Source organism: Pseudomonas putida (genome assembly GCF_002025705.1).
Lineage (GTDB): Bacteria > Pseudomonadota > Gammaproteobacteria > Pseudomonadales > Pseudomonadaceae > Aquipseudomonas > Aquipseudomonas putida_J.
Map to the genome: position 1 here is coordinate 5,948,417 of NZ_CP018846.1, position 55,660 is coordinate 6,004,076.

50 protein-coding genes and 1 pseudogene (2 of these 51 cut by a window edge) are annotated in these 55,660 nt (G+C 63.6%); 28 read left to right on the forward strand and 23 right to left on the reverse strand.

Translation table 11 applies throughout. From position 1 onward, the window contains the following. Positions 1-740, reverse strand: partial view of a NorM family multidrug efflux MATE transporter gene (locus BUQ73_RS26850; protein WP_079230344.1) — the 5' portion only. Its footprint begins 643 nt before the window's first position; 740 of the gene's 1,383 nt are visible here — the first part of the coding sequence; it begins with the start codon at positions 738-740; the stop codon falls past the left edge of the window. A 156-nt stretch (positions 741-896) separates the two neighbouring features. Here BUQ73_RS26850 and BUQ73_RS26855 point away from each other — a divergent pair, with 156 nt between their 5' ends. The 3 genes and pseudogenes from BUQ73_RS26855 (at position 897) to BUQ73_RS29110 (ending at position 4,001) form a co-directional block, all read left to right on the forward strand. Continuing rightward, on the forward strand, positions 897-1,823 hold the full coding sequence (locus BUQ73_RS26855) for a LysR substrate-binding domain-containing protein (RefSeq protein ID WP_079230345.1): 927 nt from the start codon (positions 897-899) through the stop codon (positions 1,821-1,823). A 279-nt stretch (positions 1,824-2,102) separates the two neighbouring features. Beyond that, a pseudogene (locus tag BUQ73_RS29105) lies at positions 2,103-3,098 on the forward strand (Cache 3/Cache 2 fusion domain-containing protein); the annotation flags it as partial. 216 nt (positions 3,099-3,314) lie between these two features. Then, positions 3,315-4,001 (forward strand): methyl-accepting chemotaxis protein, encoded by a 687-nt coding sequence (locus tag BUQ73_RS29110; RefSeq protein WP_416171841.1) that lies wholly within the window; start codon positions 3,315-3,317, stop codon positions 3,999-4,001. Positions 4,002-4,127: 126 nt separating this feature from the next. Here BUQ73_RS29110 and BUQ73_RS26865 read toward each other — a convergent pair whose 3' ends face one another. Then, positions 4,128-5,513, reverse strand: a complete 1,386-nt coding sequence (locus BUQ73_RS26865; protein ID WP_079230347.1) for a VOC family protein — start codon at positions 5,511-5,513, stop codon at positions 4,128-4,130. A 189-nt stretch (positions 5,514-5,702) separates the two neighbouring features. Continuing rightward, a complete protein-coding gene (locus tag BUQ73_RS26870) occupies positions 5,703-6,593 on the reverse strand; it encodes a LysR family transcriptional regulator (RefSeq protein WP_079230348.1) in 891 nt (296 codons plus the stop codon). Between the two features lie 136 nt (positions 6,594-6,729). Here BUQ73_RS26870 and BUQ73_RS26875 point away from each other — a divergent pair, with 136 nt between their 5' ends. Next, positions 6,730-8,220, forward strand: coding sequence for an aldehyde dehydrogenase family protein (locus BUQ73_RS26875; RefSeq protein WP_079230349.1), 1,491 nt, complete (start codon positions 6,730-6,732; stop codon positions 8,218-8,220). Positions 8,221-8,387: 167 nt separating this feature from the next. Beyond that, positions 8,388-9,674 (forward strand): NAD(P)/FAD-dependent oxidoreductase, encoded by a 1,287-nt coding sequence (locus BUQ73_RS26880; RefSeq protein ID WP_079230350.1) that lies wholly within the window; start codon positions 8,388-8,390, stop codon positions 9,672-9,674. 33 nt (positions 9,675-9,707) lie between these two features. Here the strand turns inward: BUQ73_RS26880 and BUQ73_RS26885 are convergent, their stop codons facing one another. Next, positions 9,708-11,135, reverse strand: a complete 1,428-nt coding sequence (locus BUQ73_RS26885) for a mechanosensitive ion channel family protein (protein WP_079230351.1) — start codon at positions 11,133-11,135, stop codon at positions 9,708-9,710. Positions 11,136-11,355: 220 nt separating this feature from the next. Between BUQ73_RS26885 and ycaC (BUQ73_RS26890) the strand changes: the two genes are divergently transcribed. The 4 genes from ycaC (BUQ73_RS26890) to BUQ73_RS26905 all read left to right on the forward strand — a co-directional run bounded on the left by ycaC (BUQ73_RS26890) (position 11,356) and on the right by BUQ73_RS26905 (position 15,739). Then, positions 11,356-11,985: an isochorismate family cysteine hydrolase YcaC gene (ycaC, locus tag BUQ73_RS26890; protein WP_079230352.1), complete on the forward strand. Its 630-nt coding sequence runs from the start codon at positions 11,356-11,358 to the stop codon at positions 11,983-11,985. 114 nt (positions 11,986-12,099) lie between these two features. Next, the gene (locus BUQ73_RS26895) at positions 12,100-12,666 is read left to right on the forward strand and encodes an antibiotic biosynthesis monooxygenase (RefSeq protein ID WP_079230353.1); all 567 of its coding nucleotides are present in this window, start codon (positions 12,100-12,102) and stop codon (positions 12,664-12,666) included. Positions 12,667-12,705: 39 nt separating this feature from the next. After that, positions 12,706-13,524 (forward strand): alpha/beta fold hydrolase, encoded by an 819-nt coding sequence (locus tag BUQ73_RS26900; RefSeq protein WP_079230354.1) that lies wholly within the window; start codon positions 12,706-12,708, stop codon positions 13,522-13,524. Positions 13,525-13,897: 373 nt separating this feature from the next. Beyond that, a complete protein-coding gene (locus tag BUQ73_RS26905; protein ID WP_192858734.1) occupies positions 13,898-15,739 on the forward strand; it encodes an amidohydrolase in 1,842 nt (613 codons plus the stop codon). Positions 15,740-15,945: 206 nt separating this feature from the next. On the opposite strand, the gene BUQ73_RS26910 is transcribed toward BUQ73_RS26905, so the two are convergent. The 3 genes from BUQ73_RS26910 to BUQ73_RS26920 form a co-directional block, all read right to left on the reverse strand. Further along, positions 15,946-17,544, reverse strand: a complete 1,599-nt coding sequence (locus BUQ73_RS26910; RefSeq protein WP_079230356.1) for an MFS transporter — start codon at positions 17,542-17,544, stop codon at positions 15,946-15,948. Position 17,545: 1 nt separating this feature from the next. Then, positions 17,546-18,808: an OprD family porin gene (locus BUQ73_RS26915; protein ID WP_079230357.1), complete on the reverse strand. Its 1,263-nt coding sequence runs from the start codon at positions 18,806-18,808 to the stop codon at positions 17,546-17,548. A gap of 204 nt (positions 18,809-19,012) precedes the next feature. Further along, positions 19,013-19,924 (reverse strand): LysR substrate-binding domain-containing protein, encoded by a 912-nt coding sequence (locus tag BUQ73_RS26920; RefSeq protein WP_027916985.1) that lies wholly within the window; start codon positions 19,922-19,924, stop codon positions 19,013-19,015. A 135-nt stretch (positions 19,925-20,059) separates the two neighbouring features. Between BUQ73_RS26920 and ycaC (BUQ73_RS26925) the strand changes: the two genes are divergently transcribed. The 3 genes from ycaC (BUQ73_RS26925) (at position 20,060) to BUQ73_RS26935 (ending at position 21,788) form a co-directional block, all read left to right on the forward strand. Beyond that, positions 20,060-20,689, forward strand: coding sequence for an isochorismate family cysteine hydrolase YcaC (gene ycaC, locus BUQ73_RS26925; RefSeq protein ID WP_079230358.1), 630 nt, complete (start codon positions 20,060-20,062; stop codon positions 20,687-20,689). Positions 20,690-21,212: 523 nt separating this feature from the next. Further along, on the forward strand, positions 21,213-21,491 hold the full coding sequence (locus BUQ73_RS26930; protein WP_079230359.1) for a type II toxin-antitoxin system RelE/ParE family toxin: 279 nt from the start codon (positions 21,213-21,215) through the stop codon (positions 21,489-21,491). A gap of 12 nt (positions 21,492-21,503) precedes the next feature. Further along, positions 21,504-21,788 carry a HigA family addiction module antitoxin gene (locus tag BUQ73_RS26935; protein WP_079230360.1) on the forward strand — a complete coding sequence of 95 codons (285 nt, stop codon included), beginning with the start codon at positions 21,504-21,506 and terminating at the stop codon, positions 21,786-21,788. A 4-nt stretch (positions 21,789-21,792) separates the two neighbouring features. On the opposite strand, the gene BUQ73_RS26940 is transcribed toward BUQ73_RS26935, so the two are convergent. Together BUQ73_RS26940 and BUQ73_RS26945 are read right to left on the reverse strand one after the other, a co-directional pair. Continuing rightward, entirely contained in the window at positions 21,793-23,580 is a 1,788-nt protein-coding gene (locus tag BUQ73_RS26940; protein ID WP_079230361.1) for a monovalent cation:proton antiporter-2 (CPA2) family protein, read from the reverse strand. A 254-nt stretch (positions 23,581-23,834) separates the two neighbouring features. After that, a complete protein-coding gene (locus BUQ73_RS26945) occupies positions 23,835-24,809 on the reverse strand; it encodes a GlxA family transcriptional regulator (protein ID WP_079230362.1) in 975 nt (324 codons plus the stop codon). Between the two features lie 180 nt (positions 24,810-24,989). On the opposite strand from BUQ73_RS26945, the gene BUQ73_RS26950 reads away from it, so the two are divergent. Beyond that, positions 24,990-25,352, forward strand: a complete 363-nt coding sequence (locus tag BUQ73_RS26950) for a helix-turn-helix domain-containing protein (RefSeq protein ID WP_079230363.1) — start codon at positions 24,990-24,992, stop codon at positions 25,350-25,352. Positions 25,353-25,437: 85 nt separating this feature from the next. Beyond that, the gene (ycaC, locus tag BUQ73_RS26955) at positions 25,438-26,064 is read left to right on the forward strand and encodes an isochorismate family cysteine hydrolase YcaC (RefSeq protein WP_004375560.1); all 627 of its coding nucleotides are present in this window, start codon (positions 25,438-25,440) and stop codon (positions 26,062-26,064) included. Positions 26,065-26,151: 87 nt separating this feature from the next. Here ycaC (BUQ73_RS26955) and BUQ73_RS26960 read toward each other — a convergent pair whose 3' ends face one another. Next, on the reverse strand, positions 26,152-31,260 hold the full coding sequence (locus tag BUQ73_RS26960; RefSeq protein WP_079230364.1) for an ATP-binding sensor histidine kinase: 5,109 nt from the start codon (positions 31,258-31,260) through the stop codon (positions 26,152-26,154). Positions 31,261-31,500: 240 nt separating this feature from the next. Here BUQ73_RS26960 and BUQ73_RS26965 point away from each other — a divergent pair, with 240 nt between their 5' ends. The 3 genes from BUQ73_RS26965 (at position 31,501) to BUQ73_RS26975 (ending at position 33,345) form a co-directional block, all read left to right on the forward strand. Then, the gene (locus tag BUQ73_RS26965) at positions 31,501-32,481 is read left to right on the forward strand and encodes a response regulator (RefSeq protein ID WP_079230365.1); all 981 of its coding nucleotides are present in this window, start codon (positions 31,501-31,503) and stop codon (positions 32,479-32,481) included. Next, positions 32,478-32,843, forward strand: a complete 366-nt coding sequence (locus BUQ73_RS26970; RefSeq protein WP_177326665.1) for a response regulator transcription factor — start codon at positions 32,478-32,480, stop codon at positions 32,841-32,843. The genes BUQ73_RS26965 and BUQ73_RS26970 overlap by 4 nt, the downstream gene beginning before the upstream one ends. A 73-nt stretch (positions 32,844-32,916) precedes the next feature. Beyond that, positions 32,917-33,345 carry a DoxX family protein gene (locus BUQ73_RS26975; RefSeq protein ID WP_079230366.1) on the forward strand — a complete coding sequence of 143 codons (429 nt, stop codon included), beginning with the start codon at positions 32,917-32,919 and terminating at the stop codon, positions 33,343-33,345. A 118-nt stretch (positions 33,346-33,463) separates the two neighbouring features. On the opposite strand, the gene BUQ73_RS26980 is transcribed toward BUQ73_RS26975, so the two are convergent. After that, positions 33,464-34,954 (reverse strand): YifB family Mg chelatase-like AAA ATPase, encoded by a 1,491-nt coding sequence (locus BUQ73_RS26980; RefSeq protein ID WP_079230367.1) that lies wholly within the window; start codon positions 34,952-34,954, stop codon positions 33,464-33,466. Between the two features lie 256 nt (positions 34,955-35,210). Here BUQ73_RS26980 and BUQ73_RS26985 point away from each other — a divergent pair, with 256 nt between their 5' ends. Continuing rightward, on the forward strand, positions 35,211-37,223 hold the full coding sequence (locus tag BUQ73_RS26985; protein WP_079230368.1) for a DUF4034 domain-containing protein: 2,013 nt from the start codon (positions 35,211-35,213) through the stop codon (positions 37,221-37,223). 33 nt (positions 37,224-37,256) lie between these two features. Here the strand turns inward: BUQ73_RS26985 and BUQ73_RS26990 are convergent, their stop codons facing one another. Continuing rightward, positions 37,257-37,685 carry a TOBE domain-containing protein gene (locus BUQ73_RS26990; RefSeq protein WP_079230369.1) on the reverse strand — a complete coding sequence of 143 codons (429 nt, stop codon included), beginning with the start codon at positions 37,683-37,685 and terminating at the stop codon, positions 37,257-37,259. Between the two features lie 23 nt (positions 37,686-37,708). Beyond that, positions 37,709-37,972, reverse strand: a complete 264-nt coding sequence (locus BUQ73_RS26995; protein WP_008091866.1) for an accessory factor UbiK family protein — start codon at positions 37,970-37,972, stop codon at positions 37,709-37,711. A gap of 376 nt (positions 37,973-38,348) precedes the next feature. On the opposite strand from BUQ73_RS26995, the gene glnK reads away from it, so the two are divergent. The 3 genes from glnK to sutA all read left to right on the forward strand — a co-directional run bounded on the left by glnK (position 38,349) and on the right by sutA (position 40,828). Beyond that, positions 38,349-38,687, forward strand: a complete 339-nt coding sequence (gene glnK / locus BUQ73_RS27000) for a P-II family nitrogen regulator (protein ID WP_002555808.1) — start codon at positions 38,349-38,351, stop codon at positions 38,685-38,687. 48 nt (positions 38,688-38,735) lie between these two features. After that, positions 38,736-40,070 carry an ammonium transporter gene (locus BUQ73_RS27005; RefSeq protein WP_079230370.1) on the forward strand — a complete coding sequence of 445 codons (1,335 nt, stop codon included), beginning with the start codon at positions 38,736-38,738 and terminating at the stop codon, positions 40,068-40,070. Positions 40,071-40,498: 428 nt separating this feature from the next. Then, positions 40,499-40,828: a transcriptional regulator SutA gene (gene sutA / locus BUQ73_RS27010; RefSeq protein WP_027916971.1), complete on the forward strand. Its 330-nt coding sequence runs from the start codon at positions 40,499-40,501 to the stop codon at positions 40,826-40,828. A gap of 215 nt (positions 40,829-41,043) precedes the next feature. On the opposite strand, the gene BUQ73_RS27015 is transcribed toward sutA, so the two are convergent. The 6 genes from BUQ73_RS27015 to lptM are packed head-to-tail and all read right to left on the reverse strand — an operon-like array spanning position 41,044 to position 45,648. Beyond that, entirely contained in the window at positions 41,044-41,739 is a 696-nt protein-coding gene (locus BUQ73_RS27015) for an HAD family hydrolase (RefSeq protein ID WP_079230371.1), read from the reverse strand. After that, on the reverse strand, positions 41,736-42,635 hold the full coding sequence (gene xerC / locus BUQ73_RS27020) for a tyrosine recombinase XerC (RefSeq protein ID WP_079230372.1): 900 nt from the start codon (positions 42,633-42,635) through the stop codon (positions 41,736-41,738). The genes BUQ73_RS27015 and xerC overlap by 4 nt, the downstream gene beginning before the upstream one ends. After that, entirely contained in the window at positions 42,635-43,339 is a 705-nt protein-coding gene (locus BUQ73_RS27025; protein ID WP_027916968.1) for a DUF484 family protein, read from the reverse strand. Before BUQ73_RS27025 ends, xerC begins: the two co-directional genes overlap by 1 nt. Before the next feature lie 13 nt (positions 43,340-43,352). Further along, a complete protein-coding gene (dapF, locus tag BUQ73_RS27030) occupies positions 43,353-44,183 on the reverse strand; it encodes a diaminopimelate epimerase (protein ID WP_027916967.1) in 831 nt (276 codons plus the stop codon). A 4-nt stretch (positions 44,184-44,187) separates the two neighbouring features. After that, complete coding sequence (lysA, locus tag BUQ73_RS27035) at positions 44,188-45,435, reverse strand: diaminopimelate decarboxylase (protein WP_027916966.1); 1,248 nt, start codon at positions 45,433-45,435, stop codon at positions 44,188-44,190. A 9-nt stretch (positions 45,436-45,444) separates the two neighbouring features. After that, entirely contained in the window at positions 45,445-45,648 is a 204-nt protein-coding gene (gene lptM / locus BUQ73_RS27040) for an LPS translocon maturation chaperone LptM (protein ID WP_033695922.1), read from the reverse strand. A gap of 219 nt (positions 45,649-45,867) precedes the next feature. Between lptM and cyaY the strand changes: the two genes are divergently transcribed. The 3 genes from cyaY (at position 45,868) to rnk (ending at position 46,957) form a co-directional block, all read left to right on the forward strand. Continuing rightward, a complete protein-coding gene (gene cyaY, locus BUQ73_RS27045; protein WP_027916965.1) occupies positions 45,868-46,200 on the forward strand; it encodes an iron donor protein CyaY in 333 nt (110 codons plus the stop codon). Position 46,201: 1 nt separating this feature from the next. Next, entirely contained in the window at positions 46,202-46,414 is a 213-nt protein-coding gene (locus BUQ73_RS27050) for a DUF1289 domain-containing protein (RefSeq protein WP_054886457.1), read from the forward strand. 132 nt (positions 46,415-46,546) lie between these two features. Beyond that, the gene (gene rnk / locus BUQ73_RS27055; RefSeq protein ID WP_079230373.1) at positions 46,547-46,957 is read left to right on the forward strand and encodes a nucleoside diphosphate kinase regulator; all 411 of its coding nucleotides are present in this window, start codon (positions 46,547-46,549) and stop codon (positions 46,955-46,957) included. Positions 46,958-47,074: 117 nt separating this feature from the next. Here the strand turns inward: rnk and BUQ73_RS27060 are convergent, their stop codons facing one another. The 3 genes from BUQ73_RS27060 to BUQ73_RS27070 all read right to left on the reverse strand — a co-directional run bounded on the left by BUQ73_RS27060 (position 47,075) and on the right by BUQ73_RS27070 (position 50,746). Then, positions 47,075-49,939, reverse strand: a complete 2,865-nt coding sequence (locus BUQ73_RS27060) for a class I adenylate cyclase (RefSeq protein WP_079230374.1) — start codon at positions 49,937-49,939, stop codon at positions 47,075-47,077. A gap of 192 nt (positions 49,940-50,131) precedes the next feature. Then, a complete protein-coding gene (locus BUQ73_RS27065; protein WP_079230375.1) occupies positions 50,132-50,377 on the reverse strand; it encodes a TIGR02647 family protein in 246 nt (81 codons plus the stop codon). Between the two features lie 69 nt (positions 50,378-50,446). After that, entirely contained in the window at positions 50,447-50,746 is a 300-nt protein-coding gene (locus BUQ73_RS27070; RefSeq protein WP_027916959.1) for a hypothetical protein, read from the reverse strand. Positions 50,747-50,893: 147 nt separating this feature from the next. On the opposite strand from BUQ73_RS27070, the gene BUQ73_RS27075 reads away from it, so the two are divergent. Then, on the forward strand, positions 50,894-51,556 hold the full coding sequence (locus BUQ73_RS27075; protein ID WP_027916958.1) for a glutathione S-transferase: 663 nt from the start codon (positions 50,894-50,896) through the stop codon (positions 51,554-51,556). A 122-nt stretch (positions 51,557-51,678) separates the two neighbouring features. On the opposite strand, the gene argH is transcribed toward BUQ73_RS27075, so the two are convergent. Continuing rightward, on the reverse strand, positions 51,679-53,073 hold the full coding sequence (gene argH, locus BUQ73_RS27080; RefSeq protein ID WP_027916957.1) for an argininosuccinate lyase: 1,395 nt from the start codon (positions 53,071-53,073) through the stop codon (positions 51,679-51,681). A 309-nt stretch (positions 53,074-53,382) separates the two neighbouring features. Between argH and BUQ73_RS27085 the strand changes: the two genes are divergently transcribed. The 3 genes from BUQ73_RS27085 to BUQ73_RS27095 all read left to right on the forward strand — a co-directional run. Next, entirely contained in the window at positions 53,383-54,126 is a 744-nt protein-coding gene (locus BUQ73_RS27085) for a LytR/AlgR family response regulator transcription factor (RefSeq protein ID WP_079230376.1), read from the forward strand. Between the two features lie 187 nt (positions 54,127-54,313). Next, positions 54,314-55,255 carry a hydroxymethylbilane synthase gene (gene hemC / locus BUQ73_RS27090; RefSeq protein ID WP_079230377.1) on the forward strand — a complete coding sequence of 314 codons (942 nt, stop codon included), beginning with the start codon at positions 54,314-54,316 and terminating at the stop codon, positions 55,253-55,255. Beyond that, positions 55,252-55,660: the 5' portion of a uroporphyrinogen-III synthase gene (locus BUQ73_RS27095; protein ID WP_079230378.1), read on the forward strand. The gene runs 374 nt beyond the window's last position; only the first 409 of its 783 coding nucleotides appear in the window; it begins with the start codon at positions 55,252-55,254; the stop codon falls past the right edge of the window. Before hemC ends, BUQ73_RS27095 begins: the two co-directional genes overlap by 4 nt.

Sequence of the window (55,660 nt, forward strand, 5' to 3'; positions counted from 1 at the left end):
CCGCCAATCGGCAGGCCCAACCGCCACAGTTCGCGCAGGGCTGGCAGCGAAGGGCGCGACAGCCCTTTGCGCAGCGGGTAGTCGGCATAGGCCGAGTGCCAGCGGATGTACAACGCCAAGGCAATGGCCATGCCCATCGACACCACTGCGGTGACCAGGCCGATACCCATCAGGCCCAGCTTTGGCAGGCCGAACATGCCTTCGATCAGGGCGACGTTGAACAGGTAGTTGAGTACCGTGCCGACCAGGCTGATGACCATCACCGGCGTCGAGCGCCCTAATGCACTGGTGAAGCCGCGCAGGGCCATGAAGGTCAGGTAGCCGGGCAGGGCCAGTGGCAGCAGGGTGAGGAACTCGGCTGCCGAGTCGACGTTCTCCGGCTGCTGGCCAAACAATAACAGCACCGGTTTCAGGTTCCACAGCACCAGTGCCGCCAGCAGCGCCAGGCCCCAGGCCAACCACAGGCCGTTCTGCGCCAGGCGGGTGGCGCCCTCGATGTCGTTGGCGCCCTTGCGGATCGCCACCAGGGTGCCGACTGCGGCGATCACACCCAGGCAGAAGATCGACACGAACGAATAGCTCGCCGCACCCAGGCCACCACCGGCCAGGGCCTGCGGGCTGATGCGGGCCATCATCAGGGTGTCGGTGAGCACCATCAGCATGTGCGCCAACTGCGAGGCGATCAGCGGCCCGGCCAGGCGCAGCAAAGCCTTGAGTTCTGTGGTGGGCGCGACATGCATGAGTATGGTCCTTGTGCCTGATCCTGTGAGCGATGGACGATTCTGAGGCTTCGGTCAACTTTGCACAAAAGGATAAAAGCGATGATTGGCATGAGTTGAACTCATGTATATATGACTCTGTGCATTCCATTCTCACCCCCGTATGACAGGTGCCCCATGTCCCGCCAGCTGCCTCCTCTGTATGCATTGCGCGCATTCGAAGCGGCTGCGCGGCTGAGTTCGTTCACCCGCGCCGGTGAAGAACTGTCGATCACCCAGAGCGCAGTCAGCCGGCATATCCGTACCCTCGAAGAGCATTTTGCCTGCAAGCTGTTCGTGCGCAGTGGCCGCAGCCTGCAGCTGACCGAGGCGGCGCGGGTGCTGTTGCCCGGCGTGCGCGAAGGCTTCGCCGCGCTGGAGCGGGCCTGCGATACCTTGCGCGGGGAGGATGACATCCTGCGCATGAAGGCGCCGTCGACCCTGACCATGCGTTGGCTGCTGGCGCGGCTGAGCCACTTCCGACATATGCAGCCGGGCAATGAGGTGCAACTGACCAGTGCCTGGATGGACGTCGACCATGTGGACTTCAACCAGGAGCCGTTCGATTGTGCGGTGCTGCTCAGTGATGGGGTGTTCCCGGCGGAGTGGGAAGTGCGCCGGTTGTTTTCCGAATTGTTGATCCCGGTGGGGGCGCCGGATCTGCTGAAGGAAGGGCCATGGGACGAGCGGCGGCTGGCCGGTATCGAGCTGTTGCACCCGACCCCCGACAAGCGAGACTGGCGCGAATGGCTGGAGCGCATGGGGCTCAGCGACAAGGTGTCGCTCAAGGGTGGGCAGGTGTTCGATACCCTGGAGCTGGGCATGATCGCGGCGGCGCGGGGTTACGGCATCTCGATGGGCGACTTGTTGATGGTCGCCGAGGATGTGGCTCAGGGGCGCTTGAGCCTGCCTTGGCCGACGGCGGTGCCCAGTGGCATGGATTATTACCTGGTGTGGCCACGGACCCGGCCGGGTGGGGAGCGGTTGCGGCGCCTGAGTGTGTTTTTGCAAGAGGAAGCGGCGGCGGTAGACCTGCCTGTGGTGCAAATCCTGCCGGCCCTTTGACTGCCTGTACTGGCCTCTTCGCGGGCAAGCCCGCTCCCACAAGTACCGCGCAACGTCTGAAACCTGTACATGACCCTGTGGGAGCGGGCTTGCCCGCGAAGAGGTCAGTACAGGTAAAAAGAAAACGTTTGCGAATACCCCGGTCCGACACTCAAGTATTCGAAAGCGACGCCGATCAACTGGCACCAGCGTCCCGGAAGAGGACGCGCTCTCCCGTCGATTTCAAGCGGGTGGTCAGCGTGATCAGGATGATCCCGGCCTCTTGCCAGGAGCTTCTTCATGTCTCAACCGCGTGCCCGGATTGCCTCGCAACTCGGTGTCGCCCTCGCCATCGTGTTGGCGCTGGTGATTTCCGGCAGTACCTTGTTCGCCCTGCGTGCGCTGGACGACGCCAACCTCGCCACCCGTCAGGCCCACCTGGCCAGCGAAGCGCGGCTGCTGGCCGATCAGCTCGATACCTTCCACGGTTCGCTCAAGGACAACACCCAGCGCCTGAGTGGCCTGTTCGAGCGCCGCTTCGCCTCGGGGCTGTCGCTGCACCCTGGTGAGACCGTGCAAGTCGCCGGCCTTGCCACGCCAGCCCTGTATCTGGGCGATCGGCTGCTGAACAACGATTTCCAGGTGGTCGACGAGTTCCAGCAGATGACCGCCGGCATCGCGACCCTGTTCGTGCGCAGCGGCGATGACTTCGTGCGCATCAGCACCAACCTGAAGAAGCAGGACGGTGCGCGCGCCATCGGCACCCAGCTCGATCGCCAGCATCCGGCCTACACCAAGCTGCTGGCCGGGCAGATGTACGTCGGCCGCGCCGTGCTGTTCGAGCGCAACTACATGACCCGCTACGTGCCGGTCAGCGACGGCAACGGCCGGGTCATCGCGGTGTTGTTCGTCGGCTTCGACTACACCGACGCGCAAAACGCCCAGTTCGCCAACCTCCAGCGCTTCCGCATCGGCGCCACCGGCTCCCTGGCTATTCGCGATGAGCAGGGCCAATGGCTGGTACCCCCTGCCAATGCCGACCAGGACCTGTTCAGCGCCAGTGCACCGTTTGCCGAGGGCCCCTGGACCGTGGTTGCCAGCATGCCCAAGGCTGAAATCCGCGAGGTGACCTGGAGTGTCGGCCTGCGCCTGGCCATCGGCAGCCTGCTGGCGATGCTGCTGGCGGTGGCTGCCACCCTGTGGCTGCTGCGCCGCAAGCTGCGCCCGCTGGATGACCTGGTACGGCAAGCCGAGGCACTGGGTGCTGGCGACCTGAATGCGCGCCTGAGCGTGACCAGCCATGACGAGATCGGCCAGCTGGCACGTAGCTTCAACCAGATGGGCGAGGCGCTGTCGACCATGGTCGAGCACATCCGCAGTGCTTCCGAACAGGTCAGCAGCCGTGCACGTTCGCTGTCCGGGTTGTCTACTGGTGCCTGTGAAGGCATGGATCAGCAGTCCGGCGAGATCACCAGCATGGCCGGTGCGGTGGAGGAGTTCAGTGCGACCTCGATGAACATCGCCGACAACATGGCCGGTACCGAGCGCATGGCCCGCGACAACGCTCAGCAGACCCGCATTGGCCGCAGTGCCATGGATGAAGCGTCGAGCTCGCTGCGGCAGATTGCCGAAGCGCTGGGTGGCACCGCCACAGTGATGGACAGCCTTGGCGCACGCTCGCAGGAGATCGGCGGCATCATCAGCGTGATCACCGCGATTGCCGAGCAAACCAACTTGCTGGCGCTCAATGCTGCCATCGAGGCTGCCCGTGCCGGTGAGCAGGGCCGTGGCTTTGCCGTAGTTGCCGATGAGGTGCGCGGGCTGGCCGCGCGCACGCGCCAGGCTACCGATGAGATTTCCGGGATGATCACCAGCATCCAGCAGCAAACCGGGCACGCCATCAATACGCTGGAGCAGGGCAACCAGCTGATGCAGGAAGGGCTGGCGCGCAACGACAAGGTTGCCGAAGCATTGGCGCGGATCGATGAGCAGAGCCGTACGGCGGGTGAGCAGTTTGCCGTGATCAGCACGGCGACCCAGGAGCAGAGCAGCACGGCCACCGTGCTCAGTCGCAACCTGCAGAGCATTGCCCAGGCCAACAGCGAGCAGCGTGATGTGGCCAATGAGCTGGCATTTACCGCGCGGGAGCTGGAAGGCTTGGCGGCGCAGTTGCGTCAGGAAGTGGACCGCTTCCGCTGAGACCGCAGGGGGCCGCCTCGCGGCCCTTTCGCGACACAAGGCCGCTCCTACAAGTACAGCGCAAGCCTTGGCCTGTGGTGATCCTGTGGGAGTTGGGGCGCAGAGCGCCCCCGGCAATCTAAAGCCTTACATCGAGCCGAGGTTCAACGCCTGGGCACAGGCCTGCAACGAACGCCGCTCGCTCTGCGCATACAGCGCCAGCTCATCCTGCACCTGCAACCCCAGCGCTGCTTCGAAAGCCCCACGGTTGGCGTTGCTGCCATACTCCGCCTGGCCTTCATCGCCCAGATTCGACTGGAAGATCCCCGCCGCACTCACCGGCAGGAAATCCTCGTACACCAGCGCCTCGAAGTGCACATGGCCTGCCGCGATCAGGCCTTCCAGCGTTGTTGGGCGATCCGCTTGCTCACGTGCCGCCAGGCCTTTCTCGGTGGCGAAGTAACGGAAGTACGCCAACCCTTGCTCACGCATCTGTGCGAGGTCATCCGGGAATTCGGCGAAGCTTGCCTGCAGCAGTGCCATGTAGCGCTCGGCATTGGCCTCGGCCGGCGCGCCACCCAGGGCGGCTCGGGTGGCGTCCAGCAGCTTGTCGTACAGCTGGCGCCCCTTGGGCGTTAGCGCCGCGCCGCGCTGTTCGATCTCGCCGAAACGTGCAGTGTGGCTACCCTGGTGATCGCTGAACGCAACCTTCTCCTGCAGTGCCTTGAAGCTGGTCTGGCGCAGCAGGATCGGGTGGCGACGGGTAGGCGGGCCTTCGACCACGGCTTTGGGCGGGATGCCCTTGGCCGGCATGCCCACCTGGATCGCGTCAATGTCCAGGGTGCGTGGGGTCAGGTGATTGATGTGCGGGCCTTTGAAAGCCACCACGTCGGCAATCAGGCGGTGCTGGTCGTGCAGCTGCTGATACTGCTCGGCAGTGACCGTGGCGTCCTGGTGCCAGCGGAAGGTGTGCAGGGCCTCGCGGACGAATTCGTCGGCATCGGCTGCGTTCAGGCCGCCATCACGCTCGGATTGGGTGATCAGCTCCAGCGCGCGCGGGGTGAAGATCTTGCGCTTGGCCAGAATGCCTTGGGCCAGCTCACGCAGCGGCAGGTTGTCGATCAGCTCCAGGCGCAGCAACGAGGTGAACACGCGGAACGGGCTGACATGCAGCGACTGCTCGTGCACGGCGCGGAACGCGGTGGAGTGCACCGGCACGCCGGCAGAGCTTAGGTCGTAATAGCCGACCGGCGCCATGCCCATCACCGCGAACAGGCGGGCGATGGTTGCCAGCTCTTCGGCAGTGCCGACGCGGATGGCACCGTGGCGCTCCTGGTCCAGGCGCTCGATTTCGCCGGTCCAGCGCAGGGCCTCGGCCACTTTGGGCTGCTCTGCCATGACTTGCTGGTTGATTTCGCTCACCAGCTCAAGCAGCGTGCCGTACAGCGGCACTTCCTGTTTGTACATGAGCGACATGGCGGCAGAGAACTGCGCGCGGATGCTGTCTGGGCTGACGAAATCGTGGGCGGGCATCGCTAGCTTCCTGGGTAGGTTCGGACGCTTACATGAAAGCTGGGAATGCACTTGGCTCACAAGCGAAAAAAAGTGAGTCAGTCATTCCATTTCTGATCGACCTCAAGGGCCCTTTCGCGGCTAAAGCCGCTCCTACAGGGCCGCGCAAGGTTTGAACCTGTAGGAGCGGCTTTAGCCGCGAAGAGGCCATCAAACCAAAAGCTGCTCGCGAATCCATTCCACCAATGCCCTGACTTTAGGTACTTCTGCGGCATGCTCGGCATACGCCAGATAATGCTTCCCAGCACTAGGCATCGCATGGTTCCACGCAATGACCAAACTGCCCTCAGCCAACTCCTTCGCCACCAGGTACCGCGGCACCAACGCCACCCCACACCCGGCCTGCGCCGCGCTCAACGCCATATAGAACGTATCGAAGCGCGGCCCGTGGTAAGCGCTGACGCTGTGCAATCCCAGCTCCAGGAACCACTCGTGCCAGGCCTCCGGCCGCGAAGTGCTCTGCAGCAGCACCATGGCCGCCAACTCACCCGCATCCCCCAGCGCGCGCCCGGCCAGCAGCTCCGGCGCACACACCGGCACCACCTCTTCGCCGAACAGCTCGATACAGGTGGCCCCCGGCCAGGTGCCCTGGCCATAGAAGAACACCACATCCGCCGAGCCTTGCAGCAGGGCGAATGGCTCCATTTCGTTGCGGATGTCGAGGTGGATGTTCCCGTGGCGTTTGCCAAAACCCTTGAGGTGAGGGATCAGCCAGCGCACGCCAAAACTCGGTTGAGTGGCTACTTTCAATATCTCGGTCTGCTCGCCATAGGTGAGCACGTAGCGGCTGGACATGTCGACCTGGGTGAGGATCTTGTTGACCTCTGCCAGGTACAGGCTGCCAGCGGGCGTAAGTTGCAGGCGCCTGCGGATACGCAGGAACAGGTGGTGGCGCAGCATCTCTTCAAGCTGCGCCACCTGCTTGCTGACGGCACTCTGGGTCAGGTGCAACTCTTCGGCGGCACGGGTAAAGCTCAGGTGACGGGCTGCAGCTTCGAAGCACTGCAGGGCGGTCATGGAGGGCACCAGGCGTTTGGACATAGTGGTCTCTGCGGCTCAAATCATTACCTGACGGAATGATATGCGGAATAAAGGTCGTTTGTTGCACTGGTGTGATCGGATTAATACTGATCCACATCATTTTTCCACCCCATCACCCGATGTAGGAGAAGCACAAATGGTTGCTGGATTGCTCGAGCGCCTTGGCGTTGCCGCCGAGGTTTACACCCAGGGCGACTACCCTGTTCACACGCCGATCGACGGCAGCCAGATCGCCTCGGTGAAATTGCTCGGCAAGGCCGAGACCATTGCCCGCATCGATCAGGCCCAGAGCGCCTTCGAAGCCTGGCGCAGCGTGCCGGCCCCGCGCCGTGGCGAGCTGGTGCGCCTGTTCGGTGAAGTGCTGCGTGAGCACAAGGCCGACCTCGGCGAGCTGGTTTCGATCGAAGCCGGCAAGATCACCCAGGAAGGCCTGGGCGAAGTGCAGGAAATGATCGACATCTGCGACTTTGCCGTTGGCCTGTCGCGTCAGCTTTACGGCCTGACCATCGCTTCCGAGCGCCCGGGCCACCACATGCGTGAAACCTGGCACCCGCTGGGCGTGGTCGGCGTGATCAGCGCCTTCAACTTCCCGGTTGCCGTATGGGCCTGGAACACCGCGCTGGCGCTGGTAGCCGGCAACTCGGTGGTGTGGAAACCGTCCGAGAAGACCCCGCTGACCGCCCTGGCTTGCCAGGCGCTGTTCGACAAGGCCCTGAAGGCCTTCGGTGAAGCCCCGGCTGGCCTGGCGCAACTGGTGATCGGCGGCCGCGAAGCCGGCGAAGCCATGGTCGACGACCCACGCGTACCGCTGGTCAGCGCCACCGGCAGTACCCGCATGGGCCGCGAAGTCGGCCCGCGCGTTGCGGCCCGTTTCGGTCGCAGCATCCTCGAGCTGGGTGGCAACAACGCCATGATCCTGGCCCCAAGCGCCGACCTCGACCTGGCCGTGCGCGGCATTCTGTTCTCTGCTGTCGGCACCGCTGGCCAGCGCTGCACCACCCTGCGTCGCCTGATCGTGCACCGCTCGATCAAGGACGAAGTGGTTGCCCGCGTCAAAGCCGCCTACGGCAAAGTGCGCATCGGTGACCCACGCAAGGACAACCTGGTCGGCCCGCTGATCGACAAGCAGTCGTTCGATGCCATGCAGGGTGCACTGGCCAAGGCCCGTGATGAAGGTGGCCAAGTGTTTGGTGGTGAGCGCCAGCTGGCCGAGCAGTATCCGAACGCCTACTACGTGTCGCCTGCCATTGCTGAAATGCCGGCCCAGAGCGACGTGGTGCGCCATGAAACCTTCGCGCCAATCCTCTACGTGCTGGCCTACGACGACTTCGAAGAGGCCCTGCGCCTGAACAACGAAGTGCCACAAGGCTTGTCGTCGTGCATCTTCACCACTGACATTCGTGAAGCCGAGCGCTTCCAGAGTGCTTCGGGCAGCGACTGCGGTATCGCCAACGTCAACATCGGCACCAGCGGCGCCGAGATCGGCGGGGCGTTCGGTGGCGAGAAGGAGACTGGCGGTGGTCGTGAGTCTGGTTCCGATGCCTGGAAAGGCTACATGCGTCGCCAGACCAACACTGTGAACTACTCGCGCGAGCTGCCGCTGGCGCAGGGTATCGTGTTCGACTGATGGGTTGATGCTGCATGGCCGGGGGCCTTGCCCCCGGTTCGCGGGTAAACCCGCTCCCACAGGTACAACACAGCCTTCGAAACCTGTGATGTACCTGTGGGAGCGGGTTTGCCCGCGAATGGGCTGCAAAGCAGTCCCAAACAAGAACAAATAGCTGGAGCCGGGCCATGTCCGAACTGCGTCAACAATGCTTGTGGGAACACGTCAGCCAACCGACTGTCGCCAGCCAGGCCCTGGCCGGTGAACACAAGGCCGATGTCTGCGTGATCGGCGGCGGCATCACCGGCCTGTCGGCGGCCATCCACCTGCTCGAGCAGGGCAAGTCGGTGATCCTGCTGGAGGCCTGGAAGATCGGCCACGGCGGCTCCGGGCGCAACGTCGGGCTGGTCAACGCTGGCACCTGGATCCGCCCCGATGATGTCGAGGCGACCCTTGGCCAGAAGCAGGGCAGCCGCCTGAACAAGGTGCTCGGCGAGGCCCCGGCAGAAGTGTTCGCCATGATCGAACGCCTCGGCATCGACTGCCAGGCTCAGCACAAAGGCACGCTGCACATGGCGCACAACGCCACCGGTATCGCCGACCTTGAAGCCCGCCACGAGCAATGGCGCCGCCGCGGGGCCGACGTCGAGTTGCTGACCGGCAGCCAGTGCCAGGAGTACTGCGGTACCGACAAGATTTCCGCCGCGCTGCTCGACCGCCGCGCCGGCACCATCAACCCCATGGGTTACACCCAGGGCCTGGCCGCCGCCGTGGTGCGCCTGGGTGGCAAGCTGTTCCAGCAATCCTCGGTCGAGGGCCTTGAGCGTGACGGCGATGCCTGGCGGGTGAAGACCGCCCGTGGTTCGGTACGCGCCGACAAGGTGGTAATTTCCACTGGCGCCTACACCGAAGGCGACTGGAGCAACCTGCAGAAGCAGTTCTTCCGCGGCTACTACTACCAGGTGGCGTCCAAGCCGCTGCACGGCGCGGCAGCCGACAAGGTGCTGCCGCACGGCCAGGGCTCGTGGGACACCCGTACCGTGCTCAGCAGCATCCGCCGCGACGATCAGGGCCGCTTGCTGCTGGGCAGCCTCGGCCGGGTCGACAACAAGCCGGCCTGGTTCGTGCGCAGCTGGGCCGACCGGATCCAGAGCCATTACTACCCGGAGTTGGGCAAGGTCGAGTGGGAAATGCACTGGACTGGCTGCATCGACTTCACCCCGGACCACCTGATGCGGCTGTTCGAGCCAGCGCCGGGGCTGGTGGCGGTGACCGGCTATAACGGTCGTGGCAACACCACCGGGACCGTGATTGGCCGGGCGTTTGCCGAGTTTCTGCTGAAGGGGGAGGCGGACAGCCTGCCGATTCCGTTCTCGCCGATGAAGGGCGTGAGCGCGCCTTCTTTGCGCACCGCGTTCTATGAGTCCGGCTTCTCGCTGTATCACGCCGGGCAATGCTTGAGAGTTGTGCTGTAAGACGCTGCGCTCCTACAGGGCGCGGGCGGCAGGTCATTTGTGCAACCAGCTGAGGAAGCCGCCTTTCTTGATCGAAACCGGCTTCTGCAGCAACAGCGACTCCCGGTTCTGGCGCCGGAACCGTTGCAACTTGCTCAATGCTGTCTGCACCTCGCCCCGTTGCTCCAGGCAGCTCTTCACCTGTGCCTTGTCGATCCGATACAGCACGCAGCTGGTCAAGGTACGGAACTCAGCAAGCGAGTCATCTTCATCAATGATCCCCTCGATCCCCAGCACCTCACCCGGCCCCATGCGCCCGGCTTCCAGCAGCTTGTCACCATCACGCACCGACGCCGACACCACGCCACTGCCAATCACCAGCAAATGATCGGACTGCTCGCCCACCTCCAGGATCACCTGGTCGGCCAGGTACTCCACTGCGGTCATGCGTTGGCTCAACGCGTCCCGTTCCTCAGCGCTGAGTGAGCGGAACACCCGCACTTCGTCCAGCACTTCGCGCTGGCGACTGCGTGGCGGCACGGCCAGGTCGACGTTCCACATCACTCCGCTGGCTTCCAGGTGGCGGTGCGCCAGGTCGAACAGCTGGTTACGTGCGTCGGTCTTGCCGCCCATGTCAGCGATGAAGCCGCTGGCTTCATATTCCACCGATTCCAGCGTCGAGGCCTTCACCGTGACCTTGGGCTTGGGTGAGGCGAGGATCGCACTGGTGCCCTGCAGGGCTTTCTCCAGGGCATCGAAAACCCGCCTGGGGCGTACCTTGGCCGGCACCACCACACAGATCGACACCCCGTTCACATCGGCCGGGCGGCTGTGGTTGAGCAATCGCGCCTTGGCCGCTACCGAGTTGGGGATCACCGCCAGGCTGCCACTGCCGGTGAGCAGGCGCGTGGCGCGCCAGTCGATATCCAGCACCTTGCCTTCGGTGCCGTCGATGGAGATCGAATCACCTATCTGATAGGGCCGCGTGGTGTTCAGCACGATACCGCTGAAAACATCGGCCAAGGTGCTCTGCAGCGCCAGGCCGATGACGATGGCCATCACCCCGGAAGTGGCCAGCAGGCCCTTGACCGGCAGTTGCAGCACATAGCCCGCAGCGGCGACCACCGCCGCAAGGAAGATCAGCGCCCCCAGCACATCCTGCAGCAAGCGCCCGCCATGGCTGCCACGGGCCACCAGCAGCAAGCCGAACACCACGGTCACGGTGCGCGCGCCGAACAGCCACCAGCCGATCGTCAGCACTGTGGCGATCAGGTTGCGTGATACATCGTCGGGCCATGGCGGCGGCTGTAGCGGGCTCATGCCCGCGGCCACCAGCACCGAGCTGAACAGCAGGAAGATCACCAGTCGCGTGCCAATACGCCAGGCCCGGCGCTGGATCGGGATCAGTTGCCAGAGCACGAGGTCGAGCAGGATCAGGGCTGTACCGAGCAACAACGGGGACGACTGGATGAACGCCAGCATGGAAGTCTCGGGAGTGAGGGGAGGGCTGTGCGTAGTAATAGAGCAGCTTGCTCGGGCAAGCAATGAGGCCAGCAAATCCACTGCCAACAGATCGTTCTTTAAATGGAACGCTAAAGCCAAAAACCACTATCTACCGCTCCAAAGGTGTTGGTTTTAATCTTCTCCCATCAACGCGAAACACCCAACTTACTGAAAATCAAAACCCTTAGGAGCTACCACCATGACCCCATTCAAATACAACCGCCTGAACAAAGACGACGCTGCCGTGCTGCTGGTCGACCACCAGGCTGGCCTGCTGTCCCTGGTCCGCGACATCGAGCCGGACGCGTTCAAGAACAACGTGCTGGCCCTAGCGGACCTGGCCAAGTTCTTCAACCTGCCGACCATCCTCACCACCAGTTTCGAGCAAGGCCCCAACGGCCCCCTGGTGCCAGAGCTGAAAGAACTGTTCCCGGACGCCCCGTACATTGCCCGCCCTGGCCAGATCAACGCCTGGGACAACGAAGACTTCGTCAAGGCAGTGAAGGCCACCGGCAAGAAACAGCTGATCATCGCCGGTGTGGTAACCGAGGTGTGTGTAGCTTTCCCGGCGCTGGCGGCCCTGGAAGAAGAGTTCGAAGTGTTCGTGGTGACCGATGCTTCCGGCACCTTCAACGCCATGACCCGCGACGCCGCCCACGACCGCATGAGCCAGGCCGGCGCGCAACTGATGACCTGGTTCGGCGTGGCCTGTGAGCTGCACCGCGACTGGCGCAACGACATCGAAGGCCTGGCCGCGCTGTGCTCCAACCACATCCCGGACTACCGCAACCTGATGACCAGCTACAACGCCTTCAACGCCAACAAGTAAGCCGGGCGCCGGGCGCCGCCAGTCGGTGCCCGGCAAGGGCAGCACACCTATCCAATCCTCCGCCCGTCCGCCGTCGCACAGTGGATGCGGGCAAGCTCATCCCAAGGAACGCCGATGAACACCGCATTCCAAGACAACCGCAACGTGGTGACCCTGGTCATCCAGCACAAGCCCCGCGCCGAGTCGCTGGCGGCCTACGAAGAGTGGCTCAAGCGCACGGTAAGCACCGCGCGCCGCCAGCCAGGGCACCTGGACGTCAACGTCATCCGCCCTGACGAAGGCGGGCTGCATTTCACCACCGTGGTGCGCTTCGCCGACGCCGGGCTGTTGCAGGCCTGGGTCAACTCGGCCGAACGCCAGGCGTTGGTCAACGAAGTACTGCCATTGCTCGACGGCGGTGACCACACCCAGGTGCACGATGACCCGGAGTTCTGGTTCACCCCGCCAAGCGTCAACGCGGCGCAACCGCCGCGCTGGAAACAGGCGCTGCTGACCTACCTGGTGATCTGCCCGATGACTATGGTCATCCCGCAACTGCTGGCGCCGTTGTTCGCGCGCTTCCCGCAGTTGGGTGGCCCGATCAGCGGCAACCTGATCGTCAACCTGTTCGTCATCCTGCCCGTGGTGTTCTACATCATGCCTTGGGTAACCCGCCGCTGCGCCAACTGGCTGCGGGGCTGAGCCACGCCTTCACCTTCAACCTTTCAAGGAGATACCGACATGACCACTCTCGTTACCCGCGACGGCACTTCGATCTACTACAAGGACTGGGGCAGCGGCAAACCAGTGCTGTTCAGCCACGGCTGGCCACTGGATGCCGACATGTGGGATTCGCAGATGGAGTTCCTGGCCAGCCGCGGTTACCGCGCCATCGCCTTCGACCGCCGAGGTTTCGGTCGTTCCAGCCAGCCGTGGAGCGGTTACGACTACGACACCTTCGCCGACGACATCGCCCAGCTGATCGAGCACCTCGACCTGCGTGACGTGACCTTGGTGGGCTTCTCGATGGGGGGCGGTGATGTCAGCCGCTACATCGCCCGCCACGGCAGCGAGCGGGTGGCCGGGTTGGTGCTGCTGGGCGCGGTGACGCCGGTATTCGGCAAGCGCGACGACAACCCCGAGGGTGTCGATCTGTCGGTATTCGAAGGCATTCGTGCTGGCCTGCGTACTGACCGTGCGCAGTTCATTGCCGATTTCGCTGCGCCGTTCTATGGCATCAACCATGGGCAGCAGGTGTCCCAGGGGGTGCAGGCCCAGACCCTGAACATTGCGCTGATGGCCTCGATCAAGGGCACCCTGGATTGCGTGACCGCGTTTGCGGAGACCGACTTCCGCCCGGACATGGCCAAGATCGATGTGCCGACCCTGGTGATACACGGCGATGACGACCAGATCGTGCCGTTCGAGACCACCGGCAAGCAGGCTGCGGAGCTGATTCGTGGGGCTGAGCTGAAGGTGTATGCCGGCGCGCCGCACGGGTTTGCGGTGACTCATGCCCAGCAGCTGAATGAGGATTTGCTGGCGTTCTTGCAGAAGTAAGTTGTGGGAGGCATTCGCGGGTAAACCCGCTCCCACAGGTACAGCTCAGGCTTCAAGGCTTGTGATCCTCCTGTAGGAGCGGGTTCACCCGCGAAGAGGCCCGCCCAGGCAGCACAAAGCTTGAACAGGGCTAACCTTCTACAGCTCACCGCACATCCATCCAAGCCCTGACCCTGCGTCAACCGGCATGCTCCACAGTTGCGCCTGCCGCCGCCCCCAGACGGAGAAGACCATGTCCCAGGACCGCAACGACAAGACCCGTCGCCAGTTCCTCGCTTCCAGCACCGTGCTAGGTGCCGCCGGCGCTCTCTGGTCTGCATTGCCCTTCACCGGCCAAGCCGGTTCCGTTCACGCATCCACCCAAGGAGGTTCCATGACCGCCGACCTGATTCTGTTCAACGGCAAACTGCACACCGTTGACCGCGAAAAGCCCACCGCTACCGCCGTCGCCATCAAGGATGGCCGCTTCATTGCCGTGGGCAACGACGCCGAGGCCATGGCCCACAAGGGCAGCGCCACGCAGATCATCGACCTCAAGCAGCGCACGGTGATCCCGGGCCTGAACGACTCGCACCTGCACTTGATCCGTGGTGGCCTGAACTACAACCTGGAACTGCGCTGGGAAGGCGTGCCGTCGGTGGCCGATGCCCTGCGCATGCTCAAGGACCAGGCTGCGCGCACGCCGACGCCGCAATGGGTGCGTGTGGTCGGTGGCTGGAACGAATTCCAGTTCGCCGAAAAACGCATGCCGACCCTGGAAGAAATCAACCAGGCTGCGCCCGACACCCCTGTGTTCCTGCTGCACCTGTATGACCGCGCGCTGCTCAACCGTGCTGCGCTCAAGGCCGTTGGCTACGACAAGACCACGCCGAACCCGCCGGGTGGCGAGATCCAGCGCGACAAGTTCGGCAACCCGACCGGCATGCTGATCGCCCGCCCGAACGCGATGATCCTGTACGCCACCCTGGCCAAAGGGCCGAAGCTGCCACTGGAGTACCAGGTCAACTCCACCCGCCAGTTCATGCGCGAACTGAACCGCCTGGGCCTGACCAGCGCCATCGATGCCGGCGGCGGCTACCAGAACTTCCCCGACGACTACCAGGTGATCCAGGAGCTGGCCGACAACAACCAGCTGACCGTGCGCATCGCCTACAACCTGTTCACCCAGAAGCCCAAGGAAGAGCTCGACGACTTCCGCAAGTGGACTTCCAGCGTCAAGCTGCACAGCGGCACCGACTTCCTGCGCCACAACGGCGCTGGCGAGATGCTGGTGTTCTCCGCTGCCGACTTCGAGGACTTCCTCGAGCCGCGCCCGGACCTGCCGCAGACCATGGAAGAAGAGCTGGAGCCCGTGGTGCGCCACCTGGTCGAGCAACGCTGGCCATTCCGCCTGCACGCCACCTACAACGAATCGATCACGCGCATGCTCGACGTGTTCGAGAAGGTCAACCGCGACATCCCGTTCAACGGCTTGCCGTGGTTCTTCGACCACGCCGAAACCATCACCCCGCAGAACATCGAGCGCGTGCGTGCGCTGGGCGGCGGTATCGCCATTCAGGACCGCATGGCCTTCCAGGGCGAGTACTTCGTCGACCGTTACGGCGCCAAGGCTGCCGAACAGACGCCGCCGATCAAGCGCATGCTCGACATGGGCGTGCCGGTGGGTGCCGGTACCGACGCCACCCGTGTGTCCAGCTACAACCCATGGACTTCGCTGTACTGGCTGGTCAGCGGCAAGACCGTTGGCGGCATGGAGCTGTACCCGGAAGGCCTGAGCCGTGACACCGCGCTGCAGCTGTTCACCCAGGGCAGCGCCTGGTTCTCCAGCGAGCAGGGCAAGAAGGGCCAGATCAAGGTGGGCCAGCTGGCCGACCTGGCGGCACTGTCGCTGGACTTCTTCAGTGTCGATGAGGAAGCGATCAAGGGCATCGAGTCGGTGCTGACCATCGTTGACGGCAAGGTGGTGTACGGCGCGGGCGAATTCGACAAGCTCGGCCCAGCGCAGGTACCGGTACTGCCGGAGTGGTCGCCGGTGGTCAAGGTGCCGGGGCACTGGCGTGTGGGCACGCCGTCGCTGGCGGCCGCCGTGCACCAGTGCAGCGGGCCATGCGGGGTGCATGCGCACAGCCATGAAAAGGCACGGCATTCGAGCGTGCCGGTGAATGACTACCAAGGCTTCTGGGGCGCGCTGGGTTGCTCGTGCTTCGCCTTCTAAGCTGAGCTGATGTGAAAAGGGGGCCGTCATGGCCCCTTTTTTGTCTGTCAGGATTGCGCGATCCCCTGTAGGAGCGGCCTTGTGTCGCGAAAGGGCTGCATAGCAGCCCCAGCAATTCCTGCAGTGTCGCCAATATTCTGGGGCTGCTATGCAGCCCTTTCGCGACACAAGGCCGCTCCTACAGGGGATGGCGCCAACCTGTGGTGTCAATGGTGAGCCTTGTGCTCTGCGCCAGCCAGCAGATGGCGGATCTTCACTTCGACCCCATCGGTCTGCAGCATCCGCACCTTCGCCTCGATCTTCAGCTCTCCCCGGGTCACCCGATGGTGATGCCGCAAATGCTCCAGCCATGACTCTTCGAAGAAGAACTCCAGCCACAGTGAAGGGTCAGCACTGTCACGCATCAACCCCCACGACAATGCGCCATTGCGCTTGCGCATCGCCTCCAGATCGCGTGCCGCCAGCTGGAATGCCTCAGCCTTGGCCGGCTCGATGTGGTACTCCACGGTGACCATCACCGGCCCGCTTTCCTTGTCCATGTCATCGCTCAGTATCGGTACCGGCCAGTGCAGCGACGGCGTCAGCTCTTCGGCCTCGGTCTCCGGCAAGGTGACCTTGCAGGTCAGCAACGTACCCAGCGCCAGGCCGCCTGCAGCCAGCAACAGGCTCAGGGTGATCGAAGCATGGCTGGCTAGCGTACCCCACAGCAAGCCACCGCTGGCCATGGCGCCGAAGAAGATCAGGATGTACACCGACAACGCCCGCGCCCGTACCCAGGCCGGTACCGAGGTCTGCGCCGCTACCTGCAGGTTGGACAGCACCGCGATCCACGCCGCGCCGCTTAGCAGCATCGCAGGCAGCAGCACATAGAAGTTGCGCACCAGCGCCAAGGCCAGCAAGAACAGGGCATACAGCAGGCTGGCAAGCATCACCAGGCGGTCACGGCTGATGCGCTCGCGCAGGCGAGGCAGCAGCGTGGCGCCGGCCACCGCGCCGATGCCGATGGCCGCCAGCAACAAACCAAAATCGGCTGCGTTGCCGTGCATTTCACCGCGCACGATCAGTGGCAGCAGCGAAGTTCCGGCGCTGGCGCAGAAGAAGAATGCCAACGCCCGCAACAGCACGGCCTGCAAGGGTTTGGCACTGCGTGCGAAGCGCAGGCCGGTGCGCATGGCGCCGACGAAACGCTCGGCCGGCAGTAGCGGCTCCTTCACCTCACGTTTCCACAGGAACAGCACCAGAATCACCCCGGCGAAGGAAACCGCATTCAAGGCAAAGGTCAGCCACGGGCCGACCAGGCTCACCACCACGCCGGCAAGCGCCGGGCCGATAGCGCGCGACACGTTGATGCCAACGCTGGAGATGGCCACGGCGTTGGCCAGGTCCTCCTTGCCCACCAGCTCCGGCGTCAGCGCGCTCCAGGCTGGCATCATCAGCGCGGTGCCGATGCCCAGTGCCAGGGTCAGTACCAAAAGCAGGGTGACGTTCATCAGCCCGAGCAGGGTCAGCGCCGCGAGTACCACGGCGACCGACGACATCCACAGCTGCACCAGCAGCAGGTAGCGGCGCTTGTCGACGATATCTGCTGCCGCGCCGGCCGGCAGGGCGAGGAAGAACATTGGTAGCGAGCCAGCCACCTGGATCAGTGCCACGTGCAGCGGGCTGGCCGATAGCGTGGTCATCAGCCAGCCGGCGCCCACCTCATGCATCCAGGTGCCGATGTTGGAGGCGATGGTGGCGATCCACAGCATGCGGAAGGTGGTGTTGCGCAGCGGGCTCCAGGCACCTGAAGGGGAATTGCTCATGTCAGAAGCTGCCTTTGAGTGGGTATTCGATGATCAGGTAGATGCGGTCGAGGTCATCGCCGGCCTGGGCCTGGTTGGCGCGGTGGCTGACGTGGGAGAACGATAGGCTGAGGTCTTTGGCGGCACCGGACTGGACCACGTATTTCAGGTCGACGTCGCGTTCCCAGTGCTTGCCGCCCTGGCCTTGCTGGCCCACATAGGCACCGCCGGCCGGGGCATGACTGCCGTCGATGCCACGGCCGCTGACATAGCGGCCCATCAGGCTCAGCCCAGGGACGCCGAGGGTGGCGAAATTGAGGTCGTAGCGCAGTTGCCACGAGCGCTCGCCGGGGCCGTTGAAGTCGGCGTACTTGATCGAGTTGGCCAGGTAGATGGAGTCGCCACCGACAAAGTCGAACGGCGTGTCGCCTTCGACCTTCTGGTAAGCCAGGGTCAGGGCCTGGGCGCCGAAGCTGTACTTGGTCAGCAGGCTGTAGGCGAGGGTGTCGATCGCCCCGGCGCTGGCGTTACCGGTGTCACGGGTCTTGTAGAGATTGCCGTCCAGGCGCCAGTTGCCCTCGGCGAGGTTGAGGTTGAGGTAGGCCTGGCGCCAGGTGTTTTCCAGCTGCCCGGCGTACAGCGCGCCGCCGAATGGGCCGTGCGGCGCAAAGGTGGCTCCGGCCAGGCTGATGGCGCGGTTATTGGTGGTGGCGCCATAGCCGCTGAAATCGTCGTGGGTGGAGCTGTTGGCCTGATTGTTGAAGGCCGTGAAGCGCCCGGCCTGCAGGCGCCAGTCGGGCAGATCGGTGTTTTCCACGAACCAGCCGGTGGCGTATTCCGGGTGCAGACGCTTGTCGCCGGTGTCGAACACAGGTGTTTCGACGGTCATCTCGCCGTAGCGCAACTGGGTGTTGCCCAGGCGCAGCTTGAGCGCGGCGCCGGCACTGGAGTAGTCGGACTCAGCCCGGCCATCGCTGTCGCGTGGCAGCAGGCCGGTGCCGGCATGGCCGCGACCGCCGTCGAGCTTGAGCCCGAGGAAACCATGGGCGTCGAGGCCGACACCGAGCGTGCCCTCGGTGAAGCCCGAGCGGACTTCGCCGATGAAGCCTTGGGCCCACTCCTGGCGGTAGTTCTGGCCGCTGGCGGAGGGCGAGCGGAAGTCGCTGTGCAGGAAGTAGTTGCGGTTGAGTAGCGACCAGCCGGCATCTTCGGCATGGCTGAATGCCGGGTAAAGGGCGAGGGTGGCGAGCAGGGCGCGGCCTGGTCCGTGATTGGCGCGGATCATGGGGCCTCCAAGGGGGATGATCCGAGACTGTGGAGCAAGGATAGGCCAGGGGTCTTGTAACTGTGTGCTGGAACATATGCTCTACCTGTACTGGCCTCTTCGCGGGTAAACCCGCTCCCACAGGATCACCACAGGCCTGAGGTCTGCGCGGCCCCTGTAGGAGCGGGTTTACCCGCGAAGAGGCCAGCACAGACAGCCCAAGGCTCAAGCCATGTCGCTGATGGCGAACTCCTCGGCCAGGTGATCGATCAGTGCCCGCACCGACGGCAACAACCCGCGTCGCGACGGGAAGATCGCATGGACGATGCCGCAACGCGGATGCCAGTCAGGAATCAGCTCAACCAACCGGCCAGCCGCCAGGTCTTCGCGCACGGCCACTCGCGGCAGATGAGCAATGCCCACGCCAGCTACCACGAAATGGCGCAGGGCAAACAAGTCGTCAGTCACCATGCGCGGGGTATGCGGGATTACGATGCTGCGGCTGCTGTCCTCACCCTGGAACAGCTCCCACTGGTACTCGCGCTGTGCACTGCCCCAGTGCAGGCTCGGCAGCGTACTGAGGAGCTGCGGGTCGAAGCCTTTGGGCAGTTGTTCCAGATACTGCGGCTGGCCGACCAGGCACTGGGTGCTGTTGCTCAGCACCTTCATCACCATGTCGGTGTTCTCCAGTGGCGGGAAGCGCACCCGCAGCGCAATGTCGAAGCCCTCGTGCAGCAGGTCGACACGGCGGTTGGTGCTCTCGATGAACAGCTCCACCTGCGGGTATTTGAGCATGTAGCGGGTCAGCATCGGCCCGACCCAGGAGTTGAGCAGGGTGGTCGGGCAACTGATACGCACCAGCCCGCGCGGCTCGCTGCGGTTGCGCTCGATGATCTCGGCCGCGCCCTCGGCCTCTACCCGCATGGCCAGGCAACGGTTGTAGTAGGCCTGGCCGATCTCTGTGAGCGAGCAGTGGCGGCTGGTGCGGTGCAACAGACGCACGCCGAGGCGGTCCTCAAGGTCGGCGATGCGCCGGCTGAGCTTTGACTTGGGCATGTCCAGCGCCCGTCCGGCCGGGGCGAAGCCACCGTGCTCCACGACTTGGGTGAAGTAGTAGAGGGAATTGAGGTCTTCCAATGGTCGTTCTCCAAATGGAACGCTAAAGGCAATTTTCGCAGTCTACCGCCGTAAAGGTGATGATTTTAATCTGTGCCCATCAACGCGAAACACCCCAGATTGCTGAAAAATTCATAAACGTCAGGAGCACAGACCATGAGCAAATTCACCTACAACCGCCTGAACAAAGACGACGCCGCAGTCCTGCTGGTCGACCACCAGGCTGGCCTGCTGTCGCTGGTCCGCGACATCGAGCCGGACAAGTTCAAGAACAACGTGCTGGCCCTGGCCGACCTGGCCAAGTTCTTCAACCTGCCGACCATCCTCACTACCAGCTTCGAGCAAGGCCCCAACGGCCCCCTGGTGCCAGAGCTGAAAGAACTGTTCCCGGACGCCCCGTATATTGCCCGCCCTGGCCAGATCAACGCCTGGGACAACGAAGACTTCGTCAAGGCGGTGAAGGCCACCGGCAAGAAGCAGCTGATCATCGCCGGTGTGGTGACTGAAGTGTGTGTAGCCTTCCCGGCGCTGGCAGCCCTGGAAGAAGAGTTCGAAGTGTTCGTGGTGACCGATGCTTCCGGCACCTTCAACGAAATGACCCGTGATGCTGCCCATGACCGCATGAGCCGGGCTGGCGCGCAACTGATGACCTGGTTCGGCGTGGCCTGTGAGCTGCACCGCGACTGGCGCAACGACATCGAAGGGTTGGCGGCGCTGTGCTCCAATCACATTCCGGACTACCGCAACCTGATGACCAGCTACAACGCTTTGACTGCGGGTAAGTAATAGCGAGCAGCTCAAACATAGGAGGCCGGCCCCAACATGGGGCCGGCCTTTTTCGTTGCACTTTGTTCCAGCCTTCGATCCAACTTGGTTGCATTGTCAGCGTTTGATCCGAGCGCGAAGCCCGTTGTCAATCAGCGGCACTAACTGGATCAGGAACCCTGTCGATGGCTGAATCATCAGCGTTGGGTGAGACCTCCGCACCTCGGTTTGAGGGTGTGCATATGAAGATCAAGCATTCGATCAGGGCCACTGGAGACAGTGGCCCTTTTCTTTGGTTGGTATTGGCAACCCGCATCAGCACAACCTCTGCGGGCTGGACCTCAAATAGCCTGCGAAGATGATTTGGCTCTAGTTATCTGTGCCTTTTTGGGAAATTTCTTACATTGAGAACGGATGGCTTGATGGCGCCAAACGGGAAGGTGAAGAGCAGACTGGGCAGCCCGGAAATCCTCAGGAGTGCCTCGATGTGCTGCGCTAATGCTAGCTTGAAAGGTGTAAGGCCTGGCCTTACACTCAATCACCAATGATCAGGAGTTTCAGGCACAAGGGCCTGAGGCTCCTCCACCAGCAGCGTGACTCGTCTGAAGTGCGTGCAGATCATGTTAATCGCTTGCGGCGTTTACTTGCTTCGCTCGAGGTTGCACAAACGGCTGCAGACATGAACCGTCCCGGTTACCGTCTTCATCCCCTGCATGGAAAGCTGGATAGCTTTTGGGCAGTGAATGTCTCGGGGAACTGGCGTCTGGTGTTTCGCTTCGTTGGTTACGACGTGGAGCTTGTCGATTATCTGGATTACCACTAGGAGAGCTCAGTCATGCCTATGTTCGATCCTCCCCACCCTGGGGAGTCCCTGCGAGAAGACGTGTTACCCGCAATCGGCATGAACGTCTCTGAGCTAGCTCGCCACCTTGGCTATTCACGGGGGCAACTATCCACTGTGCTCAATGGGCGCGCCGCCATTTCAGCCGATCTTGCTTATCGACTTGAGCTGGCGGGACTTGGGCCTGCCCGGCAGTACCTTGCTGAGCAGGCAGCTTACGATCTCTGGCAAGCCGCGCACCGTGAGCATCCTCAGATAGCGCGGCTGGTGATCGCCTGACGTCTCAATCCGCATCCGAATCAAACAACCGGGCCAACTCCACCCGCGCCTCCTTTGCCGTCTGCATCACCTTGGCGCGGTCATCGCGCACGAGCCCCTGGGCTTCCAGCACTTCCTCGTCATGCTGGGCAAACCGCTCGATCCGGTCCGCCGCCTGCTCGTCGCTCAAGCCCAACCCGACCAGCGCCCGGCGGGTCATCTCGAGGCTGGAGTAGAACGTCTCGCGAATCGGTTCGGCGCCTACATCCGCCAGCTTGTGTACATGCTGGCGGTTGCGCGCCCGGGCCAGCACTTTCAGGTGCGGATACTGGCGCTTCACCCGTTCAGCGGTATGGATGGCAGCCTCAGGGTCGTCGATGGTGATGATGAAGTATTCCGCCTCACCCACCTTGGCCGCATGCAGCACCTCGGGGCGCAGCGGGTCACCGTAGAACACCGGTACTTGTTCGAACATACGCGTCATCTCGATGGTGTCCACCGAGGTTTCCAGGGCAATGAACGGGATCTTCTGCGCCCGCAGGATGCGCGCGACGATCTGGCCCATGCGGCCCATGCCAACGATAACCACCCGCGGCGTGCCGGCGTCGATGGTCTTGTATTGCTCGGGCACTTCCCGTGCCGGTTGCGGGCGTTTGAGGGCACGGGCGCAGCCGAGCATCAGCAGCGGCGTGATGGCCATCGACAGGGTGATGGTCATCAGCAGCAGGTCGTAGGTCTGGGTGTCGAACAGGCCTTGGTCCTTGCCCAGCTTGAACACCACGAAGGCGAACTCACCACCGGCCGCCAGCACCATGCCCAGGCGCAGTGCGCTGGCGCTGTTCAGGCCGCCGGCGAGGCGGCCGACGCCGATCAGCAGCACCAACTTCACAGCCACCAGCAGCAGGGTCAGGCCGAGCAGCACCAGTGGCATTTCCAGCAACAGGCTAAGGTTGGCGCCCATGCCGACACTGATGAAGAACAGCCCCAGCAGCAAGCCCTTGAACGGTTCGATCTGCGACTCAAGCTCGTGGCGGTATTCCGAGTCAGCCAGCAGCAGGCCAGCGAGGAAGGCGCCCAAAGCCATGGAGATGCCGGCTTCTTCCATCAGCCAGGCAGTACCGATCACCACCAGCAGCGCGGTGGCGGTGGACACCTCCGGCAGGCCGGTACGGGCCACGGTGCGAAACACCGGACGCAGCAGGTAGCGGCCACCGATGATGACCACGGCGATGCTGGCGAACACCTTCAGGCCGTGTTGCAGGCTGTCGCCATGGCTGGTGTCCGGGCCGCTGGCGGCCAGCAACGGGACCAGGGCGATCAGTGGGATCGCGGCAATGTCCTGGAACAGCAGGATGGCGAACGCCAGGCGGCCATGGGGGGCGTTGAGCTGCTTGGTTTCGGCAAGGCTCTGCAGGCCGAGGGCGGTGGAGGACAGCGCCAGGCCCAGGCCGAGCACGACGGCCGCCGGCAGCGACTGGCCGAAACCGAACAAGGCGATGGCGCCGATCACCGCGCCGGTCAGCAACACCTGGGCAGTGCCGACGCCGAACACCGACTTGCGCATAAGCCACAGGCGCTTGGGCGACAGCTCAAGGCCGATGATGAACAGCAGCAGGACCACGCCCAGCTCGGAAATGTGCGCGACGCTTTCGGTGTCGCGGATCAGGCCCAGGGCTTGCGGACCGATGGCTACGCCAGCGAGCAGGTAACCGATCACGGCCCCCAGTTGCAGGCGCTTGGCCAGGGGAACGGCGACGACCGCGGCGAGCAGGAAGATCACCGCGGTTTGCAGAAGGCTGCCTTCGTGTGGCATTGGCTCGTACTCCATGAGCTGCCGGGGCAGCGTTTGAACAGTTTGGCGGACAATTCTGGAGGTTGGGGGAGAGTCAGACAATCTGCCTGGAGGGAGAAAGATTGTCCCGGAAAGCGGGACAGCCTGTGCTGGCCTCTTCGCGGGTAAACCCGCTCCTACAGTTACGGCGCCGCGCTCAGGAACTGTGTAATTCCTGTGTGAGCGGGTTTACCCGCGAAGAGGCCGGCACAGGAAACACCCCACTCAAACCCCACTCAAACCCCGCCAAACTGCGCCCGATACTGCGCCGGTGTCATGCCGATACGCTCGCAGAACACCTTCCTCATATGCCGGTCGCTGCCAAAGCCGCAGCGCGCCGCGACCACCTTCAACGGCAGTTCGCCACATTCGAGCAACTTGCGCGCCTGGTCGATCCGCGCGTTCTGCAGGTACTGCAACGGCGTGATCCCGACCTCGCGCTGAAAGGTCCGGGCAAAGTTGCGCCCACTCATGGCCACCAGGTCGGCCATCTTCTGCACCGTAAATGCCTGGTCGATATGGTCGACGATGTACGCCTGCACCCGGGCAATCGGCGAGCCGTCCCGGGGCACCGCCGCCAGCAACGGCCCGTAAGGCGTCTGCCCGCCCTGGCGGTGGCGCGCCACCAGCAGCACCTTGGCGACTTCCAGGGCCAGCGCCTTGCCGTGGTCCTCGGCGACGATGGCCAGCGCCAGGTCGATGCCCGCCGTGATGCCGCCAGAGGTGATCAGGTTGCGGTCCATCACGTAGATGTGCTCAGTTTCGACCTTGGCCTCGGGAAACGCCTGCGCCAGGCGCTCCACATAGTTCCAGTGGGTGGTGCAGCGATAGCCGCCAAGCAACCCGGCGCGCCCAAGCAGGAACACTCCGGTGCAGACCGCACCGAAGCGCCTGGCGCCGCGTACGGCCTCAGGCAACCAGCGCTCCAGTTGCGCCAGGGCGACGTCATAGGCACCCGGCCCGCCTGGCACCAGCAGCAGGTCGATGCCGGCCGGCAGTTCATCCAGGCGCAGGTCGGCCACAACCTTCAGGCCGCACGATCCACGAATCGGGTGCAGGTCTTCGGCCACAGTGAGCAGCCGGTAATGTTTGTCTTCAGGCAGGAACCGGTTGGCAATGGCAAAGGTGTCCATCGGCCCGGTCACATCCAGCAATAGCACATCGTTGAACAGCACCATGGCCACGGTGCGTCGAGCGTGTTTTTCCTGCATACCACTATCGCCTTGAATGCCGGCCGCCCGCAGCGGCCTGAAGCTGAATACGAAACGCATCTTAAGGTATCGGCAAGAAGGACAGGGCCAGCAGTGCGCGATTAAGAACAATTCAGCTTTGGCTCAGGACTTTGTCATGTGCCGGCGGCCAGACTTGCTCCATTGAACAGGAGAGTCGCCATGCACCCTGGGACGCCCCAAGAGCCACTGCCACCCCCCGGCGCGCTGACGCCGGCGCGGTTGCGCCAGGCCAAGGAACTCATGCTGCGCAGTTCGCTGTCGATCATCGAGATCGCTGCCGTGTGCAACCTTACCCGCAGCCATTTCTCCCGTTCCTTCAAGGTCAACACCGGCCTTTCGCCACAAGCCTGGCGCCTGCTGGCGCGCATGGAAAAAGCCAAGCGCCTGCTCGTCACCGAGGCACCGATTACCCACGTGAGCCTGGAATGCGGCTTCTGCGACCAGGCCCATTTCACCCGTGCCTTCAGCCGCTTGGTCGGCCAGCCGCCCAAGGCCTGGCGCCAGGCGCAGGCCCATCCTTAAGCCGGATCTATCCGACGGTATAACCCCGCGGGATAAGCCCTTGAATGAGCCCCGGCCCGTTTTCCCAACCCAAGGAGTCACCCCCATGAGCCAACCTGATTACAAGCGCCTGAACAAAGACGACGCCGTGGTGCTGCTGGTCGACCACCAGACCGGCCTGATCTCGCTGGTGCAGGACTTCTCGCCCAACGAGTTCAAGAACAACGTCCTGGCCCTGGGCGACCTGGCCAAGTTCTTCGGCCTGCCGACCATTCTCACCACCAGCTTCGAGCAAGGCCCCAATGGCCCGCTGGTGCCGGAGTTGAAAGAAATGTTCCCGGACGCGCCTTACATCGCGCGCCCTGGCCAGATCAACGCCTGGGACAACGAAGACTTCGTCAAGGCGATCAAGGCTACTGGCCGCAAGCAACTGATCATCGCTGGCGTGGTAACGGATGTGTGCGTGGCTTTCCCGACGCTGTCGGCATTGGCTGAAGGCTTTGAAGTGTTCGTGGTGACCGATGCCTCAGGCACCTTCAACGAGACCGTGCAGCAAGCAGCCTGGGTGCGCATGACTCAGGCGGGTGCACAGATGATGAACTGGTTCTCGGTAGCCTGTGAGCTGCACCGCGACTGGCGCAACGACATCGAAGGGCTGGGTAACCTGTTGTCGCAGCGCATCCCCAACTACCGCAACCTGATGAACAGCTATGCGGCGTTGAGCGCCCGTTGATGTAAACCCGTACCGGCCTCTTCGCGGCGGTTCGACGCCTCGATAAACCCGCTCCCACAAGGGGATGTGCAACCCTGAGGCTGCGCACTACCCCTGTGGGAGCGGGTTTATCGAGGCGTCGAACCGCCGCGAAGAGGCCAGATCAGGTTGCGCGTTGTTCACAGGCAGAGTGAAGCGAATCTGGCACCCGCCAAACTGCGACACCAACGCCTGCAACTGCCCGCCATGGGCCTGCACCACCGAATTGCAGATCGCCAACCCCATCCCCAGCCCGGCGTCCTTGGTGGTATGGAATGCATCAAACACCCGTGCCCGCTCATCCGCCGCAATGCCGGGCCCGTTGTCGTCCACGCAGACCTCGACCCCATCCCCGGCAACTACCGATGCAATCCGCAACATCCCATCACTGCGATATCCCGCAAGTGCCTCCAGCGCATTGGTGATCAGGTTGAACACCAGTTGCTGCAATTGCACCGGGTCGCCCATCACGCTCACCCCGGCCTGCAGCCGCGTGTGCACCTCGACCCTGTACTTGGCGGCATCGGCCGATGTCAGGCGCAGCACCTCGCGAATAAGCTCGTCGACCTTGACGGCCTTGAGCTGCATCGGCGACTGCTTGGCCAGCGAACGCAGTGCGCGGACGATGTTGGCGGCGCGTTCGCTGTCATTGCGGATGTCTTCCAGGCCGGCAATCGCCTCTTCAAGGTTGGGTTCTGCCCGCTTGAGCCAACGCAGGCTGGCTGCGGCATTGGAGGCAATACCCAACAGTGGCTGGCTGATCTCGTGGGCAATGGACGCTGACAGCTCGTTCATCACCTGCAGGTGTGCACTGCGTGCCAGTTCTGCGCGAGAGCGGCGCAGTTCCTCTTCCATTTGCCCGCGGGCCTGGTTGTCTTCGGCCAGGCGCGTATAGAACTTGGCCGTCTGCAAAGACACCGCGGCCTGCGAGGCGAGGATCTCCAGCATGGCCAGGCGCTGGCTGCCGAACAGGTTCGGCACCAGGCGGTTTTCCAGGTACACCAGGCCGATCAGCACGCCCTGGATCACCAGCGGCAGGCACAGCACCGAACGGGCGTTACGCGCGTGCAGCTCCTGGCGGAAGGCCTCTGGGCACTCGCACAGGGCGTCATTGAGCACCAGCGGCTTCTTGGTGCGCATGGTGGCGTTGATGATCGACAGCGGCGCCTGGGTCATGAACCGCTGGCAGTTGTCCATGCTCACGTGCAGCCCGGCATCGTCGATGTAGGCGAGGGCGGCCATCTGAAATTCGGCGCCACTGACGATCAGCAGTGCACCGTGATCGGCGCCGGAGTGCTGGGTGAGGTGGCCCATCAGCGTTTCGATCAGGCCTTCGAGCAGCACTTCCTCGGACAAAGCCCGCGCAGCCTCGATACCGGCCTCAAGGTCCAGCTTGGCCTGCTGAGTGGCGCGGTATGTTTCCTGGACGGGTTGCGTGCGCAGGAACGGGTGCAGGGCTTCAAGCTGGTGCACCTTGCCAGTCGCCCCCCAGATATGGAAGCAGTCGCGGGCGATGCGCAGGTGCAGGTTGGCGCCGGAGATCAAACCGCTGGGGATGCACACCTCGGCCAGTTGTTCATGGGCCAGGGCCTGTTCGTGGATAAAACCGGCGGCGGTTGCGGCGATCTGTGCCTGGTCAAAGCAGCGGATGGCGGCCAGGCCGTCGCCTTCGAGCCTGGCGATCACACCTTCGATCAGCAGCAGCTTGTTGCGGAAGGTCACCGGGTTGAAGCTGGCCCAGCGCTCGAAGCGCTTGCGCAGGGCCTGCAGCTCGGCCAGCTTGTCAGCAAGGCTGCCAGGGGCTTCCGGGCTGCCTAGCACCAGGCCGCGGAACAAGTGGTAGTCCGCCAGGTTGATGTGCGCAGGTGCCGCCCAGGCGCTGTCGCCCGCCGCGCCAAGGCTATGCATGGCTTGCGGGATGTTGCCCAGGTAGAAGGCGGACATGCCGCTGAACAGGTGCTGGAAGAACCCCGTGGTGGGTGAGTTCACCCGCGTAGGTGAAGCTGTGCAGGATGTGCCGCTCAGGTTGGCGACGAACCCTTGTTGGGCGTGCAGGATCTGTTCGATATCGCTGAAGCCATGACCGCGCACGGTAACCAGGCCCTGCGCCACTTCTTCGGCAACTTCCGGCAGGCAGCGGCCCATGAACAGGGAGTCGGAAACCAAATGGCTGCAGGCATGGCAGGTCATGGCCAGGTCGCCGCTCACGCGCGTCGAGTCGACCGCTTCCAGCGCAGTGCGGCGGGCGAACTCCATGGGCGAGGTCCAGGCGCTGACTTGGTCCAGGGCCAGTAGCGCACTGGTGAGATCGGCTTCGAAGCCGTGTCGTTCGATCAGCTTGAGCGCGGCCAGGCAGCAGGCGTGGCCGTCGTGGTAGCTACCGAAGCGTTCGGCGATCATCACCCCGTACCAGGCCATGCCATAGGTGCTGCCCGGGGCGACACCGTGCAGCAGCGACAGCTCCATGAGTTTGGCCAGGTGCAGGAAGCAGATATCGTCCTGCACGAAAAACGACGACGACAGGGTGGCCAGCAAGCCGATTGCAACTGCCACTTCCTCAGAGTCGGTACGCGGTAAAGACGCCAGGCAATGGCGGCCCTTGCGCTCGATCAGGGCATGGACATGCGCATGGCTGGCCGCCACCTGCTGCGGGTCGGTGCCACGAGCCAGGCTGATTCCCAGCAGCTCGAGGCCGGCGACGGTGGTGGTGATAGCGGCCTGGTAATCGCAGCGCAGAATGTGCAGGCGTGCCTGCAGTCGGCATACCCGCGCTTGCTCCAGCGCCGAGCACGCGCGCTGGAGGCATTCCATGATCCGGCCCTCGGCATCGGCCATGCGCGCCAGTTGCATGTCGCATTCCGCCGCCATGCAGGCGATGGCAAAGCCATGTCTGGCGTGGCTTTGCGCCGTGGCGTCCTGGCGCAGCAGCTGTTCGCACGCCTGCAGGTAGGCCGCAGCTTGCTCATAGGCGCCGTTGTCACTCGCGCGCAGCGCCGCATCACGCAAAAGCTGCAGGAAGACATCGCAGTCATTCGTTGCAAACCCGCATGGGCTGGCGCGTTGCAGCTGATTGGCGATTTCGAATACGACCTTCTGCAAGTCGTTGTGCCAAACCTGAAGCATGGCCTGCGCAATGCGTGCATGCAGTTGGGCACGATCACGCGCAGGCGTGAGTTGGTAGGCGGCCTCCATCACCCGGTCGTGGGCGAAGCCCAGGCCTTTCTGGCCTGGTAGCAGGAAACCCGCAGCAATCATGGCCTTCAACGGTTCGCCCGACAGGGATGCAAGCAGGCGATGCAGCAGCCGTTCATCGCAGCGGCCACCCACCGCGCTGGCGATCCGCAGCACATCGCGCTGGCACTCCGGCAGCCGTGCCAGGCGGTGGATCATCAGGTCTGCGACATTATCGGAGTAACGGTGCCGGGCCACGGCCTTAAGGCACCACGTCCAGCGCATGGCCTGGGTATCGAAGGTGATCAGCCTGTCCTCGACCATGGCCCTGAGGATCTGGTTGATGAAGAACGGGTTACCTGCGGTCTTGTCGAGGACCAGTTCGGCAACCGGCAACGCCTCGTCAGGGCTGACGTGGTAGCGCTCGCCGATCAGTTCGGTGACTGCGCCGACGGTCAGTGGGCGCAGGTTCAGTGTGATCTTGTGCAGTTTTTCAGGCGTGACAAGTTGCGTATTGGCAGCTTGCTGATCGTTGCGCCGGGCGAAGATCAGCAACAGGTTGGCGGGAGCCTGGGCAAGCAATTGTGCCAGTAGCTGCCGGGTAGCGACGTCGGCCCACTGCAGGTCATCGAAACACAGCACCAGCGGCTTGCCGGGTTGGCTGAACACTTGCAGGAATTCGACGATGGCCCGCTGTTCTTTCTGCAGTGCCAGGCGGGTGGGTTTTTCCGGCAGATCGGGCAGAGGGCCGAGGATCAGTTGCAGGTCCGGTGCCAGTTTGCCGAGCAGTCGACCGTGGCCTTTGATGCGCTTGAGGATCTCACGGCGCAGGGTGTCGAGGTCCTGGCTGTTCTTGGCCAGCAGCTGGGTGGTCAGCGAACCGAGGATCTCGACCCACGGCGCATAGGGTATTGCCTGTTCCCGGCTGTTGCACTTGCCGACAGCCCAGAAGCCTTCGGCATGGGCTTTGAGTGCGGCCTCCACCAGGCTGGACTTGCCCATGCCTGCAGCGCCGTTGATGAACAGCACCTGGGGTTTGCTGTCGCGACGTAGTGCCTTGAGCATCAAGGCGATGAGTTTCAGTTCGGCACTGCGGCCATACAGACGCCCGCGGCTGGGCAAAACAGGGTCGGCGTAGCCGGGCTCGAAGGCGGTGATGGTCTGGCTGGTGGCCCATTGTCGTTGGCAGTGGGCCAGGTCTACGGCCAGGGCACGGGCACTCTGGTAGCGGGCGTCTGGCTCCTTCGCCAGGGCCTTGGCCAGGATCCGGCTCAGTGGTTCTGGTACCTGGCTGTCGACCTCACAGGCCGTGCGTGGCTGAACCCCCGCATGCAATTGGCGCCAGTGCTGGGTATCGCGCCCGGCCAGCGGCAGCTCGCCCAGCAGCAGTTGGTAGAGAATCGCGCCCAAGGCATAGATGTCGCTGCGCCGGTCGCTGCTGCTGCCATGGGGGCAGATCTGTTCCGGTGCCAGGTAGGCCCAGTTGCCGATTGCGTTGCCCTGTTCGCTGATCAGTTCGGGTGTGTCGGCACGAAAACAGCCCAGGCGCACCCGGTGGTTCGGCTGCAGGCATACATGTTCCGGCTGCAGCGCACCGTGCAGCACATTGCGTTCGTGGGCTTGAGCCAGGGCGTTGGCGGCGCTTGCCGCAATGTCGAGAAAGGCCGCAAGGTCGACTGGGCCTTGGCTGATCAGGTCGGCGATGGAGCGGCCGGCCGGGTACACCAGCAACGGGCCTTCAGCGGAACGGACGAACGCCGAGGGAATTACCGCCCACTGTGGGTCCAGCTGCAGGCGGTAGTCACGCTCCAGGCGCTGGCAGGCTGCGGGCGCTTCGAGCGGCGCGCGTACGGCGATCCAGGCCTGGCCAGTGGCAGGGTCATGCAGGCGGAAGTAGCTGAGCTCACCTTCCTGGCCCAGCTGCGTGATATCGCAGCGATTCAGCCAGTCGTCGTCGATCGACTGGTCGAAATCGATGGGCCTGTTTGCGAGGCGTTCATCGAGCACAAAGCACCCCCTGCTAGCGACATCCTGACGCGCGAGTATACGCAGCGGACCCATCAAGAATGCGGCCTGCAGCCGGCTTGGCAGAAACGGGCACGCTGTTGTCCGTTATCAGTACCTGGCGCCTGGAGGGGGCTTGTATAGTTCTGAGGCCAACCTATCCCTCGGGATAATTGTCTGATCGCGTTCGCTGGCCTAGGCTGCCCGAGGCTGCGCAATCGCCCATGCCCGCGCGAGGAAACCATGATCCGAATAGGCAATGCCCAGGTGTCGCTGGAGCGGAGAGAAGCCTTTCTCGACGGCAAGCCGATCCCGTTGGGCGGGCGGGCATTCGAGGTGCTGGCCACGCTGATCAAGGCCAAGGGCCGGGTGGTCGGCAAGGACGAGCTGTTCAGCCAGGTGTGGGCCGGCACGGTGGTTGAGGACAACAACCTGCAGGTGCAGGTGTCGCTGTTGCGCAAGGCCTTCGGCGATCGCGGGCTGATCCAGACCGTACCGCGTCGGGGTTATCGCCTGGCGGCCGACGTCAGTATCGACGTGCCTTGCCTGGCGCTGGGTCAATCTGCGCTTTGCGCCGTGGCCGGTGCCACCGAGCCGCTCGATGACGGTGCGGACGTGCCAGTGCTGGTGGTGGACGACGACCCATCGGTGCGCAAGGCACTGGGCCGCCTGCTGCGCTCACAGGATATTCCCCACCGGTTGTTCGCCAGTGCCGAGGAGCTGTTCGACGCTCGCCTGGAAACCCCCTGCGCCTGCCTGCTGCTGGACATGCACCTGCCAGAAACCAGCGGCCTTGAGGTGCAGGCTGCATTGGGGCGGTTGGCGCTGCCTTGGCCGATCGTGTTCATGACCGGCTTCGGCACCATCCCCATGACGGTCCAGGCGATGCGCGCCGGTGCCGTGGAGTTTTTGACCAAGCCTTTCGACGAAGGCCAGCTGCTGGCACTGCTTGTAGCGGTACGCGCCCGCGCTGTGACCGAGGGGCGCAAATGGCACCATGCGCGGCAGGTCGAGGAAAAGTACCAGCGCCTGACCCAGCGCGAACGTCAGGTGTTCACACTGGTGGTTGGCGGCCTTTCGCACAAGCAGATCGCCAAGGAGATCGGCACCAGTGAGGTGACCACCAAGGTGCACAAGAAGAACATCATGAACAAGATGCAGTCACGCTCACTGCTGGAGCTGGTGGCCATGCACAACGTCATCGAGGCTCGGTCTGGCGCATGAGCAGAGCGGTGTGCATCGTCGATGACGATGCTTCGGTGCGCAAAAGCCTGGCCAATCTGCTGCGTTCGGCGGGCTTCGGCAGCCTGGCATTTGCCACGGGGGAAGTGTTTCTGGCTTCGGAGCTGGCGCGCGAGGCAGGCTGCGTTCTGCTCGATCTGAAGATGCCGGGGATGAGTGGGCTGGACGTGCAGCGCGAGCTGGCGCGGCGGGGTTGGCGCTTGCCGGTGATCTGCATGTCGGCGCATTGGGATGAAGGTGCGCTGCAGGCGGCACTGCGCAATGGCGCACGGGCTTGTCTGGGCAAGCCGTTTCCCGAAGAGGTGTTGCTCAAGGTGGTCGAAGAGGCGCTGGCAGGTGAATGAGCACACCTGATCAATCAATGGCTGCGCATTCGGGCGATGCTCGTTGGGTTGATCGAATTGCGAGACCTTTCCCATGCCACGCCTCAATACCTTTCTCGACCCTCAATCGCCGGCCCTGATCGCCAGCGGCCTGCTGTTAATGCGGGTGATGGCGGCGCTGCTGCTATTTTCCATTCACGGCTTGCCCAAGCTGCTGGACTGGAGCGGGGAGTTGCAGCGCATCGAAGATCCTTTTGGCCTTGGGGCGTCGCTGACCTTGGGCCTGGCCGTGTTTGCCGAGGTGATTGGCCCGGTGTTGCTGGTGCTGGGGATCGCAGCGCGGCTGGCCTGCCTGCCGGTGTTGGCGGTGTTGCTGGTGGCGCTGCTGGTGGTGCATCCGGACTGGTCGCTGGAGCAGGGGCAGTTTGCCTGGTTGCTGGTGGCGCTTTATGGCGGACTGGCGCTGACCGGGCCTGGGGCGTATTCGGTCGCAGGGTGGATCGGTCGGGCCAGGTTTTCCTGATGGATTTTGGGGCCGCTTTGCGACCCTTTCGCGACACAAGGCCGCTCCTACAAGGGAACGCGATTTCTTGTAGGAGCGGCCTTGTGTCGCGAAAGGGTCGCAAAGCGGCCCCAAAGATCTAACGGCTCCCTGGTCGGTACTGCAAGGCCTCGGCCAGATGGCTTTTGCCGATCACCTGACTGCCTTCCAGATCGGCCAATGTGCGTGCAACTTTCAGCAGCCGATGCGCTGCCCGCAAAGAAAGACTCAGCCGCTCGCAGGCAGTCTCCAGCCAAGCCTGGTCCGCCGCTGCCAGCTGACAATGACGACGCAACCCCTCCAGGTTTAGAAACGCATTGGCACAGCCTTGCCGTCGCTGCTGCACTTCACGGGCCTCGGCCACCCTGGCTGCCACACCGGTGCTGGTTTCGCCGCTCGGCTGGCTGTTGAGCGTGGTGGTCTCGCGGGCCACGGTCAGGTGCAAGTCGATGCGGTCCAGCAACGGGCCTGACAGCTTGTTGCGATACCGTGCGATCTGTTCGGTACTGCAGCGGCAGCGTCCAGTCGGGTCGCCCAGATACCCGCAAGGGCAGGGGTTCATTGCCGCCACCAGCTGGAAGCGTGCCGGGAAACGCACCTTGTCGCGCGCCCGTGCAATCACGATCTCGCCCGACTCCAGCGGCTCGCGCAGCACCTCCAGCACGCGCCTTTCAAACTCTGGGAGCTCGTCGAGAAACAGCACGCCATGGTGCGCCAGAGTGATCTCGCCAGGTTGCGGCCGGCTGCCGCCGCCAACCAGCGCGGGCCCTGAGGCCGAATGGTGCGGATGGCGAAATGGCCGCTGCGGCCAGCTGCTAAGCGGCGCGTGACCACTGACCGACTGGATCGCCGCTACCTCCAGCGCCTCGTGTTCATCCAGCGGCGGCAGCAGGCCGGGAAGACGGCTGGCGAGCAAGGTCTTGCCCGTGCCGGGCGGGCCGGTGAACAACAAGTTATGCGCCCCGGCTGCGGCCAGCAGCAATGCCCGCTTGGCCGCGACCTGGCCCTGGACCTCGCTGAGGTCCGGGTAAGGATGCTGCTGCAGGACCAGGCCATTGGCGGCGAACGGCGGCAACGGCACTTGCCCGTTGAGGTGCGCTACCAGCTCCAGCAGATGCCCCACTGCATACACCACCAGTCCGCCGGCCAGGCTGGCTTCTTCGGCATTCTCCCGCGGCACCACCAGCGCCCGGCCCGCCTCGCGTGCCGCCAGCGCTGCCGGCAATACACCCTGCACTGGGCGCAGGCTGCCCGACAGTGCCAGTTCACCCAGGCACTCCATGTCGCTCAACGCCGCTATCGGCACTTGGCCGTCGGCGGCCAGGATGCCCAATGCGATGGCCAGGTCATAACGCCCGCCGTCCTTGGGCAGGTCGGCCGGTGCGAGGTTCTGGGTAATGCGCCGTTGGGGGTAATTCAGCCCGGAATTGACGATGGCGCTGCGCACACGGTCCTTGCTCTCCTTGACCGTGGTTTCCGGCAAGCCGACCAGGGTGAGATGGGGCAGGCCGTTGGCCAGGTGCGTTTCGACGCTGACTGCCGGGGCCTGCACGCCGACTTGGGCGCGGCTGTGGACGAGGGCGAGGGACATGGACACTCCGTTTGTCACGACATGGAAAAGCCGCTTCCTGCGGCTCGTCGAAGCCTAGAGTGTTTGCAATGAATTCGCGCAACAAGAATGCGACTTCCTTTTGCAGGGCAGGAGTTTTCCCTGCCTTTTCACACAATCTGACAAATACTGGATCCAATTCTTTGCGAAGATCCCAGCTATGGCTTAGTGTTCATGAGCGACTGCTGTTGCCATTGGATGGCAACGCGACCCTGAAAATGGACTTAAGGTACTGCCCGTGCAAACGCTCATTCGCACCCGCCAGCAGATCCGAGAACGGGTGCAGGCCAACGAATACGCTGAACTCAACCGCTTGTTCGATGCGCTCCAGGCGCAGTGGCGGCAGGCGCCCCCCGGTGAGTGCCCCGCCTATCTGGAGGCTGTGCAGGGCTACATGCTGGATTGCGACTCCCAGGGCGGCAAGGCCCTGACGCAAACCCTCAAGGCCTGGATCGACACCTGCCCCAAGGCTTATCACCCACAGGTGGTGATGGGCTTTCACTGCTTCAGCCACGCCTGCCAGATCCGTGGGCAGGCTGGCTCTGATGAAGTTTCCGAAGAGCGCTGCCTGGCTGCCGAACAGGCCTGCGAGAAGGGCGCTGCGCATTTCCTGCAGGCCATGCAGCGCAGCGCGCAACCGATTGCCGCAGTAATCGGCATGCTGCACGTCAGCGCGTACTTGCGCGAGCCCGGTTGGTTGGTCGAGTTGTTCGCTGGCCAGGTGGCGCGCTATCGGCCCAGCGCGCATGCCGATGTGGAAGTGCAGGAGGCCGCTGCGCCGTTGTTGGTCAAATACGGCCTGACGCCGTTGCTGGAGCTACCGCAATCATTGCCTGCAAATTTAGGCGCGCGTTTGCATGAGCAAGGCGAAAGTGCCCGGGATTACTGGCTGCGTCATGCACTGGCGTGGTTCCCAGGCTGCTTTGAGGCCATTGAGGCTTATGCCGCTTACCTGACCCCATGTTGGGGCGGCAGCGATGAGGCGATCGACGCATTGGCCTGCGGCCCGCTGTGCCAGGGCTGGCCTGAAGCCCTGCGCAATGCGATCCGCTGGCGGGCCCTGGAAGACAGCTTCTGGCTACCGCATCCCAAGCAACTGCTACAGGTGGCGACCTGGCACAGAACTTTTGCTCAATGGGGCCAACGTGAACTCAGGCCCAAGGAACGCGCTACGCTGCTGGCCCGGCGTGGCGCCTTGCGGCGCTACTCGATGCAGGATTACGCCGGAGCGATGCGTGACTTTGTCGAGAGTGTCGCGCTGTACCCTGACCACGGCTTCGTCCCGGCCATTGGCGAGCCCTTCCACAGCCTTGTATGCCTGGTGCTGTTCCACGAGGCTGAGGACGATTCGCAGGTATTGCGCACCGTCATCGAGCGGCTGTGCGACGACCGTCAACAGGCCGCGGCCTGTGCACTGCGGGCTGCGGGGCATCAGTTCGGGCTGTGGGGCTTCGGGCAATCTGCCGAGCAGGCATGCATGTGGTTGCGTTTGGCGGTCAAGCGCCAGTGCGGGCGGGAAGGGCAGGGCTTCGATGTGCTCGATGTACCGCGCCTGCTGTGGGCCGCCAGGCTGCATGAGGCTGCGCACTTCCTGTATGAAGCCTGCGCAGAGTTGAAACTGCCGGATGCCGCCCTCGCACTCTACGACCTGCATCGTGGCTGGCTGGACGACACCCCCGAGCAATATCTGAGTGGCAAGGCTGCCGAGCACTGGTTGCTGCGTGCGGCAGAGTCCGGCCACCCACTGGCCAAGTTCGACCTGGCTTGCCAGCGGATGAGCCACCCGCAAGGGCTGGAAGACCGAAAGGCGGCGCTGGCGGTCAAGCGGCTGTTGCTCGATGCACTGAGCTATCCGCAAATCCATGCCAAGGCGCAGTTGCAGCTAGGCATCCTGCTACGCCAGTACGGTGATGCGCGGGAGCGTGTCGAGGCGGTCGACTATCTGCTGGGGCTGGCCGAGCATCCCGACGCCTGGATTGCAGCGCGCGCCTGTGCAGAACTCGGGCTGGCCTGGATGCAGGGCTGCGGCACGCGCAAGCAGAGCCGCTTCGCGGCAATCGAATGGGCCAATCACGCCGTTGCGCTGCAGTCGAGCGATCCGCTCATCGAAGAAATACAGGCCGAGATCCGCAACTCGCACAGCCGGGTGAAAACGTTGTTCACCGTGTGTGGGGCTGCGTTGTTCCGCGGCGACTTGCATGCCAGTGAACTGCCACCCAAAGCCGCCGGCCAGCACAGGGCTTCGGCCTGATCGAAGTCGGGGCCGCCAGGCGGCCCCGGCTTTTTATGGCTTGGCGCCGAGGATGATGTGCGACGCCTTGATCAGCGCGGTGGCTTTCACGCCGGGGGCCAGGCCAAGCTCCTGCACGGCTTCGCGGGTGACAATGGAAAACACCTCGGTGCCGCCTGCCAGCTTGAGGACCACTTCGGCGTTCACAGCGCCGTCGCCTACCCGTACCACTTCACCTTCCAGGGCGTTGCGGGCCGAAAGCCGGTAGCCGTCGGCATCGGTCATCAGCACCACCCAAGGTGCCTTGACCAGGGCCACGGCCTGTTTGCCGACATTGATATTGAGGTTATGCAGGCTGGCCATGGTGACCACCGCCACCAGTTTCTCGCTGCCAGCCAGGGTCAGTTCGACCTCGGCATTCACTGCGCCGGGCTGCACGGCGCTGACGGTACCTTCAAAGACGTTGCGGGCACTGACTTTCATGGTGAGGCACTCCTTATCGATTGTTATTCCTGCGCAGCTGGTGCCATCCGGGCTTCCAGCTCGGCGACTTGCTTCTCCAGGGCCTCGAGGCGGGCACGGGTGCGTGCCAGCACGACCATCTGGCTGTCGAACTCTTCACGGCTGACCAGGTCCAGCTTGCTGAAGGCGCCTTGCATGAGCACCTTGAACTGGCTTTCCAGTTCGGCGCGGGGCTGGGCGGTATCGCTGCTGAACAGGCGCGAGGCCTGGTCGCTCAGGGCGTCGAGAAGGGCTTTGGGCGCGAGCATGTCGGGCTGTCCACTGATAATGAGAAATGGCTCGCAGTGTAGCACGGGGCAAAGCTGCACTTTTGACCTCAGGCAGTTGCACATTTTTCGAGCAGTGCTGCAGGTCGCTGCGCACCGAAGTTGTGCATGTTCGCCATGCTGGCGACTGGCCAATCCTGACTAATTCACATAACTCGCTGTTTTCCGGTGGTTTAACGGAACTGGCAAGGTTTCTGCAAAGACCTGTACGAGCCATGCACTGATGCAGTTCCTTGTGACCAGGCAGTGCGCACGCGGAGCCGGATGCCGACGACGCGTTACAAAGCCAACCGCTGCGCTTAGACTTGAGACGGGTTTGTTTTCCTGGGGCAAGTCCACCAAATCGGGAGAGAGTTTCATGAAGCTAGTCACAGCCATCATCAAGCCGTTCAAGCTGGACGACGTGCGCGAGTCGCTGTCGGAAATCGGCGTGCAGGGCATTACCGTCACCGAAGTCAAAGGTTTCGGCCGGCAGAAGGGCCACACCGAGCTGTATCGCGGCGCGGAGTACGTGGTCGACTTCCTGCCCAAAGTGAAGATCGACGTCGCCATCGACGACAAGGACCTTGATCGAGTGATCGAAGCCATCACCAAGGCGGCCAACACCGGCAAGATCGGTGACGGCAAGATCTTCGTGGTGAATCTGGAGCAGGCGATCCGCATCCGTACCGGCGAAACCGATACCGACGCGATCTAAGCGCCGAAAAAAAGCCTCACCAAACCCAACGCCCCAGGAGAAAACAACATGACTCTGCGTAAGATCGCAGGGCTAGGAGCCCTATTGTCCCTCGTAATGCCCGGGCTGGCCCTGGCAGAGGAAGCAGCTGCCCCAGCGCTGAACTCCGGCGACACCGCCTGGATGCTCACCTCGACAGCGCTGGTGCTGTTCATGACCATTCCGGGTCTGGCCTTGTTCTACGGCGGCATGGTGCGTTCCAAGAACGTGCTGTCGGTGATGATGCAGTGCTTTGCCATCACTGGCCTGATCAGCATTCTCTGGGTCATTTATGGCTACAGCATGGCCTTCGATACCGCCGGTATGGAAAAGGGCGTGCTCAACTTCAATTCCTTCGTAGGCGGGTTCTCCAAGGCGTTCCTCAGCGGCGTCACGCCAGCGAACCTGACCTCGGCTACCGCACTGTTCCCAGAAGCCGTGTTCATCACCTTCCAGATGACCTTCGCCATCATCACCCCGGCGCTGATCGTCGGTGCCTTTGCCGAACGCATGAAGTTCTCGGCGATGCTGGTGTTCATGGGTATCTGGTTCACCCTGGTCTATGCACCGATCGCGCACATGGTCTGGAGCGGTGACGGCGCGCTGATGTGGGACTGGGGCGTGCTCGACTTCGCTGGCGGCACCGTGGTGCACATCAACGCCGGTATCGCAGGCCTGGTCTGCTGCCTGGTACTGGGCAAGCGCAAAGGCTACCCGACCACCCCGATGGCCCCGCACAACCTGGGCTACACCCTTATGGGCGCGGCCATGCTGTGGATCGGCTGGTTCGGCTTCAACGCCGGCTCCGCCGCTGCGGCCAACGGCACTGCGGGTATGGCCATGCTGGTGACCCAGATCGCGACCGCAGCCGCTGCACTGGGCTGGATGTTCGCCGAGTGGATCTTCCACGGCAAGCCAAGCGCCCTGGGCATCGCCTCGGGTGTGGTCGCCGGCCTGGTCGCCATCACGCCGGCCGCTGGTACCGTGGGCCCGATGGGCGCCCTGGTAATCGGCCTGGCCTCGGGCGTGATCTGCTACTTCTGCGCCACCACCCTCAAGCGCAAGCTGGGTTATGACGACTCCCTCGACGCCTTTGGCGTGCACGGTGTCGGCGGCATCATCGGTGCCATGCTCACCGGCGTGTTCGCGGCACCAGCCCTGGGCGGCTTCGGCGCGGTAACCGATATTGGTGCCCAGGTCTGGATCCAGGCCAAGGGCGTGATCTTCACCGTGGCCTACACCGCCATCGTCACCTACGTGATCCTCAAGGTGCTGGATGTGGTGATGGGCCTGCGGGTCAACGAAGAAGAAGAGTCGGTCGGCCTCGACCTGGCTCAGCACAACGAACGCGGCTACAACCTGTAACTGCGACGCTGGAAAAACTTGCCCGGTTCGCCGGGCATTTTTTTGCCTGTTATTTGCCTTTTCCCGCAGTGCAAACGGTTTATCACTCACGTTCGCGACGTAGGCCAAAAACTTACAAGCTGTAGGGCGTTTATGGTGCTTTGCTTTTTCCACGGGCGCGCTAGAATGCGCGCCAAAGGGTGTTTGACGAGTAGTCCACACGCTTTACCAGCCTTTGCTAGGCTTGCCAGTAGCGTGTGGCCAGCAGGGTTCAAGGATTTGTCAGGTCCTGCCAGGAGCAGGGCCTGCTGGGTGCCGCCTCCCATCAGGAGCGCTGACCCAAGGGCAGTGGCCTAACCCACGGCCAGTTGAATTTTCACTGGTGCCTGCCGGTCTACGGCTGCACTGGTCTATAACTAACCTGCTTTTCGCAAGTCATGAGGTAGAACATGAGCGACGACGATCTGGAAAATGATGACCTCGAAGTAGGCGACGAAGACGAGGCTGATGAGGGCCTCGAAGCGGCGGCTGACGATGGTGCGGAAGATGCTGGCGATGACGACAGCAGCCCGGCACCGGCTGCCAAGGGCAAATCCAAGGCCGCTATCTCGGTAGACGAGATGCCGAGCATGGAAGCCAAGCAGAAGGAGCGTGATGCCCTGGCCAAGGCGATGGAAGAGTTCCTTTCGCGCGGTGGCAAGGTGCAGGAAGTCGAGGCCAACGTGGTCGCCGACCCGCCCAAGAAGCCGGACAACAAGTACGGCAGCCGCCCTATCTGAGTGGCTGAATACAAAAGAGCCCGCCGTCGCTGCGGGCTTTTTTGTGCCCGTTCAGGTTGGCGCGGTCCCTGTAGGCGCGGCCTTGCCGGGGCGCCGGACCGGTCGGAAAGGGCGGCGGAGCCGCCCCTGGCATTGGTGGTGTGTATCAATTGCTGGGGCCGCTGTGCGGCCCTTTCCGACCGGTCCGGCGCCCCGGCAAGGCCGCTCCTGCAAAGTCAGCGCCAGCTGGTCAGAATGTCGGGCAGCTGAGAGAGGCGTTGAATCTCTGCATCCGGCGCCCGGTCGCCAGCCCAGGCCTTGCCCTGTGGGTTGAACCACACCGCCCGCAACCCGGCGCGTTGGGCCCCGGCGATGTCGTCGCCCGGGTGATCACCGACATGCACCGCTGCACCGGCTTCAACTTCACCGCGCTTGAGGGCCTCCATGAATGGCGCCGGGTCGGGCTTGCCGATGCCCAGGTCCTCCGCGCACAGGGCAAAGCGGAAGTAGTCGGCCAGCCCCAGGCGGCGTATATCGGCATTGCCGTTGGTGACCACGCCCAGGATGTAGTGATGGCGCAGGATCTCCAGCACCGGTTGCACCTCGGGGAACACTTCGATCTTGTGGCGGGCGTGCAGGAACACCTCGAAGCCTTCGTTGGCCAGCTCCTGTGCCTGCTTGTCGCTGTAGCCGACCTCTTCGAGGGCGTGGAACAGCACACGCCGGCGCAGGGCACTGATGCGGTGCTTGAGGCCCGGTTCGGCCTGCACCAGGCGTTCGCGAATGGCGAACAGGTGTTCAACCGGCACGCCGCCGAGGATGGGGGCGTTGGCTTCGAGCCAGTCGCGCAGCACGACCTCGGCGCTGGCAATCACGGGCGCGGTGTCCCACAGGGTGTCGTCGAGGTCGAAGGTGATCAGCTTGATGCTCATGAGTCTGTGCCTTTGCTGCGTTTGGCCCGAGGGTGGGCGCTGTCGTACACCGCGGCCAGGTGCTGGAAGTCCAGGTGGGTGTAGATCTGCGTGGTGCTGATGTCGGCATGGCCGAGCATTTCCTGCACCGCGCGCAGGTCCTGGGACGATTCCAGCACATGGCTGGCGAAGGAATGGCGAAGCATGTGCGGGTGCAGGTGCTGGCCCAATTCGCGCTCGCCGGCTGCCTTGACCCGCATCTGGATGGCCCGCGGGCTCATGCGGTTGCCCTGGCGGGTGATGAACACCGCGCTGTCACGTGGGCCGCCGATGCCGCGCAGCTTGAACCAGGCCTGCAAGGCCTCGCGTGCCTTGCGGCCGACCGGTAGCACGCGGGTCTTGCTGCCCTTGCCGAGCACCTGCACCAGGCCAGCGGCCAGGTCGAGCTGTTCGAGGTCGAGGTTGTTCAGCTCGGACAGGCGCAGGCCGGAGGAATAGAACAGTTCGAGGATGGCCTGGTCGCGGCGGGCGATGAAGTCGTCGTCAACGCCACCCTCCAGCAGTTGCAGGGCGCGGTCGGTGTCCAGCACCTTGGGTAACCGGCGCTCGCCCTTGGGCGCACTCAGGCCGCTGGCCGGGTCGTGCTGGCACAGGCCTTCGCGGTTGAGGTAGCGGTACAGGCCGCGCACCGCTGACAGCAGCCGCGCCAGGCTGCGCGAGGACTGCCCTTGGTGGTGCTGGCGAGCGATCAGCTGGCGCAGCTGCTGGATCTGCAGCGCGCCCCATCCGGCGATGCCCTGGTTGTTGCAGTATTCGATGACCTTGTCGAGGTCGCGGCGGTAGGCCAGCAGGGTGTGTTCCGACACCTGGCGCTCGTTGCGCAGGTGTGCGCAATAAGCCTCCAGCTGGCGTTCCATCAGCGCACCGGACGCAGGGTCTGGGTCACGCGTGGCACCACGCGGCCGAGCACTTCGGCGATGTAGCCGAGGAACAAGGTGCCGACGCTGCTCTTGTAGTGCTGCGGGTCACGGCTGCCGATTGCCAGCACGCCATGCAGCCCTTGGTATTCGAGGGCTGCAACGGCACTGGAGCCGACTTCCTGCTGCTGCTCCTTGCCAAACAGGAAGGCCAGTTCGTGCTCGCGCAGGTTGCCGCTGACGGTCTTGCCGCCTCCAAGCAGGCCGCCGATGGCTTGCTGGGCTTCGGCATTGCTCACCCAGCGGCCGACAGGCGCTGCGTTGTCGCCGAACAGGATCAAGCTGACGAAAGGCACCTGGAATTCCTGGCGAAGGCTGTCTTCGACGGCCATCACCACTTCTTCCAGGCTGCCAGCATCGAGCAGGTCGAGGATCAGCCGGCGCGTCTTGTCGAACAGCCGGTCGTTGTCACGGGCCACGTCCATCAGTTGCGACAAGCGATGGCGCATCTCGATGTTGCGGTCGCGCAGCAGCTTGAGCTGGCGCTCCACCAGCGACACGCTGTCGCCGCGCTGGTGGGGGATGCGTTGCTCGATCAGCAGTTCGTCGTGCTCGGCGAAGAAGGTGGGGTGGGCGCGCAGATAGGCGACCACCGCTTCGGCATCGAGCTCATCGGGCTGCTGGGGTACTGGCTGATCGGTCATGGCGGTTACTCGCTTAGAGACGAACCTGTCCTTCGAAGACGCGTACGGCTGGGCCAGTCATCAACACGGGCTTGCCGGGGCCGGCCCATTCGATGTGCAGGCGGCCACCCGGCAGGTCGAGGGTCACCGGAGAGTCCATCCAGCCCTGGCTGATGGCGGCCACGGCAGCGGCGCAAGCGCCGGTGCCACAGGCCTGGGTCTCGCCAGCGCCACGTTCCCATACCCGCAGGTTGGCACGATGGCGGTCGATGACCTGGAGGAAACCGGCATTCACCCGCTGCGGAAAGCGCGGGTGGTTTTCGATTTTCGGGCCCAACTCATGGACCGGCGCGGTGTGCACGTCATCGACACGCAGTACGGCATGCGGGTTACCCATGGACACGGCGGCAATCGAATGCACCTGGCCGTCGACTTCCAGTGGGTAGTTCAACGCCTGCTCGTCGGCAATGAACGGGATTTCTGCCGGGACGAAGCGCGGCGGGCCCATGTCGACGCACACCTGGCCGTCGTTCTGCACGTCCAGCTCGATGATGCCGCCCTTGGTTTCCACGCGGATGCGTTTCTTCGCGGTCAGGCGCTTGTCCAGCACGAAGCGGGCGAAGCAGCGTGCGCCGTTGCCGCACTGCTCGACCTCGGAACCGTCGGCGTTGAAGATCCGATAGCGGAAGTCCACTTCCGGGTTGCTCGGCGCCTCGACGATCAGCAGCTGGTCGAAGCCGATACCGGTGTGGCGGTCACCCCATTGCTTGGCGTGCTTGGGCTGGATGTGCGCGTGCTGGCTGACCAGGTCGAGGACCATGAAGTCGTTGCCCAGCCCATGCATCTTGGTAAAGCGCAGCAGCATGGGGTCACTCCGGCAGCAGGCTTTCGCCAGCGTACAGTTCGGCGATGGTCTCGCGGCGGCGGACTTCGAAAGCCTGGTCGCCGTCGACCAGGATTTCCGCGCAACGGCCACGGGTGTTGTAGTTGGAACTCATGACGAAACCATAGGCGCCCGCCGACTGCACGGCCAGCAGGTCACCTTCGGCCAGGTTCAGCACGCGGTCCTTGGCGAGGAAGTCGCCGGTTTCGCAGATTGGCCCGACCAGGTCGTAGGCCCGACCTTCGCCGGCACGTGGAGTGACCGCGCTGACACCCATCCAGGCCTGGTACAGGGCCGGGCGGATCAGGTCGTTCATCGCCGCATCGATGATGGCGAAGTCCTTGTGTTCGGTGTGCTTGAGGTATTCCACGCGGGTCAGCAGGGCACCGGCGTTGGCCACGATGTAGCGGCCTGGTTCGAATACCAGGGCCAGGTCACGGGTGCCGACGCGTTCACGGATGGCCTTGATGTAGTCGGCCACCAGTGGCGGCTCTTCGTCGCGATAGCGCACGCCAACGCCGCCGCCCAGGTCCAGGTGGCGCAAGTGGATGCCGCACTCGGCCAGGCGATCGACCAGGGCCAGCAGGCGGTCGAGGGCATCGAGGAACGGGTCGACGGTGGTCAGCTGCGAGCCGATGTGGCAGTCGACACCGACAACGTCCAGGTTTGGCAGCTGCGCGGCGCGCACGTAGATGGCTTCGGCATCGGCGATGGCGATACCGAATTTGTTCTCTTTGAGGCCGGTGGAGATATACGGGTGGGTGCCGGCATCGACGTCCGGGTTCACGCGCAGCGAGATCGGGGCAATTTTGCCCATCTCGGCGGCCACCACTTGCAGGCGCTCGAGCTCGTCGGTGGATTCGACGTTGAAGCAATGTACCCCGACTTCCAGGGCGCGGCGCATGTCTTCGCGGGTTTTGCCGACCCCGGAGAACACCACGCGATCGGCACGCCCGCCAGCGGCCAGCACACGCTCCAGTTCACCGCCGGAAACGATGTCGAAGCCCGCGCCCAGGCGCGCCAGCACGTTCAGCACGCCGAGGTTGGAGTTGGCCTTTACGGCGAAGCAGACCAGGTGCTCGGTGCCTTGCAGGGCATCGGTGTAGCTGCGGTACTGGGCTTCGATGTGAGCGCGCGAGTAGACGTAGGTGGGGGTGCCAAAACGTTCGGCGATAGCCGAAAGGGCCACGCCTTCCGCGAACAGTTCACCGTCGCGGTAGTTGAAAGCGTTCATCTGATTTCCTTACTGCGCAGGCGTCTGCTCGGGCTGGATTGGCTGCTCTTCTTGCGGTTGGACCGCAGGAGCGTGCTGGTGCTGGTGCGACTTTTTCGGGCCTTTGCCGTCCTTGCCGTCTTCTGGCAGGTACAGGGGCCCCTTCTGACCGCAGGCCGAAACGAGGCAGGCAACCGCGACCAGCGCCGCGAGCGAGGAAATCAGGCGCTTCATGGGTGAAATCCTTTGAAATATGCAGTATTGCGCCCGAGTATACCGAGCGACCGGCGGATTGCCTATGCAAGAGCCGGTCCGTCGGGCGGGCTATGCTTAGGTGCTCTCGCCGCCGGTTATGGGGCCAGTGCCGAGAGCGGCTAAACCTTTGCATTCATGGCCCGGCGCCCGTATCTTGCCCGGCTTGCCCGTAAAGCAGCCAATTTCGAGGTTCCTGCAATGAGTTTGAGCGAAGCGCGTTTCCATGATCTGGTCGACGCTACCCAACAGGCCCTGGAAGACCTGTTCGACGAGAGCGGCCTGGACCTGGACATGGAGAATTCCGGCGGCGTGCTGACCGTCAAGTTCGAAGGCGGCGCCCAGCTGATCTTCAGCCGCCAGGAGCCGCTGCGCCAGCTGTGGCTGGCCGACCGTTCCGGTGGCTTCCACTTCGACTACGACGAAGAGACCAGCAAGTGGGTGTGCGAGAAGAGCGAAGAGCTGCTTGGCGAAATGCTCGAACGCATCGTCTGGGAGCGGGCCGGCGAGAAGCTGGACTTCGACGAGATCTGACATGACCAGCCAGGCGCGGCCGCCCAAGCCGCTGTACAGCAACGTCAGCCCGGCAGTACCGTCACCCTGCATCAGCGTCTGCCGGCTGGATGAGCAGCGGGTGTGCACCGGCTGCCACCGGCATGTCGAGCACATCCGCGAATGGCGCTCGGCCGACGACGAACGGCGCCGGCAGATCTGCCGCGAAGCCGAGGCCCTGCGCGCACGGGCTTGAGTATTTGCCCCGCTGTGGTAGTGTCAGGTTATGCGTCGGTGACGCAAAAGCATTCACAAACCCCGCCCTTGGGCGGGGTTTTGCTTTATCTGCCTGCAGGAAACCGCCTGTTCAAAGGAGTCTGACTGGATCATGAGCACCAAGCCTTCCCTCATCCTCACCCGACTGGACGTGCAGCGTCTCGAGCGCCTGATCGACAGCCTCGACGAAACTACCCCGGGTGTGCTCGCCTTGCAGGAGGAGCTGGACCGTGCCGGGCAGGTGGTCGGCCATGATGAAGTGCCCGCCGGTGTGGTGACCATGAACTCGCGCGTACATTGCCGCGAGGAAGCCAGTGGCAAGGATTACCACCTGACCCTGGTGTATCCGAAAGATGCGGGTGGTGAGGGCAAGGTCTCGATCCTCGCGCCGATCGGCTGTGCGCTGCTGGGCTTGTCGGTGGGAGAGCAGATCGACTGGCCGGCCCCAGGTGGCAAGACCCTGAAGCTGAAGCTGCTGGAAGTCGAATACCAGCCAGAGGCGGCTGGCGATTTCGACCTGTGAAATCCTCTGGGGCGCGTTGCGCCTCTTTCACGACACGAGCCGCTCCTGCAGGAGACTGCGTATTTTTGTAGGAGCGGCCTCGTGTCGCGAAAGGGCTGCAAGGCAGCCCCGGCATTCTCAAGGCTCTAAAGTAGCCTGCAACTTCGCCAGTCCATCATTCAACGCCTGTTCCAGCTCGCGCTTGTAGCGCAGGTACAGGCTGGTGGAGCCCTGCTCATCCTCGAGCAGCTCGGACAGGTCCAGGTCGGTGATGTAGCAGCGGTAGTGCCCGGCGCTGCGCCGCTGGCCGAGGATCTGCCGGGCGACCACCTCATACAACTGGTCGCCATGGTCCAACTCGGAAAACTCCTGCTGGTCGCAATACAGCGTCACATGCACATCTTCCCCCGTGCCGGCCTGCAGAATGGCCTGAACCTCGTAATAGGGTTGGTCGATGCCAGCGCTGGGGGCTGGGCGTGGCTCGATGCTGCGCGCCTTGCCCGGCCCAGAGGGCAGCAGTTGGGCATAGTGGATGCCAAGTGAAGCCTGCTGCAGATGGTCGAGCGGGAGGCGGGCATCGTGGCGCACCACCACCGAGCGCAGAAAGCGCTGCAACGGCAGCAGCAAATGGCTTTCGTCAAACAGCGGCAGGCGTTGCTGCCACAGGGCATTGTACTCATCAAGCACGTACAGGTCGGCCCAGCCGTCGAGCAGGCGGTAGAACACCTGGATGCAATTGCGTCGGCCTTGTTCCAGCAGCAGAGGCAGGTCGTAGTCCTGCAGCGCATTGCCATCCAGGTGCAACGGGCTGTAGCGGCTGCGCACTTCGCCGAGGTGATCGAGCACGGCGTCATGCTCGGTCATGGTGGTCAGGCTGACCTGGCCGGGCAACAATTCAAGCACATGGGTGTACTGCGCTACCTGCAGCAGGTAACGGTGATTCAGGCCCTGGTCGAGCAGCAGTTGCACCGTGTCGAAGATTTCCTCCACCCGCTGGCTGATGGCCTGGGCGCGGTTGTGGCAGAAGCAGCGCACCTTGACCTGCGGGCGCTGGCTGCGCTGGCCGAGGCTATTGAGGAAGTCACGCAGGCAGCGCAGCAACGCGTGTTCGCCGTCGTAGCGCTGCACCAGCACTTCGTTCCAGCTGTTGCGGGTGATCTGGTCGAGGGTCAGCACCAGGTTCTCGCGCACGCCCGCATAGCTCAACGAGTCGGTACGCTCGGTGGTCATCAGGATGTTCAGGTCGCGGTGATGGCGCAGCGGGTCGACGCCGACGTTGACCAGCAGCAGGATCTCGTCAGCCACGCTGGGTTGCAGCAGGCGCTCTTCGCTGACGCTGTCCAGCGGTAGCGGGATGCTCTGCTGCAGGCTGCCCAGCAGGTTGAACAGCTCGAACTCGCTGAGGTCGCTGTCGCCTGGGTGCAGGGCCAGGCGCGTGCTGCTGTCGATGACGCCGTTGCGGTGGGCCCAGGCCAGCAGTTCGAGCAGTTCGCGGCAGCGCTTGATCGGGCTGAAATGCTCCCACTCGTGCACCCCCAGGTTACCGTTGTACAGCCCCCAGTGATGGCTCCCAGGCTCCTTGCGGTTTGGCGACTGGACCAGCGTCAAGGTGTCTTCGGCGATGTCCGGGGCAATGCCCGGGTTGATCACTTCGATCTTGCCGGCGCGGCGTTCGAAGGCGGCGTACAGGCGCCGGCCCAGTACATTCAGGTCGCGCTGCTCGGCGCGGCTGCTGGCGTCCTGGCTTTGCGCGAACTGCCCGAGGAAGCGATAGCTATGGTTGAGCTCTGCAACCAGTTCACGGCGTTCGACGGCAACCTGGCGTACCTTCCACTGGCTGCGGCTGTCGAGCATGGCCAGCTGGCGTTCGTCCCATCCCCACTCATCGGTCAGGCGCTGCAACAGTTGGCGCTGCCAGCCGCTGCTGCGGGTACGGTCCAGGCCGCTCAGCTTCTTGTTGACCTTCAGGTACAGGCTGCGCCGGACCAGTTCGAGCCGTGCGGTTTCGCCGCGTTGCTGCAGGTAGCGCTCGATACGCCGGTACACCATCACATAGGGGTCGAGTTCATCGAGGTTGAGATGATTGGCGAATACCGCCTGCTTGTAGTCCAGGCTCAGGCAGCGCACGGTCGGGTGCTCACTGGCGTAAACCTCGGTCAGCAGTAGCTTGAGCAGTGACTTGTAGGGCGAGTCGATGCCCTTGAACAGCTGCCACAGCCCGGCGCCGACGTACTCGCCGGGCGGAATATGCGCAAGGTTGCCAAGGTCGAGGGCGTCCTGGTTGCGGATGAAGCGCTTGGACAGCAAGGTCTCGGTATAGGCCTGATAGTTGTGCTCTTCATAGACCGGCACCAACCACCACAGCGGCGTGCGCCCGGCGAGCCAGATGGCGGTGCGATAGAACTCGTCGAGCAGCAGGAAGTGCTGGGTGGTGCCGCAGTCGTCGGAGCTGAGCTGGCTGTCGCGCTGGCCCTGTGCGAAGTTTTGCGGGTCGATCAGGAAGAAGTGCGCCTCGGCACCTTGGCTGGCCGCCCAGGCTTCCAGCAGCTGGCATTTGCGCCGCAACTCATCGCGCTCGGCTTCGGCAAGGCCGGGGGCATGGCACACCCATAGGTCCATGTCGCTTTGTTCGGCCTGGGCCAGCGAACCGAGGCTACCCATCAGGAACAGGCCGTGGATCGGGCGTGGCGGGTTGCCATGTCGTGCCTTGTAGGCGAACGAGCGAGCCAGGCGCTGGGCATCGGCGACCTGCTCGGCATCTGGCTCGAACCCCGCCACCCCCGCTGGTGTGGCACCGGAAACGTAACCCGGTAGCAGCGGGTGGTTGACGTGGAACAGCAGCGGCAAAAGGGTCAGGACCAGTTGCTGGCGGCTCGACAGGCCCTCCATTGCGCGCTCGAGCCGGCATTGGTTGATGTGCATGAAGCGCGCACGCAATGTCGCCAGCACCTTGCGGTCGATGCCTTCGTCCAGGTCAGGGCGGATTTCGTGGGGGTGGTTCATTGCACACTCAGGGCGGGCTGGGGGAAGCTGTGGCGAGTTTAGCCTGAGTGGAGCAGTCGGATAAGTGGGTTATGGATTATTGGCGCCATTTTCCCATCGTCTGTCCTGGCCTCTTCGCGGGCAAGCCCGCTCCCACAGGCGATCGCAAGTCTCGGTGGGAGCGGGCTTGCCCGCGAAGAGGCCGGCAGAGGTTCAGGCTGGCTGCGGGGATCTGAGGATGTTCAGCAGCAGTTGCACGCTTTCCGCCGCATCATGCCCCAGGCTGGTCAGGTAACCGCCATCGGGCTCATCGGTCAGTTGCTTGTCGTAAAGCCGTTGCGCGGCGGCGACCAAGGCAGGGGAAGCGTTGGCGTGAATCTTGATCCCTTCCTGGCTGCTGTCCAGGTTGAACAGGGCGAGCACTTCCAGTTCGGCGATCAGTTCGGGGGTAAAGGACATGGCGACTCCTGACTTCCAGACGAGGATGGCGGCACCGCCAGCGGTGCCTGACCTTGGAGTGTAGCCGGGTTATTCGACGTCGCCTTGATCTGCCTCAGGTGGCAGTTCAGGCAGTGCACGCAGGGCGTTTTCGTACCACTCTGTGTTGAACGGGCGGTCTTCGTCGAGCATGTTGTCGATCTCGATGGCCAGCACGTGTGCCATGAGGTTGAGAATGTCTTCACGCTCGTAGCCGACCAGGGTCAGCTTGTTGAAGGTGGCCTTGGCTGCGGGCGGCTCGCCGCTTTCGATCTGGTTCTCGATGGCCTGGGTCAGTGTCGCCTCGGCGAAGGCTTCGTCGTCATTGTCGATTTCGTCGTGCTCGCTCATGGCGGTACTCCTGTGGTGGGATGCACAGTTTGCCATGCTCGCGCCGGCAATGCCCGGTCATCGACCGGGTGCATGACGCTGGTCAGGCGTCAGCGTACGGTCTATAACAGCCGAGCCATCCCCACACGGCCTGGAGGCTGTAACCACATGCTCAAGCTTCACGGATTCTCGGTCAGCAACTACTACAACATGGTCAAGCTGGCCCTGCTGGAAAAAGGCCTGCCTTTCGAGGAAGTCACCTTCTACGGCGGTCAGGCGCCGCAAGCGCTGGAGGTCAGCCCGCGCGGCAAGGTGCCGGTGCTGGAGACCGAACACGGTTTCCTCAGCGAAACCAGCGTGATCCTCGACTACATCGAGCAGACCCGCGGTGGCAAGGCGCTGTTGCCGGCGGATCCGTTCGAGCAGGCCAAAGTGCGGGAGCTGCTCAAGGAAATTGAACTGTACATCGAGCTGCCGGCGCGTACCTGTTACCCGGAGGCTTTCTTTGGCGCAGCGGTCGAGCCGTTGATCAAGGAGCGTGCGCGTACAGAGTTGCTGGCAGGCTTTGCGACGCTCAAGCGTAATGGGCGCTTTGCACCTTATGTGGCGGGCGAGGAACTGACGTTGGCCGACCTGATGTTCTGCTTCTCGGTCGACCTGGCCTACGCAGTAGGCAAGAAGGTGCTGAACATCGACTTCCTGGCGGACTTCCCGGAAGCCAAGGCATTGCTCGAGAAAATGCGCGAGAACCCGCACATGGCAAAAGTCGTGGCGGACAAGGAGGCGGCGATGCCGGCCTTCATCGAGATGGTGCGCAGCGGCAAGCGCTGAGACCGTGTTGGGCCTTCGCGGGCAAGCCCGCTCCCACAGGTAAGGTGCAAGGCTCAGGCAATGCACGGTTACTGTGGGAGCGGGCTTGCCCGCGAACGAGGGCGAAGCCCTCGCAATGGGCCTTAGCGCGAAGCCAGCAGGGCCTTGCCGCGAACGACAGCGGCACGCACCTGAGCCGGCGCCGTACCACCAATGTGGTTACGGGCATTCACCGAGCCTTCCAGGGTCAGCACGGCAAACACGTCCTGCTCGATCTGGTCGCTGAACTGGCGCAGCTCGTCCAGGCTCATCTCGGCCAGGTCCTTGCCGGTATCGACGCCATACTTCACGGCATGGCCGACGATTTCGTGGCAATCACGGAACGGCAGGCCGCGGCGAACCAGGTAGTCGGCCAGGTCGGTAGCGGTGGAGAAACCGCGCAGGGCCGCCTCGCGCATGATGGCGTGCTTGGGCTTGATCGCCGGGATCATGTCGGCGAAGGCGCGCAGCGAGTCGCGCAGGGTGTCGGCGGCGTCGAACAGCGGCTCTTTATCTTCCTGGTTGTCCTTGTTGTAGGCCAGCGGCTGGCCTTTCATCAGGGTCAGCAGGCCGGTCAGGGCGCCGAATACACGGCCGCTCTTGCCGCGTACCAGCTCCGGTACGTCCGGGTTCTTCTTCTGCGGCATGATCGAACTGCCGGTGCAGAAGCGATCAGGCAGGTCGATGAACTGGAACTGGGCGCTGGTCCACAGCACCAGCTCTTCGGAGAAGCGCGACAGGTGCATCATCGCAACGCTGGCGGCAGCGCAGAATTCGATGGCGAAGTCACGGTCCGAGACGCCGTCCAGCGAGTTGCCGGCCACGGCCTCGAAGCCCAGCAGCTTGCAGGTCAGTTCACGGTCGATCGGGTAGGTTGTACCGGCCAGAGCAGCACTGCCCAGAGGCATGCGGTTGGCGCGCTTGCGGCAGTCGACCAGGCGCTCGTAGTCGCGGCTGAGCATTTCGAACCAGGCCAGCAGGTGGTGGCCGAAGGTGACCGGCTGTGCGGTCTGCAGGTGGGTGAAGCCGGGCATGATGGTTTCGGCTTCACGCTCGGCCTGCTCCAGCAGGCCCTGCTGCAGGCGGGTGATCTCGGCCAGGATCAGATCGATCTCGTCACGCAGCCACAGGCGGATGTCGGTGGCCACCTGGTCGTTGCGGCTACGGCCGGTATGCAGCTTCTTGCCGGTGATGCCGATGCGGTCGGTCAGGCGTGCTTCGATGTTCATGTGCACGTCTTCGAGGTCGACGCGCCAGTCAAAGCTGCCCGCCTCGATTTCGCCCTGGATGGTTTTCAGGCCATCGATGATGGTGTCGCGCTCGGCATCGCTGAGCACGCCGACCTGGGCCAGCATGGTGGCGTGGGCGATCGAACCCATGATGTCGTGGCGGTACAGGCGCTTGTCGAAGTCGACCGAAGCGGTGAAACGGGCGACGAAGGCGTCGACGGGCTCACTGAAGCGGCCGCCCCAGGACTGATTGGTCTTGTCGGTGCTCATGGATTCACTCATTGCAGGCGTGAACGAAAAAGTGGCGCCGATAATAGCAGGGTTGGGCCGACTGCCGCAGGGCGTCGGTCGACAGAAACCGCTGGAAAACATCCATAAAGGCAGGCCAGGACGATATTCAACGATTGAACGGCAGTGTTCCACGGACCGTCTACAGTTGGACAGAGGACTGGCAGCGATTCTGCCAACTCAGTGAATCTTTGGCCTTCGTATCGGTCTAGAGCGTGACCGCAGTGTCGCTCGACCTGCTCTTGTCTACGCTATACCTGTGCGAGACTCACTCAGGAATCCAGAGCAATTATGAATGTCCTGATCGTTGATGATGAACCCCAAGCCCGTGAACGCCTCACACGGCTGATCGCTGAACTAGAGGGGTACACCGTGCTGGAGCCCAGCGCCACCAACGGCGAGGAGGCCTTGGCACTGATCGAAAGCCTCAAGCCCGATGTAGTCCTGCTGGACATCGGCATGCCAGGCCTGGATGGCCTGCAGGTCGCCGCTCGCCTGTGCGAGCGCGAGGCGCCACCGTCGGTGGTGTTCTGTACCGGGGATGATGAATACGGTGCCGAAGCTTTCAAGGACAGCACCCTCAGCCACGTGACCAAGCCGATTCAACCTCAGGCCTTGCGCGATGCCTTGCGCAAGGCCGAGAAGCCCAACCGTGCCCAGCTGGCCGCGCTGACCCGGCCAGGCAGTGAAGGTGGTGGCCCGCGCAGCCATATCAGTGCGCGCACGCGCAAAGGGATAGAGCTGATCCCATTGCCCCAGGTGATCTATTTCATCGCTGACCACAAGTACGTGACCTTGCGCCACGAAGCCGGGGAGGTGCTGCTCGACGAGCCGCTCAAGGCGCTGGAGGACGAATTCGGTGAGCGCTTCGTGCGTATCCACCGCAATGCGCTGGTTGCCCGTGAGCGCATCGAGCGCCTGCAACGCACGCCGCTGGGGCATTTCCAGCTGTTCCTCAAGGGCCTCGACGGTGATGCCCTGACTGTCAGCCGCCGGCATGTGGCGGGTGTGCGCAAGATGATGCAGACACTTTGAGACGGTTCGCGCAACCCTTGTAGGAGCGGCCTTGCGTCGCGAAAGGGCTGCGCAGCAGCCCCAGGATGCATGCTTCAACCCACAGACCCCGAGGCCGCTTTGCGGCCTTTTCGCGACGCAAGGCCGCTCCTACAGGCTCCGGTGATGCTGTTATCATCAGCGGCATTTCTCTGGATCGGGGCGTTTCATGTCCACTCGCGAAATCCGCATTGCCACCCGTAAAAGTGCCTTGGCCCTGTGGCAGGCCGAATACGTCAAAGCCCGCCTCGAGCAGGCCCACCCTGGTCTGCTGGTGACCCTGGTGCCCATGGTCAGCCGCGGCGACAAGCTGCTCGATGCGCCGCTGGCGAAGATCGGCGGCAAGGGCCTGTTCGTGAAGGAACTGGAAACAGCGCTGCTGGACAACGAAGCCGACATTGCCGTGCATTCGATGAAGGACGTGCCCATGGACTTCCCCGAGGGCCTGGGGCTGTACTGCATCTGCGAGCGCGAAGACCCGCGCGATGCCTTTGTCTCGAACACTTTCGCCAACCTCGACGCGCTGCCGGCCGGCAGCATCGTCGGCACTTCCAGCCTGCGCCGTCAGGCCCAGCTGCTGGCACGTCGGCCGGACCTGAAAATCCACTTCCTGCGCGGCAACGTCAACACGCGCCTGGCCAAGCTCGATGCCGGTGAGTACGACGCCATCATCCTCGCCGCAGCGGGCCTGATCCGCCTGGGTTTCGAAGACCGCATCAGCGCTTCCATCAGTGTCGACGACAGCCTGCCTGCCGGTGGCCAGGGCGCAGTGGGCATCGAGTGCCGCAGCGCCGACAGCGAAATTCATGCACTGCTGGCGCCGCTGCACCATGCCGATACCGCCGACCGCGTGGTCGCCGAGCGTGCCTTGAACAAGCGCCTCAACGGTGGCTGCCAGGTGCCGATCGCCTGCTATGCGGTGCTTGAAGGCGACCAGCTTTGGCTGCGCGGCCTGGTAGGCCAGCCAAGTGGCGGTACCCTGCTGGTGGCTGATGCTCGTGCACCGCGCGAAGCCGCAGAGGCATTGGGCGTGCAGGTTGCCGAAGACCTGCTGGAGCAGGGCGCCGAAGCGATTCTCAAGGAAGTCTACGGCGAGGCCGGGCATCCGTGAGCCCTTGGCGCCTGTTGCTGACCCGGCCTGAAGAGGACTGCGCGGCACTGGCGCAGAGCCTGGCCACTGCCGGTGTGGCCAGCAGTTGCCTGCCATTGCTGGCCATCGAGCCAGTCGCTTTGGCTGACGGGCAGCTTCAACAGCTGGCCGGGCTGGCGCAATGCCGGGCCATCATCGTAGTCAGCAAGCCGGCGGCCCGACTGCTGCTCGAGCAGTTGCAGCGGGCCGGCCTGCAGGCGCCGTCGGAAGGCTGGTTCACCGTGGGCGAGGCGACGGCGGCAGTGCTGCAGGGCGCGGGCCTTCAGGTGACATTCCCCTCACAGGGTGACGACAGCGAGGCCTTGCTCGCGCTAGCGGCCCTGCGCCGGGCTGTTGCGGCGCCTCAAGCGCGTGTGCTGATCGTTC

Bases quoted from the DNA above. Each gene is read 5' to 3' on its own strand.
- BUQ73_RS26855 (WP_079230345.1), top strand. From the start codon at position 897: ATGTCCCGCCAGCTGCCTCCTCTGTATGCATTGCGCGCATTCGAAGCG.
- BUQ73_RS29110 (WP_416171841.1), top strand. From the start codon at position 3,315: ATGAACATCGCCGACAACATGGCCGGTACCGAGCGCATGGCCCGCGAC.
- BUQ73_RS26865 (WP_079230347.1), bottom strand. From the start codon at position 5,513: ATGCCCGCCCACGATTTCGTCAGCCCAGACAGCATCCGCGCGCAGTTC.
- BUQ73_RS26870 (WP_079230348.1), bottom strand. From the start codon at position 6,593: ATGTCCAAACGCCTGGTGCCCTCCATGACCGCCCTGCAGTGCTTCGAA.
- BUQ73_RS26875 (WP_079230349.1), top strand. From the start codon at position 6,730: ATGGTTGCTGGATTGCTCGAGCGCCTTGGCGTTGCCGCCGAGGTTTAC.
- BUQ73_RS26880 (WP_079230350.1), top strand. From the start codon at position 8,388: ATGTCCGAACTGCGTCAACAATGCTTGTGGGAACACGTCAGCCAACCG.
- BUQ73_RS26885 (WP_079230351.1), bottom strand. From the start codon at position 11,135: ATGCTGGCGTTCATCCAGTCGTCCCCGTTGTTGCTCGGTACAGCCCTG.
- ycaC (WP_079230352.1), top strand. From the start codon at position 11,356: ATGACCCCATTCAAATACAACCGCCTGAACAAAGACGACGCTGCCGTG.
- BUQ73_RS26895 (WP_079230353.1), top strand. From the start codon at position 12,100: ATGAACACCGCATTCCAAGACAACCGCAACGTGGTGACCCTGGTCATC.
- BUQ73_RS26900 (WP_079230354.1), top strand. From the start codon at position 12,706: ATGACCACTCTCGTTACCCGCGACGGCACTTCGATCTACTACAAGGAC.
- BUQ73_RS26905 (WP_192858734.1), top strand. From the start codon at position 13,898: ATGACCGCCGACCTGATTCTGTTCAACGGCAAACTGCACACCGTTGAC.
- BUQ73_RS26910 (WP_079230356.1), bottom strand. From the start codon at position 17,544: ATGAGCAATTCCCCTTCAGGTGCCTGGAGCCCGCTGCGCAACACCACC.
- BUQ73_RS26915 (WP_079230357.1), bottom strand. From the start codon at position 18,808: ATGATCCGCGCCAATCACGGACCAGGCCGCGCCCTGCTCGCCACCCTC.
- ycaC (WP_079230358.1), top strand. From the start codon at position 20,060: ATGAGCAAATTCACCTACAACCGCCTGAACAAAGACGACGCCGCAGTC.
- BUQ73_RS26930 (WP_079230359.1), top strand. From the start codon at position 21,213: ATGATCAGGAGTTTCAGGCACAAGGGCCTGAGGCTCCTCCACCAGCAG.
- BUQ73_RS26935 (WP_079230360.1), top strand. From the start codon at position 21,504: ATGCCTATGTTCGATCCTCCCCACCCTGGGGAGTCCCTGCGAGAAGAC.
- BUQ73_RS26940 (WP_079230361.1), bottom strand. From the start codon at position 23,580: ATGCCACACGAAGGCAGCCTTCTGCAAACCGCGGTGATCTTCCTGCTC.
- BUQ73_RS26945 (WP_079230362.1), bottom strand. From the start codon at position 24,809: ATGCAGGAAAAACACGCTCGACGCACCGTGGCCATGGTGCTGTTCAAC.
- BUQ73_RS26950 (WP_079230363.1), top strand. From the start codon at position 24,990: ATGCACCCTGGGACGCCCCAAGAGCCACTGCCACCCCCCGGCGCGCTG.
- ycaC (WP_004375560.1), top strand. From the start codon at position 25,438: ATGAGCCAACCTGATTACAAGCGCCTGAACAAAGACGACGCCGTGGTG.
- BUQ73_RS26965 (WP_079230365.1), top strand. From the start codon at position 31,501: ATGATCCGAATAGGCAATGCCCAGGTGTCGCTGGAGCGGAGAGAAGCC.
- BUQ73_RS26970 (WP_177326665.1), top strand. From the start codon at position 32,478: ATGAGCAGAGCGGTGTGCATCGTCGATGACGATGCTTCGGTGCGCAAA.
- BUQ73_RS26975 (WP_079230366.1), top strand. From the start codon at position 32,917: ATGCCACGCCTCAATACCTTTCTCGACCCTCAATCGCCGGCCCTGATC.
- BUQ73_RS26980 (WP_079230367.1), bottom strand. From the start codon at position 34,954: ATGTCCCTCGCCCTCGTCCACAGCCGCGCCCAAGTCGGCGTGCAGGCC.
- BUQ73_RS26990 (WP_079230369.1), bottom strand. From the start codon at position 37,685: ATGAAAGTCAGTGCCCGCAACGTCTTTGAAGGTACCGTCAGCGCCGTG.
- BUQ73_RS26995 (WP_008091866.1), bottom strand. From the start codon at position 37,972: ATGCTCGCGCCCAAAGCCCTTCTCGACGCCCTGAGCGACCAGGCCTCG.
- glnK (WP_002555808.1), top strand. From the start codon at position 38,349: ATGAAGCTAGTCACAGCCATCATCAAGCCGTTCAAGCTGGACGACGTG.
- BUQ73_RS27005 (WP_079230370.1), top strand. From the start codon at position 38,736: ATGACTCTGCGTAAGATCGCAGGGCTAGGAGCCCTATTGTCCCTCGTA.
- sutA (WP_027916971.1), top strand. From the start codon at position 40,499: ATGAGCGACGACGATCTGGAAAATGATGACCTCGAAGTAGGCGACGAA.
- BUQ73_RS27015 (WP_079230371.1), bottom strand. From the start codon at position 41,739: ATGAGCATCAAGCTGATCACCTTCGACCTCGACGACACCCTGTGGGAC.
- xerC (WP_079230372.1), bottom strand. From the start codon at position 42,635: ATGGAACGCCAGCTGGAGGCTTATTGCGCACACCTGCGCAACGAGCGC.
- BUQ73_RS27025 (WP_027916968.1), bottom strand. From the start codon at position 43,339: ATGACCGATCAGCCAGTACCCCAGCAGCCCGATGAGCTCGATGCCGAA.
- dapF (WP_027916967.1), bottom strand. From the start codon at position 44,183: ATGCTGCTGCGCTTTACCAAGATGCATGGGCTGGGCAACGACTTCATG.
- lysA (WP_027916966.1), bottom strand. From the start codon at position 45,435: ATGAACGCTTTCAACTACCGCGACGGTGAACTGTTCGCGGAAGGCGTG.
- lptM (WP_033695922.1), bottom strand. From the start codon at position 45,648: ATGAAGCGCCTGATTTCCTCGCTCGCGGCGCTGGTCGCGGTTGCCTGC.
- cyaY (WP_027916965.1), top strand. From the start codon at position 45,868: ATGAGTTTGAGCGAAGCGCGTTTCCATGATCTGGTCGACGCTACCCAA.
- BUQ73_RS27050 (WP_054886457.1), top strand. From the start codon at position 46,202: ATGACCAGCCAGGCGCGGCCGCCCAAGCCGCTGTACAGCAACGTCAGC.
- rnk (WP_079230373.1), top strand. From the start codon at position 46,547: ATGAGCACCAAGCCTTCCCTCATCCTCACCCGACTGGACGTGCAGCGT.
- BUQ73_RS27060 (WP_079230374.1), bottom strand. From the start codon at position 49,939: ATGAACCACCCCCACGAAATCCGCCCTGACCTGGACGAAGGCATCGAC.
- BUQ73_RS27065 (WP_079230375.1), bottom strand. From the start codon at position 50,377: ATGTCCTTTACCCCCGAACTGATCGCCGAACTGGAAGTGCTCGCCCTG.
- BUQ73_RS27070 (WP_027916959.1), bottom strand. From the start codon at position 50,746: ATGAGCGAGCACGACGAAATCGACAATGACGACGAAGCCTTCGCCGAG.
- BUQ73_RS27075 (WP_027916958.1), top strand. From the start codon at position 50,894: ATGCTCAAGCTTCACGGATTCTCGGTCAGCAACTACTACAACATGGTC.
- argH (WP_027916957.1), bottom strand. From the start codon at position 53,073: ATGAGCACCGACAAGACCAATCAGTCCTGGGGCGGCCGCTTCAGTGAG.
- BUQ73_RS27085 (WP_079230376.1), top strand. From the start codon at position 53,383: ATGAATGTCCTGATCGTTGATGATGAACCCCAAGCCCGTGAACGCCTC.
- hemC (WP_079230377.1), top strand. From the start codon at position 54,314: ATGTCCACTCGCGAAATCCGCATTGCCACCCGTAAAAGTGCCTTGGCC.